This is a genomic window from Enterobacter sp. DSM 30060, from assembly GCF_013375955.1.
GTDB classification, from domain to species: Bacteria; Pseudomonadota; Gammaproteobacteria; order Enterobacterales; family Enterobacteriaceae; genus Enterobacter; species Enterobacter intestinihominis.
On record NZ_CP056118.1, the window covers coordinates 57672 to 114476 of the forward strand.

The window sequence follows — 56805 nt, forward strand, 5'->3', positions numbered from 1 at the left end:
GCCGACGCCTACGCCCTGCCCTGGCGCGGGTGTGATATCGAGCTTAAGCAACAGGGAGTGAATATTGGCGGCTGCGCGCTGAATATCGCCATCGCCCTCAAGCGGCTCGGCATTGCAGCGCAAAACGCGCTTCCCGTTGGCCACGGCGTGTGGGCCGATATTATCCGTAATGCCATGGCGAAGCAGGATCTGCACAGCGCCGTGGAAGCGGAAACGGGCGATAACGGCTGGTGCCTGGCGCTGGTGGAGCCTGATGGTGAACGGACCTTCATGTCGTTTAGCGGTGTGGAGAATCAGTGGCAGCAACGCTGGCTGGACGGGTTAAGCGTGCCGGAGAAAAGCCTGGTCTATTTGTCCGGCTACCAGCTGGCGTCGCCCAGCGGCGAGCTGCTGACGGCCTGGGTGGAACGTCTTCAGGATGTGACGCTCTTTATCGATTTCGGTCCGCGCATCGCGGATATTCCCGACCCGCTGATGGCGCGGATTATGGCCCGTAAACCGGTTGTCTCGCTCAATCGGCAGGAGGCGGAACTTGCCGCCGAATGGCTTGGCGTGAACGTGGAACAGCTCGGCACTCAGTGGCAGCAACGGTTTGGCGCTGCGCTAATCGTACGCCATGATAAAGACGGGGCGGTCTGGTACGACGGTGACGCTTCCGGACACGTTCCGGCGTTTCCTGCTACCGTGGTCGATACCATCGGCGCCGGTGACAGCCATGCGGGAGGTACCCTTGCCGGGCTGGCTGCGGGATGGTCACTGCCAGAGGCGGTGCAGCTTGGCAATGCCGTAGCCGCCTGGGTAGTCAGCCATCGCGGTGGCGACTGCGCCCCCACGCGCGAGGCCCTACTCCTCGCACACAAAGACGTATAGGTCGCTGCGACAGTAGCTGATGCTGTACTCAATTGGCCGGTGCTGTTGATCGAGCGCGACTTGCTTGATCACCAGCACCGGTATCTTATCGTCCATCTTGATATGCGCCTGAAACTCGCTGTCCGGCATCCGGGCGCTGACGCGCGAACGGGTGCGCTGCGGAAAGATATTCTGGCTGCGGAAGTAATCATAAAGCGAGACGCCGATGTCGTCCGGATTGGGAATTAATCCTACCGGTACCCAGGACTCCTCTATTGATACCGCATCGTCATCCACGTAGCGGATGCGCTTAAGCAGAAAGACATCGCTGTCCGGCGCAAGGGAAAGGTGGCGGGCGATCTCTTCCGGGCACTTCACGATGCGTTTATTGACCCACAGGGTGTTGGGCGTTTTGCCACGCAGCACCACTTGCTGAGAAAAGCCGCGCGCCTCTTTCAGCGAATATTCAAAGATATTGTTGATTTGCGTCCCGTATCCACGCGCGCGGGTGACGACGCCAGCCTCTTCCAGCGCCTGCATGGCTTTACGCACCGTAATACGCGACACTCCGGCCAGCTGGCTCAGATCGCGCTCGCCGGGCAAAATATTACCGTGCGCGAGCACACCGCTGCGCACCGCGTTCTTGACCGTTTCGGCAAATTTCAGATACAGCGGCGTGTTGTCCGGTGCGGCAATTCGTTCCTTGAGTTGAGCAATTAACCGGGTATGCGCTTGTTCCATCTCTGTTTTTCTCTGGCATGAGTTTCATGCCAGTATACGGCTTACCACCATGCATGAAAATGGTGAACCGGACCAATACCGTGACCCACTTCCAGAGAATCGGCTTTTGCCAGCGCGCCCGAGAGCCAGACCTTCGCCTCCTGCACCGTATCCGCCCATGTGGCGTGACGAGGACGCAGCGCCGCCAGCGCCGCCGAGAGCGTACAGCCCGTGCCGTGGGTGTTTTTGGTCTGGACGCGTGGCGCGGTGAAACGTTGCGTGCCATCGTGGGTGAAAAGCCAGTCCGGGCTTTCTGCATCATCAAGATGGCCGCCTTTCATCAGCACCGCGCGACACCCCATCGCCAGCAGCGCATTCCCCTGCTCTTTCATCTCACGTTCGTTTTGCGCGTGTGGCGCATCCAGCAGCGCGGCGGCTTCAGGCAGGTTTGGCGTGATCAGCGCAACCTGCGGCAGCAGCTTTTTACGCAGGGTGTCGACAGCCGAGGCGGAGAGCAGCGGATCGCCGCTTTTGGCCAGCATCACGGTATCAAGCACCACGTTTTTTATCTGGTAGTGTTTGAGACGTTCAGCGACCGCTTCAACAATGTCCGCCTCTGCCAGCATGCCGATCTTGGTGGTGTCGATACGTACGTCGCTGAATACCGAATCCAGCTGCGCGGCGACAAAATCCGGGTCAATGCGATACACCGACTGTACGCCGCGCGTGTTTTGCGCAACCAGCGCGGTGATAACCGAGCACCCGTATGCGCCGAGCGCAGAGAAGGTTTTCAGGTCTGCCTGGATCCCCGCTCCGCCGCTTGGATCGGTTCCCGCAATAGTCAGGGCATTAATGCGCGTCATACCTGTTCCTCCAGCGCGTAAAGCGCGTCCAGAAACGCGGAGACAAAGCTGCCGGGCCCCCGGCTTTGAGTCAGGGCAACTGACCCTGCGCGCTTCATAAAGCCGCAGGCTGCCGCCGCGTTATCAAGCCTGTCGCCAGGCAGCGAGCAGCAGGCGGCGACGACCGCCGAGAGCGCACAGCCAGTTCCTACCACGCGGGTCATCAGCGGGTCGCCGCCCGCGACCGTACGGGTTCGCTGGCCGTCGGTGATGTGATCCACTTCCCCTGTGACGACTACAACGGCGTGGGTCTGGCGGGCAAGCGCCTGCGCAGCGGTCAACGCGCTCGCTGCCGTATCGGTGGAATCGACCCCACGTCCGCCCGCACTCATTCCGGCAAGGGCGAGGATTTCGGAGGCGTTGCCACGAATGGCCGCAGGTTTAAGGGATAATATTTGCTGGCAAAAACGGGTGCGGAACGCCAGCGCGCCAACCGCGACGGGGTCCAGAACCCAGGGTGTGCCCGCGGCTACCGCGCTCTCAATAGCCCGACGCATCGACTGGGCGCGCGGCGCGGTGAGCGTGCCAACGTTGACGAGCAGGGCATCGGCAAGCGCGGCAAACTGTTCCGCTTCCTCGGCTTCGATCACCATTGCCGGGGAAGCACCGAGCGCGAGCAGAACGTTGGCGGTGAAGGTCTGCACGACATCGTTGGTCATACAGTGCGTGAGCGGGGAACGGGTTCGGAATTGATGTAAAACGTGTGAGTCGAGCAGGTCAGGCTGCATGGTTTCGCTCCTGCCGTGCGGAAAGAAGCGATGACCGGGTAGGCATCTGACTTCCCTACGCTGGCATTATCCAGATCAGGTAATACGGGTATTTCTCAGCCTTCACAAGGAAGGGCACCCCGAGTCAAATCATTTATAAAACAAAAGTTTAAACAATACTTTGTTATTTAGTGTACCCGTGGTTGAGCCTGCTGACAACCATTTTCCCTTTATCTCACTGCCTCAGAAGGTACAGACGGGTTCAGGTTACATAAAAATGAGAAATTCTATTGTTCGTTTTCCGGTATTATTTGTACTGAATAAATAACTAACATTGAATTCACATTACAAATAACTTTATTTAATGTCTACATTGAAAATCTTACGGAAGAATATCTTGCCCTTTATTTAAACACACCCGCTCGATAATGTTTACTTTCAGCTTTAAAGGTTGTGATTTTCATTTGAAAACCCCCGTGTAAACCTTAATTTCCATCACTTAAATAAAAACCGCATAAGTGTTAAAATAAAATCTCATAAAAATCATAATTTTAAATTAAGACAGTTCACAAGCGCATCACAACAAATTGATTTTAAAGAAGAAACAATGCAAGAGCATTATTTCTCATCATTCTTATTATTAATAAGAAACATGATCAAAATCAATATTTCTCGCCGCGAAATATCTATAGTTTCGCTCCGTTACCAACATAAATATTAAATACAACTATTAAATTCGACACACTTAAACTTACCCATTCAGCTCTGCTTAAACAAACGTTAGCAATATCGCTAGCGTATATTTTATCTGCCAAACACTGTGAGTCATTTCAAATGAAACCTGTTAGTAAAACCGTCATCGCTGTCGCTATTATCGGTGCTCTTTTTGCTGGTTCAATGAACGTAGCTAAAGCTGCTGATGTAAATGTAAATCTTAACGATAATGTTACCAATTCAGGTGCTTTTATTCAGGTTCAAGGGACTAACAACACCGCATATAACCTTGATAACATCAAGGCTAGCAACACTCAACAAGACGGACAAATCTATAATCTGCAAGGGGATGTTGAGAAGGCAAACATTGCTATCAATAATGCACAAGATACTGCTAACACTGCTGTAAATAAAGCTGATGCTGCTCAAGCTGGTGTTAATGCTAATGCACAATTTAACTCTACTTTGAATCAGAAAGTAGATGATAACAAAGCTGATCAGATCTCCACCGACAACAAACAAAATATTTTGATTGATGACATTAAAAACAAAGCAGACACTGCTTTACAAGGTGTTGTTAACAATGGTTCCGATATTAAATCATTGCAAGATGAAAGCGCGTTACAAGGTTCTGTATTGATTAACCATGATCAACGGATCACCGCTTTAGAGAACCAAACACCACCTAAAGACGGTGTGAATGGTAAAGATGGTGTTGACGGTAAAGACGGGGCAACGGGTGCTACAGGCGCTGCAGGTGCAACTGGTGCGCAAGGTTTAAAAGGTGATACAGGCGCACAAGGTATAGCTGGGAAAGATGGTGCTCCAGGTGTTAAGGGTGAGAAAGGAGATAAAGGAGATTCCATCAAAGGTGATAAGGGCGACACTGGCGCTAAAGGTGATAAAGGGGATGCAGGTAAAGCTGGCTCTAACGGAATCACAACTACCATCACTAAGAAAGAAGTTGATACTAAAACTATCAATCTGGTTAAGTCACTCAATACCCAAACTACAGCACAAGCTAAAGATCTGAAAGCTGCTCAACAAGTGTTCGCACAAGCGCAAGCTAACACTAACTCTCAATTCAAGAGCCTGAAAGATGAAGTTGACAGCAATAAGAAAGAAGCCCGTTCAGGTGCTGCTAGCGCTGTAGCTATCGCCTCTATGCCTCAAGTAGAGAAAGATCAGGCTGTCATGTTCTCTGCTGGTGTAGGTAGCTTTAAAGACGAGCAAGCTGTTAGTGTGGGTGCATCCTTCCACGTTGGTAGCAACACCATCGTTAAAGCTGGCGTAAGCGATTCTACAAATAATGATCTTGCTATGGGCGCAGGCATCGGGATTGGCTTTTAAGAAAAACACGTAACTCGACTACATTCATAATAGAGGAAGCTTTTCAGGGCGACAGTACTTCGCTGATGGAAAGTATGATGATGGCCAATAACATGCTCAAACACATTTTTATTTCAGCTGCCCTGTATCTATTGCTTATTTCGGTCGGGGTCTGGATCGGCATTATGTACGTTTCTTATTATTTGTGTCGTTTTTAAGGTGATAAAATGAAAAAATCAATGATGCTAGTGTTAAGCGCTGCCGTACTTGCTGGGTGTATTTCGCCTGCACACGCCATTAGCGCACACTATCGTGCTCAGTTAGAGCGCTCGGGATGCACGCAAATTAGCGCTGGCGATGGATCTTGCGATATCAGCAAAACCAAAGCGGAAAACGCGGCACAACACGAACCAACGGCATCCGTTCACGATCCCCTTCGCGAAGCCTCGTTCTCGTCGGATACGGTTAACGCTACCCTTTCTAACGGCTTTTTTAGCGCTACCGTGAACGGCAAAAAAGCCAGCGTTAAACGTCTGAATGCGAATTTCTATGAGATCCATGGTAACGGTTTTGTGATATCGACAAGCCTGGATGAAAACGGTATTACGGACGCGTCATGGAATAAAACAAAGGGACGTGAACACGGCGTTTTACGCGTTACCCAAAAATAAACAGTCTAAGGAGGCTCTCCGCCTCCTTTTAGCCTGCCAGGCGCACAATTTGCCACACTCTTTCATCTGATTTTACAATGCTGACAATCCATATATAAACCACTGTTTTTATTGAGAATAAACTGCATATTTTTGCCGGAAAATGAGGTTATCCCCTCCCCTGTGCCCTGTGTCACAAAACAGTAAACAAATTAACCATTGAGCCCGGTGACAAAAGGCTCTATATTGGCGGCGTTTTTTTCAGGCCCCATCTGTTTTTTAACTTTTTATTCAATCGTTGCTCATAACGAAGCGGCGGTTGTAGGAGTGATATGATGACGGATAAAGTCCGTATTGACACCGTAGATGCCCACAAAAGCAACGAAACCTATCTGGCCCGTCAGGCCGAGTTTGAATCTAACGTCAGGAGTTATCCGCGCAAACTGCCTTTAGCGATCACGAAAGCAGAAGGCGTGTGGATCACCGATGCAGATAATAAAGAATACCTTGACTGTTTAGCAGGCGCAGGCACCCTCGCGCTTGGCCACAATCATCCTGATGTGCTGAAAAGCATCCAAAATGTCATTACCAGCGGCTTGCCGTTACATACCCTGGATCTGACTACGCCGTTGAAAGACGCGTTTTCAGAATACCTCCTCTCTCTGTTGCCTGGTCAGGGCAAAGAGTACTGCCTGCAATTCACTGGCCCGTCCGGGGCTGACGCCGTTGAAGCGGCGCTGAAGCTGGCGAAAAAAGTAACCGGTCGCAGCGGTATCATCAGTTTCTCTGGTGGTTACCACGGTATGACCCACGGTGCACTGTCCGTCACCGGTAACCTGTCTCCGAAAGAAGCGGTTGACGGTATGATGCCAGAAGTCCAGTTCATGCCTTACCCACACGAGTACCGCTGCCCACTGGGTATCGGTGGTGAAGCGGGCGTGAAGGCGCTGACCTACTACTTCGATAACCTGATCAACGACGTTGAAAGCGGCGTGCGTAAACCTGCCGCGGTGATCCTGGAAGCTGTTCAGGGCGAAGGCGGCGTGAATCCGGCTCCGGCTGAGTGGTTGCAGCGCATCCGTAAAGTGACTCAGGAACACGGCATTCTGCTGATCCTCGACGAAGTTCAGGCTGGCTTTGCCCGTACCGGTAAATTCTTTGCCTTCGAACACGCAGGCATTGAGCCTGACATCATCGTGATGTCCAAAGCAGTTGGCGGCGGTCTGCCACTGGCTGTGCTCGGTATCAAGAAGCAGTTCGATGCGTGGGCGCCTGGTCACCACACCGGTACCTTCCGCGGCAACCAGCTGGCGATGGCAACCGGTCTGACGACGCTGAAGATCCTGAAAGACCAGAATATCGCGGGCAAAGTGGCCGCACAGGGCGAATGGCTGAAAGGCCAGCTGAAAGAGATGGCGAAACGCTATCCGGTGATCGGCCACGTTCGCGGTCTGGGCATGATGATCGGTATTGAAATCGTTAAGCCACATGAAGCCGCCGACCACATGGGTTGCTTCCCGGGCGATGGCGAGCTGTCTGCACTGATCCAGAAGAAGTGCTTCGAAGCAGGCCTGATTCTGGAGCGTGGCGGCCGTAACGGTATCGTTCTGCGTCTGCTGCCGTCACTGCTGATCAGCGATGACGAGCTGAAAGTCTTCCTGGATAAATTCGAGCAGGCACTGCTTGCTGCGGGCGTTCGCCCGGCGTAACCGGAGTTGTTGATTACGATGTCTGATTCAAACCCAATTTTGTTCTCCTCTGCCCAGAGCATTGAAGCTTACCAGCAGGCGATTGAACAAAGCACTCAGGCTGTGATGCAGTGGCTGAAACAACCTGAGATGTACCAGGGCAAAACGGTCGCGGAGCTGCGCGACCGTATTAAGCTGGATTTCAACCCGAAAGGGCTGGGCAACGAAGCGGCGATTGAACGCGCCGTGGAGTTCTTCCTGAAAGACAGTTTGTCCGTTCATCACCCGCAGTGCGTGGCGCACCTGCACTGCCCAAGCCTGGTGGTTAGCCAGGCGGCGGAAGTGCTGATTAACGCCACCAACCAGAGTATGGACTCCTGGGATCAAAGCCCGTCCGCAACCATTATTGAGATCAAGCTGATCGAATGGCTGCGTACCCGCGTGGGTTATCAGGCTGGCGACGCAGGCGTCTTCACCAGCGGCGGCACCCAGAGTAACCTGATGGGCCTGATGCTGGCGCGTGATGCGTTCTTCGCGCGTCAGGGCCACTCGGTACAGCAGGACGGTCTGGTGGGCGATCTGCGCAAAATTCGCGTGCTGTGCTCTGAAAACGCCCACTTCTCCGTGCAGAAAAACATGGCGCTGATGGGCCTGGGCTACCAGTCCGTGGTGCAGGTGAAAACTGATGAATTCTCCCGCATGGATCTCACCGATCTGGCGGCGAAAATCGAACAGTGCAACGCGAACGGCGAACAGATTCTGGCAATTGTGGCCACGGCCGGCACGACGGATGCGGGTGCTATCGATCCGCTGCGTGCTATTGCTGAGCTGGCTGCGAAACAGAATATCTGGGTACACGTTGATGCGGCCTGGGGCGGCGCGCTGCTGATGTCTGAGCAGTATCGTCACTACCTGGACGGCATCGAGCTGGTGGATTCCGTGACGCTGGACTTCCACAAGCAGTTCTTCCAGACCATCAGCTGCGGTGCCTTCTTGCTGAAAGAAGCACGTCATTATGAGCTGATGCGCTATCAGGCGGCTTACCTGAACTCTGAGTTCGATGAAGAAGCGGGCGTGCCTAACCTGGTTTCCAAATCTCTGCAAACCACCCGTCGTTTCGACGCGCTGAAACTGTGGATGAGCCTGGAAGCGCTGGGTCAGGAGCAATACGCGGCAATTATCGATCACGGCGTGACGCTGGCACAGCAGGTTGCGGCTTACGTAAAAGAGCAGTCTGCTCTGGAACTGGTTATGCAACCCCAGCTGGCAAGCGTGCTGTTCCGCTTCCGTCCGCAGACCCAGATGGCTGACGCCGGTATCGCCCTGCTGAACCAGAAAATTGGCGATGCACTGCTGGAATCCGGCCGCGCAAACGTCGGGGTGACCGAGCATAACGGCGTCACCTGCCTGAAGCTGACCCTGCTGAACCCAACCGTGACGCTGGAGGACGTTAAAGTCCTGCTGTCTCTGGTTGAGCGTACCGCGCAGGAAGTGATGGCGAAGTAATGCTTTTCCCTCTCCCATCCGGGAGAGGGTTTATTATCCCGTCCTGACGCCCCTATCCTTTTTTCCTCGAAGCATAACCGTAGTCATACTGGCTGTACCCCGAGCTGTAAAACAGCGCTGCGGATTTAACAATATCGTTGAGGATTGTGCCGCTGACCTTCACGCCAACGTGCTGTAGACGTTTAACGGTATTCTCCATCTCTTTCACGCTGGTTTTATCGTAACGGGCAACCATTAGCGTTGTTCCGGCTGCTCTGGCAACCAGCGCAGCATCATTGACGGCAAGAACTGGGGGCGTATCGATGATGACAATGTCATATTGCTCGTTAACCCAGGACATGATGTCAATGAACCGTTCGCTTAACAGCATTTCTAACGGACGCAGGGGTTCCGGGCCGCAGGTGATGACGTCAATTCCCCCTTTTTCAGCATGCTGAATGACCTCCCCAAAGTCGCGCTTCCCTTCCAGCAGGCAGGATAATCCGTGGCGGTTCTCCAGGCCAAAAATATTATGCACATAACCCTGGCGCATATCCGCATCAATAAACAGCGCCCGCTGACCGCTCTGCCCGGCAATGGCCGCCAGGTTCGTCGCCACCAGCGTTTTTCCGCAGTCCTGCGTGGGGCCAGAAATCATCACAATGCGATTCTCAGCCTCCATCATGGTGAAATGCAGACTGGTTCGCAGCCCGCGTACCGCTTCAACAAACATATCAGCAGGTCGATCGACTGGCAGGAAAGGTACATCCGAGGTTTTGTGTGTCCAGCGACGAGAAAACGGATTTTTTCTGCGCAAATGCGTTTTACTCCACAGCCACTGTGAACGTGGTAACGTCGCCAGAACCGGCATCCCCTGCGCTTCCAGCTGTTCGGAAAGCGTGATCCCACGTTTGAACGCTTGACGTACCAGTACGGTCCCCATTGAAAGGATGAGCCCGAACAGCACGCCAAGCGCAATGATTAGCGCTTTTCGCGGTTTTATCGGATCCGGGAGTGTAACCGCCTCATCAATGATCCTCACGTTCCCGACAGCGCTGGAGCGGGAAATATTCAGCTCCTGCTGACGCGTCAAAAGCTGTAAATAAATCGTGCGGCCCGACTCAACATCGCGGCTCAGGCGTAAAATCTCCTGCTGCGTGGAGGGCATTGAGGACACACGGTTATTAAGACGATCCCGTTCCCGCACAAGGGTTTGTCTTTTTTCATGCAATGCACGGTAGGTAGGGTGACTCTTTTTAAAGAGCTGGGAAATTTCTGCCTCCCGGAACGTCAGCTCATTTAGCTGATTCTCAACGTTCACAACCTGATCCAGGACGGATTTTGCCTCTAAAGACAGATCCACAGAGTCGCGCTGCGCCCGGTAGGCATTCAGCCGCGCTTCAGCCTGATCCAGGTCCGCTCTGATTTTCGGTAACTGCTCCTGTAAAAAATCCAGACTACGCGAATCCTGAGCCTCCTGGCGCGCGATATTTTGCTGAAGATAATTTTCAGCAATCGCATTCAGCACCCGGGCGATTTTGTCAGGATCTTCACCCGTCAGGGTTAAGGTCACAATACCGCTCTGTTTCTCCGATTCCACGACCGTCAGACGCTTCTTCAGTGCATTGATCGTCTCCAGGCGCGTCAACGACTTAAGCGAAAACTGTGTGCCTGGCGTCGCCTCAATCGAGGTCACCCGCAGCACGATCCCTTGCGTAACCAGCGTTTTACCAACCTGGCCGTCTGCCTCAATGTTTTCGCCCGTCAGGTGATACCTTCCCGCTTCCTGTACGGTCAGCGTGAGTTCTTGCGCTTTGCCCTCCACCTGCGGGATCTGGAGTTCGCCTAACGTTATGTTGCCCTGGCCACGCCCTTGCAGACGCTGCCAGAGACGCCCCACCACAGGCAAAACGCGCTGCTTTGCCTGATACGTCAGATCTAATTTGTCGACGGTCTCGCCGAGGATCATGCGAGATTTCAACAGTAAAATTTCAGGGGCAACATCCGGCGAAATATCGGTGCCCAGCTGGCTCAAGCCTTTGAGCAGGCCGTTATCCTGTTTGCTTTCTATTTGCACCATAGCATCCGCCTGATAAACAGGTGGCGTAACCCAGGCATAGAGGCCCGCGCATAAAGTGAAAAGGAAAGTCACGCACAATATCATCGTGCGGTGGTCGATCATTTCGCCGAGCAAACGAACGAGATCGATTTCATTTTGTTCGGGTGCCCCTGCACCATAACTGTCTGTTGTGTAAGACGACATTAATGCTTTATTCCTTTCTGTCCTAAACGACGTGCCCATTCCTGGCTGGCTTTACCCAATAGCCCGAACACATATTCAAACGCTTCACGGCTTTTACGATAGGGGTCTGGGATATCCTGCGGCTCCAACCACTGCCCAAAAAGCAGCGACTTCCCCCTGTTTTCCGGTGCCATGGCTGCAATGAAGCGAAGATGTTCCGGCTCCATAACAAGGATGAGATCGGATCCCTGCATCAGCCTGCGTGTCAGCCTGCGCGCCACATGACCGTCGAGGGAGATCCCATGCCGCCAGGCCACGTCCTGGGCGCACTCATCCGCCGGATACCCCTCAAGGCCGAGTATTCCCGCCGAGGTGATGTGTCTGTCGGGCAAGTGCTGGCGCAAAAGCCGTTCTCCAATCGGAGAACGGCAGACATTTCCGGTACATACCACGAGTATTGATTCGAACATTATTGCGGCCACGATCTGATATAACGAACCGTTTCGGTGAGGTCATGCACCCCGCTGATTGTCGGAACAAGCTGTGTTATTACGCGATTCCAGCGGGAGAGTGGAGCAGTGGTGACATAGACAATGTCGTAAGGCTCAAGCTGAAACTCGGTGCCCAGCACCATGGCTGAAGCGTCTTTTGCATTCAGTTGATAGATATTCGCAATTTTCCCGGACTCGCGTACCGATCGGATAACAAAAATACCCGTCGCATCAGCCATATTCTGGTCCAGGCCACCGGCATTGCCGAGCGCTTCGGCCAACGTCATGCCGCTGCGATCCATCTTCAGCGTGCTCTGTTTAACAACTTCGCCCATCACGAATACTTTCAGCGCATCGTTGCGGGGAATAAACAAGATGTCGCCAGGGTTGAGCAGCTTATTCTGGGTTAAATCGCCATGCTGCATCAGGGCATACAGGGAAATTCGGGAATCCTGACCGTTGTGAGTCAGCACCACGTTCCGCCAGTCCGCATCAGCAGTAAGCCCACCTGCGGCATTAACGGCATCCATAACCGTCAGCGGAATGTTGGTGATGGCCTGCTGGCCAGATTTCGCCACTTCTCCCGTAACGTAGGCTTTTTGCGAACGGAAAGCGGCAACGCTGACGTCGACCTGGGGGCTTTCAATGACGTTATCCAGCCGCGCGGTGATCTCCTCGCGCACTCTGGAAACCGTTTTTCCCGCCACGTGCAGTTTACCCACGTAAGGATAAAAGAGCGTGCCATCGGCATTGACCCAGTTTCCCGTATCGCTTGCGCTGCGATACTGTCCCGCGGGCGTAGTCAGCTCCGGGTGATCCCAGACGGTGACCGTCAGGATGTCACCGATTCCAATACGGTATTCCCAGTTTTTGACCTGCTCATCAAGATTAGGATTTGCCTGAGATTTAGCTGCTGCGGGACGTAGTTTCTCAATTAATCCGGGCGTAAGTGGATAAATTTCGATTTGTTTATCTAAACTATTATTGAGATCAGCCGGCGCAATTATTTTTTTGCCTGCGGAACTTAACGTTTGGCCAGGAGAAATTACGCACCCCGCCAACTGACTTATTGCTAAGAATATTACAGATAATGCTGTTGTGTTTTTCATTTATATATACTTATCATCCCTGCTCGTAGCGAACGCCCGACGGGGCGCAGCCCTGCGCTAACCCACGCTTGAAATAAGTTTCTTTTCAAGGGAATACTAAAACGTAATCTAAAAGTGAAGACACGAATTGCCCGATCTGTGACGGGCAATTAATTAAAATATAATCTTCCTGAAAATCTTAAAGCCTGTGGCAAAAAAAAGCACGATCTACAGTTTATAAAATTACGGCAACAATGTATTTTCAGAATTAATTCAGCAAAACGATAGTTACAATGAATTATTCCCATCAGCACGCATTCATATCAAAAATACTCACAACCGCTGGCACTACACAAAACCGTTCACTTTTGTTACATTTTTTTTCAAACACACCCTGTTTTGATACTTAAAATGGGCTGTCTGCCGCACTGTCCCCCGCAGACAAGCGTATCCGTAACGATATCACTGGAGAAAAAATGGCTAAGCGTAAATTGGTGCTTCTGGGTGTATTACTGTCTCTGGCGGGCTCCGCATTCGCAGCCCCGCAAACGGCCGCCGCGCCTTCCGGCATTAAGGCTTATGAAGAGCAGGAGTTCATCGCCGACTTCACCAAATTTAAGATTGGCGATACCGCGCCCGCGCAGTATCAGACGCCAGAGTACACCATCAAACAGTACCAGCTACGTAACCTTCCCGCGCCCGATGCCGGTACGCACTGGACCTACATGGGTGAAAATTACGTTCTGATTGGCGATGCTGATGGCAAAATCTACAAAGCCTATAACGGAGATATTTTCTATCACCGCTGATACGATGATCCGGCCCTGGCAGGAGGACGACCGGCCATTTCTGCGCACGCTGTACCTGCATGCACGACGCGTGGCCTGGCCATGGCTGGACAATTCTGAATGGCAGCTTGAGGATTTTGACGCCGCAACGCGTGACGAGCAGATCTGGGTTGCGATTCACGACGGTCACCGGGTAGGGTTTGCCTCCGTCTGGGAAAATGATAACTTTTTGCACAATCTGTTTGTCGACCCGCTGTATCAGCGTCTGGGAGTTGGCCGTTTGTTACTGGAACAAGTACAGAGGACGTTTACCAGTACAGGCGCGCTGAAGTGTCTGGTGAAGAATGAGCGGGCGGTTGCGTTTTACCAGCGCCACGGCTGGCACATTGAGGCGACGGGGGATTCTCCGGAAGGAGAGTATTATTTGATGCACTATCGGCTTGGGTAAAGTCAGGTGGCGCTACGCTTACCTGACCTACAAAATCGAGGTAGGCCGGGTAAGGCGAAGCCGCCACCCGGCACTAACGCGCAGAGGCCTTATACCGCGCGGAAGGCGATCTCACTCGGGATCACGTCCCCCTGCCAGTACAGTTGCGCCGCAACGCGCCCCGCCAGCTGACGATAGATTTCCGTGAATTCGCTATCAGGACGGCTGACCACCGTCGGCTTACCGCTATCCAGATCTTCACGCAGTGTGATATGCAGCGGCAGTTGCCCCAGCAGCTGGGTGTGATATTGCGCCGCCAGTTTCTCCGCACCGCCGGTACCGAAGATCGGCTCATGGTGTCCACAGTTGCTGCAAATGTGCATGCTCATGTTCTCGACGATGCCGAGTACCGGCACCTCCACCTTCTCGAACATCACGATGCCTTTTTTGGCGTCGATCAGCGCGATATCCTGCGGCGTGGTGACCACGACGGCGCCGGTGACCGGAATGTTCTGCGCCAGCGTCAGCTGGATATCACCGGTGCCCGGCGGCATGTCCAGCACCAGATAATCCAGATCCGGCCACATCGTCTCCTGCAACATTTGCAGCAACGCTTTGCTGGCCATCGGGCCGCGCCAGACCATTGCGTTATCGTCCGTGACCAGGTAACCAATGGAGTTGGTCGCCAGACCGTGCGCCACGATCGGCGCCATGTGGGTACCGTCCGGCGAAGTTGGACGCTGGTTTTCAGCACCCAGCATGTTCGGAATGGACGGGCCATAAATATCAGCATCCAGAATGCCGACTTTCGCCCCTTCTGCCGCCAGAGCAAGCGCCAGGTTCACGGCGGTCGACGATTTACCCACCCCGCCCTTGCCAGAACTGACGGCGATGATGTTCTTCACGCCGTTAACGCCCGGCTGATTTTTCACGCGCTTGAGCGTGGCGATGCTGTGGCTTAGCTTCCAGTCAATTGCTTTTGCGCCAGTAATGCGCAGCAGCTCAGAGCTGGTTTGCTCTTTCAGGGCATCAAAGGCGCTGGTCCAGACGAACGGCATCTGCAGCTCAATGTGCAGCGTATCGTCCAGCCATGCGACATGATGAAGCGCTTTCAGCGTCGTGAGATTGTGCTTCAGGGTTGGATGCTGAAAATTAGCCAGCGTCCCGGCGACCATTGCTCGTAAGGCTTCCGGTGATTTGGCCTGGGATTGAGAACTCATCCCGACTCCTTTGTTCTTGTGAATAAGACCTTAGATGAACAAGTTTACCTGAAAGGCCGTGGTTTGTGCTTACTTAATAATGCCCCTTTTGGTAATATCGAAAACCCTTTTCACAGTTAAAAGAAGTAATGCCTACTATGACTCAAGTCGCGAAAAAAATTCTGGTAACGTGCGCCCTGCCGTACGCCAACGGCTCAATCCACCTCGGCCACATGCTGGAGCATATCCAGGCTGATGTCTGGGTCCGTTACCAGCGAATGCGCGGCCACGAGGTGAACTTCATCTGTGCGGACGATGCCCACGGCACCCCAATCATGCTGAAAGCGCAGCAGCTGGGAATTTCCCCGGAACAGATGATCGCCGAAATGAGTCAGGAGCATCAGACCGATTTTGCTGGCTTTGACATCAGCTATGACAACTATCACTCCACGCACAGCGACGAGAACCGCGAGCTGTCAGAGCTGATCTACACCCGTCTGAAAGAGAACGGTTTCATTAAAAACCGCACCATCTCTCAGCTGTACGATCCGGAAAAAGGCATGTTCCTGCCGGACCGTTTCGTCAAAGGCACCTGTCCGAAATGTAAATCCCCGGACCAGTACGGCGATAACTGCGAAGTGTGTGGCGCGACCTACAGCCCGACCGAGCTTATCGAGCCGAAATCCGTGGTTTCCGGCGCCACGCCGGTGATGCGTGACTCCGAGCACTTCTTCTTCGACCTGCCGTCGTTCAGCGAAATGCTGCAGGCGTGGACCCGCAGCGGCGCGCTGCAGGAGCAGGTGGCGAACAAGATGCAGGAGTGGTTTGAATCCGGTCTGCAGCAGTGGGATATCTCCCGCGATGCGCCATACTTCGGCTTCGAAATCCCGAACGCGCCGGGCAAATATTTCTACGTCTGGCTGGATGCGCCAATCGGCTACATGGGCTCCTTCAAGAACCTGTGTGACAAGCGCGGCGATACCCTAAGCTTCGACGAGTACTGGAAGAAAGATTCCACCGCCGAGCTGTACCACTTCATCGGCAAAGACATCGTTTACTTCCACAGCCTGTTCTGGCCAGCGATGCTTGAAGGCAGCAATTTCCGCAAGCCGACTAACCTGTTCGTACACGGCTACGTAACGGTCAACGGCGCGAAAATGTCCAAATCTCGCGGGACGTTTATTAAGGCCAGCACCTGGCTGAACCACTTCGATGCGGATAGCCTGCGCTACTACTACACCGCGAAGCTCTCTTCCCGCATCGACGATATCGACCTGAATCTGGAAGATTTCGTGCAGCGCGTGAACGCGGACATCGTCAACAAGGTGGTGAACCTGGCGTCCCGTAACGCAGGTTTTATCGCTAAACGCTTTGACGGCGTGCTCTCTGCCGAACTGGCCGATCCTGAGCTGTATAAAACCTTCACCGACGCCGCCGCTGCGGTTGGCGAAGCCTGGGAAAGTCGTGAATTTGGTAAAGCCATTCGCGAAATCATGGCGCTGGCAGACGTGGCCAACCGATATGTCGACGAGCAGGCACCATGGGTGGTGGCGAAACAGGAAGGCCGCGACGCCGACTTGCAGGCGATCTGCACCATGGGTCTGAACATGTTCCGCGTGCTGATGACCTGGCTGAAGCCGGTTCTGCCGCAGCTGGCAGCCCGCGCGGAAGCATTCCTGAACACCGAACTGACCTGGGATGCCATCCAGCAGCCGCTGCTCGGCCACAAGGTGAACACCTTCAAGGCGCTGTATAACCGCATCGAGATGAAACAGGTTGACGCGCTGGTGGAAGCATCAAAAGAAGAGGTGAAAGCGGCTGCCGCGCCGGTGACCGGCCCGCTGGCGGACGATCCGATTCAGGAGACCATCACCTTTGATGATTTCGCCAAAGTCGACCTGCGCGTGGCGCTGATCGAAAACGCGGAGTTCGTTGAAGGTTCTGACAAACTGCTGCGTCTGACGCTGGATCTGGGCGGCGAGAAACGTAACGTCTTCTCCGGCATTCGTTCCGCGTATCCTGATCCGCAGGTGCTGATCGGTCGTCAGACCGTGATGGTGGCAAACCTGGCGCCGCGTAAAATGCGCTTCGGCATCTCTGAAGGGATGGTGATGGCCGCAGGCCCGGGCGGAAAAGACATCTTCCTGTTAAGCCCTGACGAAGGCGCGAAGCCGGGTCAGCAGGTGAAGTAATAAAAAAGCCGGATGAGAATCCGGCTTTTTTTTGCCCGGCGGCGCTACGCTTGCACGGGCCTACGAGTTTTTAGCCGGGTAAGGCGAGGCCGCCACCCGGCTAAAAATCACCCCTTCTGGTTATGCACCCGCTGCGTCAACCCACGCAGGAAATAACGCAGAAACTGATCCCCACACTCGCGGTAATTTTTATGATCCGGCGCGCGCATCATGGCGGTGATTTCCGGCATCGACACGCGAAATTTCTGCTCGGTCATGATCGCCAGAATGTCGTCAGTTTTCAGGGAGAACGCAATACGCAGCTTTTTCAGCACCGTGTTGTTATTCACCCGACGCTCCAGCGCCAGCTCAGGCGCAGATTCATCTTTGCCGCGCTTGTCGTAGATCAGGCCGTTCAGGAAGCCCGACAGAATGATGTCCGGGCAGCGAACAAAACCCTCTTCATCTTCTTTAGTCATCCAGGTGTCGAACCCGGCGGACGTGGATTCCATGTCGGAGAGCGCAAGAATGCGCACCATGTCATTATTGTTCGCTTTCAGGGTGTAGCGCAGGCTACGAAGAATATCGTTACTTAGCATAGAGCCTTCGAATGTCGATGATGCAATGGCGCGCAGTGTACCAGTTTTACAGCCCTATCGCCTCTTTCAAACTTTTCAGATAGCGACGACTGACGGGCACGGTTTGCCCTGCACGTAGCACCAGTTCGGCCTGGCCGTTATCTTCCAGGCGGATCTCCTTCAGGTGCGCCATGTTCACCAGATACTGTCGATGACAGCGAATCAGTGGCGTGCGGCTCTCCAGCGTGCGTAACGTAAGCTCGGTAAAGCCTTCGTTGCCTTCAGCGCTGGTGACGTATACCCCGCTCAGACGACTGCTGACAAAGGCAACGTCGTCCATTTGCAGGAGGTAAATCCGGCTGTGCCCGGTACAGGGGATAAACTTCAGGGGCTGCTGATGCTCCGGCAGCAGCGTCACGTCCTGCGCGGTACGCTCCTGGCGCAGACGGGTCAGGGTCTTTTCAAGGCGTTTCTCTTCAATCGGTTTCAGCAGATAATCAAACGCGTGCTCTTCAAACGCCTTTACCGCGTACTCATCAAAGGCCGTCAGAAAGACGATATAGGGACGGTGCTCCGGGTCGAGCATGCCGACCATCTCCAGACCGCTGATGCGCGGCATCTGAATATCAAGGAACAGCACGTCCGGGCGCAGTTTATGCACAGCACCGATGCCTTCAATGGCATTGGCACATTCGCCCACGACCTCAATATCACTCTGCTCCTGCAACAGGACACGCAGGTTTTCCCGTGCTAACGGCTCATCATCAACAATCAGCACTCTTAACATGCGCTCTCCTCCAGCGGCAATCGTAAGGTAATTCGGGTATAGCGGTCTGGCTCACAGGTGACGGTGATACCGCAGTCATCACCAAAATGTGCGCGCAGGCGTTTATCCACCAGGCTCATGCCCAGACCGCCTGACGCGGAGGCTTCATACAGCCCCGCGTTATCTTCAATATCCAGCACCAGATGGTGGTTAAAACGGGAAGCGGAAATCATGATTTCTCCGGTTCCCAGCAGCTGCGACGTCCCATGCTTAATGGCGTTCTCCACAATCGGTTGCAGGGTAAAGGCCGGAAGATGCTGATACGCCAGCTCATCCGGGACGGATAACGACACCTGTAATCGTGACTGGAAGCGCGCTTTTTCAATTTGCAGATAGGCGTTTACATGCTCAATCTCGTCCGCGAGGGTGACGATCTCCGAGGGACGCTTCAGGTTTTTGCGGAAAAATGTCGACAGAAATTGCACCAGCTGCGCGGCCTGATCGCTGTCGCGGCGGATCACCGCCTTCAGCGTGTTGAGCGCGTTAAACAGGAAATGCGGATTCACCTGAGCGTGCAGGAGCTTAATTTCTGACTGCGTCAGCAGCGCTTTTTGCCGTTCATACTGCCCCGCCAGGATTTGTGCCGAAAGCAGCTGGGCGATACCCTCCCCCAGCGTGCGGTTGATGGAGCTGAACAGGCGATTTTTGGCTTCGTAAAGCTTAATGGTGCCCATGACGCGCTGGTTTTCGCCCCGCAGGGGAATAACCAGCGTAGAGCCAAGTTTGCACTGCGGATGCAGGGAACAGCGGTACGGCACTTCATTCCCGTCGGCATACACCACTTCACCCGTTTCAATAGCGCGCAAAGTGTAGGCCGAGGAGATCGGCTTACCTGGAAGATGGTGGTCGTCCCCGGTACCGGTAAACGCCAGCAACTTTTCGCGATCGGTAATCGCCACGGCCCCGATATCCAGCTCTTTATACAGCACCTGCGCCACCTTCATGCTGTTCTCCTCGTTGAATCCCTGCCGCAGGATCCCTTCCGTCGACGCCGCAACTTTTAATGCGGTGGCAGAAAATGCCGAGGTGTATTTTTCGAACATGGCGCGTTTGTCGAGCAGAATGCGCATAAACAGCGCCGCACCTACGGTATTGGTGACCATCATCGGTGCGGCAATGCTGCTGACCAGATGTAACGCATCGTCAAACGGGCGCGCGATCAGCAGGATGATCGCCATCTGCGCCATTTCCGCCACGAAGGTAATCGCCCCGGCGGTAAGGGGACTGAACACTTTATCCGGCCGTCCGCGCTTAATCATATAGCTGTGGACGAGACCACCGAGTAGCCCTTCGACAATGGTGGAGATCATGCAGCTTAGTGCCGTCATACCGCCCATCGAATAGCGGTGCAGGCCGCCGGTTAACCCCACCAGACCGCCCACGACCGGGCCTCCGAGCAGCCCGCCCATTACCGCGCCGATGGCGCGCGTATTGGCGATGGAATCTTCAATATGGAGACCAAACCAGGTCCCCATAATGCAGAATATGGAAAATACGACGTAGCAGAGGAATTTGTGCGGCAGACGGACGGTGACCTGCATCAGCGGAATGAACAGGCGCGTTTTGCTCATCAACCAGGCGATGACAAGAAACACGCACATCTGCTGAAGCAACAGCAGCACCAGATTAAACTCGTACATACTCACAAACCGCACATTCTAAAAACGCGTAACATACACTGATGGCGGTTAACTTTCTTTGAAACGTGCCAAAAAAGCGATAAATCGTGTCCGTCATCACACCTTTTGCCGGAGATAACCTGTCTTTCGTATAATTTGTACAAAAAAGAATCAAATCTTCCTGGTTCCGCAAAGTGGGTCTACAGTTAAGCTGGGGACGCGCAAGCCTGGGGGCGAAAATGGCGCTTTACACGATAGGTGAAGTGGCACTCCTGTGTGATATCAATCCCGTTACGCTACGGGCGTGGCAGCGACGGTATGGATTGCTTAAGCCGCAAAGAACGGACGGCGGGCACCGCCTGTTTAACGATGCGGATATTGACCGGATCCGCGAGATCAAAAGCTGGATCGACAATGGCGTACAGGTAGGCAAGGTGAAGTCGCTTCTGAGCCAGGACGATCCTGATACGCAGCATCTCTGGCGCGAGCAGCAGGAAACGCTGCTGAGGCTGTTGCAGACCGGCAATTTGCAGCGTCTGCGCGGCTGGATCAAAGAACAGGGTCGAGACTACCCCGCGCAAACCCTGATCACCCATCTTTTTATTCCCCTACGGCGTCGGCTTCAGTGTCAGCAAACCACCTTACAGGCACTGCTCAGCATGCTTGATGGCGTGCTGATTAACTATATTTCCGTCTGTCTTGCCTCAGCGCGGAATAAAAACAGCAAAGATGCGCTGGTGATCGGCTGGAACGTCCACGATACCACCCGGCTGTGGCTCGAAGCCTGGATTGCCACCCAGCAGGGCTGGCGCGTTGACGTGCTTGCCCACTCCCTGGCCCAGCTCAGACCGGAACTGTTTGAGGGACAGACGCTGCTGGTCTGGTGCGGCGAAGTCCCCTCCGCTTCCCAGCAGCAGCTCCTGACGGAATGGCGCGAACATGGTTATCCCGTTTACTCGCTGGGGCCAAATGCGTTGTAACGCATTTAATGGTTCATTAACAGCTGCGCTTCACCGTATAATTGTTCCGTTAACAACAGGAGCGCATGATGAAGGCAACGAAACTGGCCGTAATTACCCTTTTTGCACTGATGGCCGTCAGCGGTATCGGTGGCGTTATGCTTGCAGGTTACTCGTTTATTGTTCGCGGCGGTGTTGGCTGAGGTATCCGGCCAGGCGTTCAAACAGGCGATCCACCACAATCGCCGCCAGCGCAACCAGAACCGCCCCCTGAATAATATAGGCCGTGTTAAACCCGCTTAACCCAATAATGATTGGCGTCCCCAGCGTATTGACCCCGACCGTCGATGCGATGGTTGCCGTACCAATGTTGATGATCACGGACGTCCGCACACCGGCAATAATCACCGGTGCGGCCAGCGGCAGTTCAACCTTCAGCAGCCGCTGCCAGGCGCTCATTCCCATCCCTTCCGCTACGCTCAGCACCGATGCAGGCACCGCCGCAATGCCCGCCAGCGTCCCTTGCAGAATGGGCAACACGCCGTACAAGATCAGCGCAATGATGGCAGGCTCCTGCCCAAAACCGATCGCCGGCACTGCAATCGCCAGCACGGCCACCGGCGGAAAGGTCTGCCCCGTTGCGGCGATGGTCTCCACCAGCGGACGGAACTCCCTGCCCGCAGGCCGCGTCACCGCAATACCGGCACCTGTGCCCAGCACGATGGCAATCACGCTTGACGCCGCTACCAGCCAGAAGTGCGCCAGGGTGAGATTAACAAAGCTCTCCTGCTGGTACACCGGGCGCGGCAGCCCGGGAATAAGCGCATTAAACAGCGCCGCGCTGTGCGGCATCAGGTAGAGTAAGGCGATAAACAGCCCTGTCAGCCAAAGTAACGGATCACGGACCCACTTCACGCGTCACCTCCCCCGCCAGCAGATCGCGAAAATGGATCGTCCCGCATGGCGTACCCTGCCCGTCCGCAACGGGCAACACCTCACACTGCCGGGCGACAAACGCCGAAAGGGCATCGCGCAGGCTCATCCCGTCATACAGCGGTTCACCAACGATTTGCGCATCCTGCGGACGCAGATAGTCCCTGACGGTGCGCAGCGAGAGCAGCCTGACACCCAGCTCGCTGCGGCCAAAGAACTCACGCACAAAATCGTTTGCCGGCGACGTTAACAGCTCAAGCGGCGTACCCTGCTGGACGACTTCGCCGTGATCCATCAGTACCAGACGATCGGCCAGCCGCAGTGCTTCGTCGATATCATGCGTCACCAGCACGATGGTGCGCCCGAGAATACGGTGGATGCGGCTCATCTCGGCCTGAAGTGCGCCGCGGGTGACCGGATCCAGCGCGCCGAAGGGCTCATCCATCAGCAGTACCTGCGGGTTAGCGGCCAGCGCGCGCGCCACCCCGACCCGCTGCTGTTGTCCGCCGGAAAGCTGGTGCGGGTAGCGGTCGCGAAGCGACGCGTCCAGGCCCAGCAGCGCCATCAACTCGTCGACACGCTCATTGATCTTCCCCCGGGACCATTTTTCCAGCTGTGGCACGGTGGCAATGTTCTGCGCCACCGTCCAGTGGGGAAACAGGCCGATGGACTGAATGGCGTAGCCCATACGCCGCCGCAGCTCCAGCACCGGCAGGCTGCGGATCTCCTCTCCGGCAAAGCGAATCGTCCCGCTGTCGTGCTCCACCAGCCGATTGATCATCTTCAGCGTCGTCGATTTTCCCGACCCCGACGTCCCGATCAATACCGAGAACGCCCCCTCGGCAAAATGCAGATTGAGATGGCTTGCCGCCGGACGGCCCGCAAAGGTTTTACTCACATCATGAAATTCAATCATTGGCTCTTCTCCTGAGCAGCGCGAGCCACAGGGCAAACAGGGCATCCAGAACGACCGCCAGCGCAATCGTGGGCACAACGCCCAGCAACACCAGATCCAGCGCGCTGCTGAGCAGCCCCTGGAACACCAGCGCCCCAAAGCCGCCCGCCCCGATCAGCGCGGCAATCACCGCCATCCCCACGGTTTGCACCGTCACCACCCGCAGGCTGCGAACCAGCAGCGGAAGCGCAAGCGGCAGCTGTATTTTCCAGAAACACTGGCGCGCACTCATCCCCATCGCATGGGCGCTTTCCAGCACGTCGGGCGGAACCTGGCTTAAGCCCGCCACCACGCCGCGCACCAGTGGCAGCAGCGCATACAACACAAGGGCAATCAGCGCCGGGGTCAGCCCGGTTCCGGCGATGCCTGCCGCGGCCAACGCAGGGAAGGATTTAACCAGACCGGCGAGGGGGGCAATCAGCAGGCCAAACAGGGCAACGGAGGGGATGGTCTGAATAACGTTGAGCACGGTAAAGACGGCACCCTGGCGGCTGGGATGTCGGTAGCACCACATGCCCAGCGGCACGCCCAGCAGCAGCGCCGGGACCAGCGTCCCGAACAGGATCGTCAGATGTTGCGCCAGCGCGTTGTCAAACACCTCCTGGCGGTTGACGTACTCTTTTAACAGCGAGAGTTGATTCAGATCGCCGCTGAAGAGGATCAGCAGGGGCATAACCCAGAATTGCGCGTTCAGCAGCCAGCGCCACACAGGTATCGGCGTCAGGCGGCGAATGGCATCGCTACAGGCCAGCAGGCAGAGTGCCAGCCACAGCCACAGGCCGCTGCCAATCGACGTGCGCGCCAGCGGGCTTTCAACCGAGGCCATCTGCGTTGCCGCCTGTCCCGCGCTCCAGAACAGTACGATAAACAGCGCTTCGCTGAGCAGAAGCGTCAGCCACAGCGCGGTTCGCCCCGGCCAGAAGGCTAAGACTACGGTACTCGCCAGCGCCGCGCCCAGCAGCAGCGGCGTAAATGCCCAGATCTGCCACAGCGCGCGCGGTTCGCCCGACACCAGACGGTTTGGCGCGACATTCACAAAAGGTAACGCGACCGCCACGATGGCCACACAGACCAACAGCAGCAGGACGCGGTTATGACATTTTATTGGCACAGCCTTATCCCGTTACTTCACAAGCCCTTGTTGTTTCAGGAAGTCGGCAGCCACTTTTTTGGCATCCAGCCCCTCTACGGCAATGCTGGCATTCAGCTGTTGCAGCGTTTTCGCATCCAGTTTTTCAAACACCGGTTTGAGCCAATCGTCGATATCCGGGTAGGCTTTCAGCACCGCCTCGCGCACGACCGGGGTTGGGGCGTAAATTGGCTGAACGCCTTTCGGGTCGGTCAGGGTTTGCAGACCAAGCGCCGCGACCGGGCCGTCGGTGCCGTAAGCCATCGCCGCGTTGACGCCGGAGGTTTGCTGCGCCGCCGCCTTAATGGTCACCGCCGTGTCGCCGCCCGCCAGAGAGAGCAGCTGTGCCTGATCGAGCTTGAAATCATAAGCTTTTTCAAACGCTGGCAGGGCATCAGCGCGCTCGATAAACTCTGCCGAGGCCGCGAGCTTAAACTCGCCCTTCTCTTTCAGGTAGCGGCTGAGATCGTCAAGCGAGGTGAGCTTGCCTTTCTCGGCGATATCTTTGCGCACCGCGATGGTCCAGGTGTTGTTGGCCGGTGCCGGTGTAAGCCAGACCAGCTTATTTTTTTCCGCGTCCAGCTTTTTGACTTTTTCGTACCCGGCTTTGGCATTTTTCCAGGCCGGATCGTTTTCATCCTTGAAGAAGAATGCCCCGTTGCCGGTGTATTCCGGGTAGATATCCAGCTCGCCGGAAGTGATAGCACCGCGCACGACAGGCGTAGTGCCAAGCTGCACTTTATTGACCGTTTTCACGCCGTGGCTTTCGAGCACCTGCAAAATGATATTGCCGAGCAACGCGCCCTCGGTATCAATTTTGGAACCCACCTTAACCGGCTCTGCGGCCTGTAACGGCAGGCTCAGCGCCGCCAGAAGCACCGCCGACCCTGTTATCCCCTTAATAATCGTCATTCTACTTTCCTCATTATTTTGTGGCCTTTTTCATAGGCTTGAGAGAAAAGCGTAGCTTAAAACAGTGAATTTAACCGTTTTTCGTACCAGATGAGAGGCATCCCCCGCCAGGCGGGGGATGGGGAGGAAGGTAAGATTATTGGAGTTCGAACTCGGCTTTGTTCACGCGGGCGGAATCCACGCCGATGAAGACGTTGAATTTGCCAGGCTCGGCATCGTATTTCATCTGCTGATTCCAGAACTTCAGTGCATTTACGTCAATCGGGAAGCTGACCGTTTTGGTTTCGCCCGGTTTCAGGTTGACCTTTTCGAAGCCGCGCAGCTGTTTCACCGGACGGCTCATGGAGGCCGTGACATCCTGAACGTACATCTGGATCACCGTCGCGCCTTCGCGTTTGCCGCTGTTGGTCACTTCCACGCTGGCGGTCACTTTGCCGTCACGCTTCAGGGTCGGCGCCGACATTTTCACGTCAGAGACCTTAAACGTGGTGTAGCTCAGGCCATAGCCAAACGGATAGAGCGGGCCGTTAGCCTCGTCGAAGTAACGGGACGTGTACTTGTTCGGCTTGTCGGCGTTGTACGGACGACCGGTGTTCAGGTGGCTGTAGTAAACCGGGATCTGCCCGACGGAGCGCGGGAAGGACATCGGCAGCTTGCCTGACGGGTTGTAATCGCCAAACAGCACGTCGGCAATGGCGTTACCGCCTTCGGTACCGGCGAACCAGGTTTCCAGAATGGCGTCAGCCTGCTGGTCTTCTTTCACCAGCGCCAGCGGACGCCCGTTCATCAGCACCAGCACCAGCGGCTTGCCGGTGGCTTTCAGGGCCGCGATCAGGTCACGCTGGCTTTGCGGGATCGTGATGTCGGTCCGGCTGGAGGCTTCGTGCGCCATCCCCTGCGCTTCACCCACCACGGCGACCACCACGTCGGACTGCTTCGCGGCGTTAACCGCTTCGTCGATCATCTCTTTCGGCGTGCGTGGATCCACCTTCACCGCTTCCTCGTACTGGTTGAGGAAGGTCACGATGTCTTTATCGTCGGTGACGTTTGCGCCTTTGGCGTAAACCACTTTTGCATTATCACCCACGGCGCTCTTAATGCCTGTCAGCACGGTAACGGACTGATCCGCCACGCCTGCGGCGGACCAGCTGCCCATGACGTCACGCTTGCTGTCGGCCAGCGGACCGACCACGGCAATGGTGCCGGATTTTTTCAGCGGCAGCGTGTCGAGACGGTTTTTCAGCAGTACCAGGCTTTCGCGCGCCACTTCGCGGGCTTCTTTGCGGTGCAGGCGGCTTTCAGCATTGGTGTCCGCCGGATCAGATTCCTTCGGCCCCAGATGGCTGTAAGGATCGTTAAACAGCCCCATGTCATATTTCACGTTCAGCACGTGGCGAGCGGCATCGTCCAGCTCCGCCATCGTCACCTTGCCGCTCTTCACCAGCCCCGGCAGGTATTTGCTGTAGTATTCGTCGCTCATGCTCATGTTGATGCCGGACTTGAGCGCCACGCGTACCGCATCTTCCGGGTCAGACGCTGTGCCGTGCTTTATCAGCTCTTTAATCGCCCCGTGATCCGAAACGGTGATGCCCTTGAAGCCCCACTGGTCGCGCAGCACATCTTTCAGCAGCCACGAATCGGAGGTGGCAGGCGTGCCGTTGAGAGAGTTCAACGCCACCATCACCGCGCCGCTACCCGCGTCCAGCCCCGCTTTATACGGCGGCATATAGTCGTTAAACAGGCGCTGCGGACTCATGTCCACGGTGTTGTACTCTTTGCCGCCTTCTACCGCGCCATAGGCGGCGAAGTGCTTGACGCTGGTCATCACCGAGTAACGATCTGCCGGACTTTTGCCCTGCATCGCTTCCACCATGGTTTTGCCCATCGTGGCGGTTAAATAAGTATCTTCCCCAAAGCCCTCCGAAGCACGGCCCCAGCGCGGATCGCGGGAGACGTCTACCATCGGCGCCCAGGTCATGTTCAGGCCGTCGTCTGCGGCTTCATATGCCGATACGCGCCCGACGGTTTTCACCGCATCGAGGTTAAAGGAGGAGGCTAAGCCGAGGCTAATCGGGAAGACGGTACGCTGGCCGTGCACCACGTCGTAGGCGAAGAACAGCGGAATTTTCAGGCGGCTCAGTTCCATCACCTGATCCTGCATTTTGCGGATATCCTGGCGGGTAACGGTGTTAAAAATGGCTCCTACCTGCCCGTCTTTGATCATCTCGCGAATGGCTTCTTTCGGGTTATCCGGGCCGACGCTTATCAGGCGCAGCTGGCCGATTTTCTCATCGACCGTCATCTTTTTGAGTAAATCCGTGACAAAGGCGTCGCGGGCTTCAGGCGTGAGCGGGTGATTACCAAACAAATCCTCTGCCAGCGCAGGTTGCAGCGCCAGGCTGACGGCGACACCTACATAACATAGCCATTTCATGTTGTTATTCTCTCTCATCAATAACCGCGGGAAGCACCCGGCCAGACCGTGCGAAAAGCGCAGTGTGCCACAAAGCCTGAAAACCTTGCAGGGTTATTCTCTGATTTTTCTCATGAATACCCGACCGCTCAACGGCTAATCGCGCTATGCTTTACAGCGAGAAATTTGCCCCACCACAAGGAGTGGAAGATGTCTTCTGTTCGAACTAACGATAACACTACTTTTATTAACGAACTGTCGCGCCTGGTTGGTCACTCTCACCTGCTTACCGACCCGGCCAAAACCGCCCGCTACCGTAAGGGCTTTCGCTCCGGCCAGGGCGACGCGCTGGCGGTGGTCTTCCCCGGTACGTTGCTCGAACTGTGGCGCGTGCTCAGCGCCTGCGTTGCGGCAGACAAGATTATTTTAATGCAGGCTGCTAACACCGGCCTGACTGAAGGCTCCACGCCGAACGGCAACGATTACGATCGTGACATCGTGATTATCAGCACCCTGCGCCTCGACAAACTGCACCTGCTGGACAAGGGTGAACAGGTACTCGCCTTCCCCGGCACCACGCTCTACTCGCTGGAAAAGGCGCTTAAGCCGCTGGGTCGCGAACCGCACTCGGTGATCGGCTCTTCGTGCATTGGTGCCTCGGTGATCGGCGGGATCTGCAATAACTCCGGCGGCTCGCTGGTGCAGCGCGGCCCGGCCTACACGGAGATGTCGCTGTTTGCCCGTATCGATGAAAACGGCAAGCTGACGCTGGTTAACCATTTGGGGATCGATCTGGGTGTAACGCCAGAGCAGATCCTCAGCAAACTTGACGATGACCGCGTGAAGGACGAAGACGTTCAGCACGATGGCCGTCACGCGCATGACCACGATTACATCACCCGCGTGCGCGATATCAATGCCGATACGCCAGCGCGCTATAACGCCGATCCGGATCGCCTGTTTGAATCCTCCGGCTGCGCGGGCAAGCTGGCCGTTTTTGCGGTGCGCCTCGATACCTTCCCGGCAGAGAAAAAGCAGCAGGTGTTTTACATCGGCACCAATCAGCCGGAGGTGCTGACGGAGATCCGCCGTCATATTCTGGCCGAGTTCACTCACCTGCCGGTGGCGGGCGAGTATATGCACCGGGACATTTACGACATCGCCGAGCGCTACGGCAAAGATACCTTCCTGATGATCGACAAGCTCGGCACCGACAAAATGCCGTTCTTCTTCACCATGAAGGGCCGCACCGATGCGATGCTGGAGAAAGTGTCGCTCTTCAAGCCGCACTTCACCGACCGCTTTATGCAGAAGCTGGGCAACGTCTTCCCGGCGCATTTACCGGAGCGGATGAAGACCTGGCGCGACAAGTATGAGCACCATCTGCTGCTGAAAATGGCCGGGGACGGAATTGACGAAGCGCAGAGCTGGCTCACCGAATTCTTCAAAACCGCCGACGGGGATTTCTTTGCCTGCACGCCGGAAGAAGGCAGCAAAGCCTTCCTGCATCGTTTCGCCGCGGCGGGTGCCGCTATCCGTTATCAGGCGGTGCATTCCGAAGAAGTGGAGGATATTCTGGCGCTGGATATCGCCCTGCGTCGCAACGATACCGAGTGGTTTGAACATCTGCCGCCGGAGATCGACAGCAAGCTGGTGCATAAGCTCTATTACGGCCACTTTATGTGCTATGTCTTCCACCAGGATTACATCGTGAAAAAAGGGGTTGATGCACACGCGCTGAAAGAGCAGATGCTGGCGTTGCTGCACGAGCGTGGCGCGCAATATCCTGCCGAGCACAACGTGGGGCATTTGTACAAAGCGCCGGAGACGCTTAAACAGTTTTATCGCAAAAATGACCCTACAAACAGTATGAACCCCGGCATTGGTAAGACAACGCGGAAGAAATACTGGAAAGAGAGTGCCGAAACAGAGGAGCACAATACGCAAGCCTCTGATGAACGCCTATAGCCAAATTTAAGAGATTGTTAAGCTCTCCTCAATCGTACTAGAGTATCTGCCTGTTGCCAGAGAAACGTTTCTCTGGCTTTCCAAACAAGGAGCGGGCAGAACATGTCGGCTGTAGAGATTTTACCCGAAACTGAAATCGAGGTGCGCGACGCCCTTCCTGACGATGCACATGCCATCTCGGCGATATACGCCTGGCATGTGCTTCATGGCCGTGCGTCCTTCGAGGAAGTTCCCCCCACCGTCGATGAGATGCGTCAGCGGATGAAGAGTGTGACCGACAGCGGTTTACCGTGGCTGGTTGCGCTGTATCGCGGCATTGTCGTCGGCTACTGCTACGCCACGTTTTATCGTCCACGTCAGGCCTACCGGTACACCCTTGAGGAATCCATCTATGTGGATGCCAGCACCACCGGGCGCGGGTTTGGCTCGGCGCTGATGGATGCCCTGATTGCACGGTGCGAGCAAGGTCCCTGGCGGCAGATGATTGCTGTGGTCGGTGACGGAAACAATAATGCGGGATCGTTACGGCTGCATAAAAAACATGGCTTCGAGGTTGTCGGTCAACTGCGCAGCGTAGGGTATAAGAAGGGCGACTGGCGGGATACGTTGATCATGCAGCGTCCACTCAACGATGGTGACTGGACGCTGCCGGAGTAGGCGCTTTCGCCCGGTGGCGCTCCGCTTACCGGGCCTACGTATCGGGGCCGCTTTAGGGCCGTAGGCCGGGTAAGGCGAAGCCGCCACCCGGCACAGACAGGCGACTCAGTCGTTCTGCGCCGTCGCCATCTGTTCCGCTTTCTGCTTTTTATACGCCAGCGCTGAAGCCGGCACCGGCTGCACTTTCCCGGTTTCAATCCAGGTGCGCAGGCGGCTGGCATCCGCAAAGTGGGTATATTTGCCGAAGGCATCCATCACCACCAGCGCCACTGGTTTACCGTTAAACACGGTGCGCATCACCAGGCAGTGCCCTGCCGCATTGGTGAATCCGGTCTTGGTTAACTGAATATTCCAGTTATCGCGATACACCAGATGGTTAGTGTTGCGGAACGGCAGCGTATACGCCGGGTTCGAGAATGTCGCCATCTCCTCACGCGTGGTGCTGAGCTGACCAATCAGCGGGTATTGCTTACTGGCGATCAGCAGCTTGGTTAAATCACGCGCCGTCGAGACGTTATGGATCGACAGACCGGTTGGCTCCACGAAATGGGTATTTTTCATCCCCAGCGCTTTGGCTTTGGCATTCATCGCGCGGATAAACGCGTCGTAACCGCCAGGATAATGGTGGGCAAGGCTCGCCGCCGCGCGGTTCTCTGAGGACATCAGCGCCAACAGCAGCATATTTTTACGGCTGATTTCACTGTTCAGACGCACGCGAGAGTAGATCCCTTTCATCTCTGGCGTGTGGCTGATATCCACTTTTAGCTTTTCATCCAGCGGCAGTCGTGCATCAAGCACCACCATCGCGGTCATGACTTTGGTTATGGAAGCGATCGGGCGCACCAGATCCGGGTGACTGGCGTAGATCACCTTGTTGGTATTCAGGTCAACGATCATCGCGCTGCCGGACGCAATCTGGGGTTGCGCAGCAGCGATGGCAACTGCGGGCGTTTTGGCGATGGCTGGCGCGGTAGCGGAGACGCCCAACAGTAGCGCAAGACTAAGGAGTGACACTCGAAATTTCAGCATGATGAGACTTCTGATAATGATTCACGCACGTTATGACGTACACCGCCTGTGTCGACGGATAAACACAGGCTGGCTTCGGCATCATAGCGGTCACCGTGCGTTGTCGCCAGCGGAGAATCATAACCAGATGCTGCATTGCTGGCATTTACGCCAGCAATGCAGGGGACTTAAAAGAGACGGTATCCATAACCCCAAAGAATAACTGTCAGGGCCAGTAGCGCCTCAAGGACCAGCACGCCGATGGCAAGCGTAGAGCTGGAGAAGCTCAGGCCCTCTTCTTTATTGATGTTGAGGAAGGTTGGCACTCCTACATACAGCAGATAACCGGTGTAAAAGAGGGCAACCGTACCGATCAGCGCGCACAGCCAGACCAGTGGATAGAGCGCAACAATACCGCTTAAGAACAGCGGGGTCGCGACGTATCCGGCGAAGACCATACAGTGTGCCAGCGACGGGCGCTGCGGATAGTTGCGCGCCATCCAGTGGATGACCCGCCCCATTACCGCCACCCCGGCCAGCATCAGGCCATAAAACAGAATGGCCAGGTACAGTCCGGTAAACCAGGAAAGCTGAACCACGGTGCCGTCACCAAAGTTCCAGCCTATTTGCGTAGTACCAATAAACGCGCAGACCACCGGCACCGCTGCCATCAGCAGGACGTGGTGGGTATAGTGATGCGCGACCGTTTCGTTCTCGTTACGGATGACCTGCATTTCACGATCGGGATGGGAGAAAAGTCCCCAGACATGGTTCATAACGCCCCCTTGTTGTCGGCCCGTCAGCGATAGCTAAAGTATAATGCAGGCTTTAGATTATTTTATGTACAGTGGGAAATTTCCGTTGATTGCCGCGTGGTTGATGGATGGGGTATATGATTAACGCAGGCACAGTAAGGGAGACGACATTTACTTAATGGATATCAACGGTCTTATTGAACAATATGGATACGCCGCGCTGGTCATCGGCAGCGTGGCAGAGGGTGAAACCATCACGCTGCTGGGCGGAGTGGCCGCACATCAGGGATTGCTGAAATTCCCGCTGGTGGTCGCCGCCGTCGCACTGGGCGGTATGATTGGCGACCAGCTGCTCTACTTTCTGGGTCTGCGCTTTGGTCCGACGCTTTTACAACGTTTTGCTAAGCATCAAAAGAAAATTCGTCGTGCTCAGCGGCTTATCCAGCGGCATCCCTATATGTTTGTGATTGGCACCCGCTTTATGTATGGCTTTCGCATCATTGGGCCAATACTGATTGGCGCGAGCCGCTTACCGCCGAAAATTTTCCTGCCGCTGAACATTATCGGGGCGATTGCCTGGGCGCTGATTTTTACCACGCTTGGCTACGTGGGTGGCGAAGTGATAGGCCCGTGGCTGCATAATCTCGATCAGCATCTTAAACACTGGGTCTGGTTGATCCTGGTTGTTGCGGTGATGATTGGGGTACGGCTGTGGCTCAAGCATCGTGAAAAGCGGCGGGATGAAGAGTGAGTGCGGCCTGCTGCCCCTCACCCTACCCCTCTCCCCAAAGGGGAGAGGGGTAGGGTGAGGGGAATGTTTATTCTGCTGGCTTAAACTGCGGATTCACCAGCATAAAACCGCCGTCGACGATAAACGACTGCCCGGTGGTGTAGCTGGCGTCGCTGTCACACAGCCACGCCACCAGGCTGGCTATTTCTTTGGTATGCCCTGGCCGTGCCAGCGGGATTTCCGGCATTGAACCTTCTTTCACTTCGCTGTCGTCCATATCATTCATCGGCGTGGCGATCGCACCAGGCGCAACGGCGTTCACCAGAATCTTATGTTTAACCAGCTCCAGCGCCATCGATTTTGTTAACCCGCCCAGCGCATGTTTGGCCGCCGTATAGGCGCTGGCGTCCGGCAATGGCGTATGTTCATGCACCGAGGTGATGTTCACGATCCGTCCCCCTTCTCCCTGCTTCACCATCTGACGCGCCGCGATTTGCGAGCAGAGAAACGCGCCGTCCACGTCAACGGTAAATATGTGCCGCCAGTCGTCAAACGACAGGTCCAGAAATGGCGCTTTGTTCATCGCCCCGGCATTGTTTACCAGCACATCCAGCCGCCCGAAACGCGTAATCAGGGTTTCAATGGCCTTTGCGCCTTCCGGCAAATTGCTTAAGTCGAGCTGGATGGCCTCGGCACGCTGCCCGCGCGCTTCAATTTCACGGCAGGTTGCCAGCGCCCCTTCCTCATCTGAATGCCAGGTCACCCCGATATCAAACCCGCGTTCGGCCAGCATCAGGGCCGTCGTTTTGCCAATTCCTGAATCCGATGCGGTAACAATTGCGACTCGCGTCATACTCACCTCCTGAAAATCTGCAAAGAGGTAAGTATAGATAATGCGCGATTTTAGCTGTGATGATATCCGCCACCCAGCGCGGAGGTGAGCTGGAGCGTAGCATCCACGTACTGACCTTTCAGCATCAACCCGGCAATACGCTCTTTGAGCGCCGGAATTTTTGCTTCACTCACCCGCGAGCCGGCAATGATCCCCGCGCTGAAGCGCGCCTGTGCCAGCGCAACGACGCGCGCCGCATCTTTTTCGATCTGCTGCTGGTGCTGATTTTTGGCGGTCAGGGTTTCCACTTCGCTGGCCGTCCGGGCAACCTGGTTTACGGCGTCCACTACGGCCTTGTTGTAGTTCGCCACGGAAAGGTTGTTTTGCGCCTGGGCGATATCCAGGTTCGCATTCAACCGACCACTGTCAAAAATTGGCAGCGTCAGCCCCGCGGTTACGCCCATTTGCTGAGCAGATGAGCGGAACAGGTCGCTAAGGTGCAACGCATCCTGCTGTAAGAACGCCATCAAATTGATGTCAGGGTAGAACGCGGCTCTGGCGGCATCCACTTCGCTCATGGACGCTTCGATATACCAGTGCGCCTCCTGCAAATCCGGGCGGCGAGCCAGCAGCTCATAACCGAGCGTTGACGGCAGCGACGCCTCTGCGTCAGGTAAGGCATGCCGGGCGAGCGTGACTGAAGGGGTATTGGTCAATGCATTCAGACGCGCCTCAATGGCCTTCATTTTGCCGTGCACGTCAGCGAGCTGTTCATCGGTTTTGCTGGCATTGATATCTGTTTCAACCCCTTCCACCGAGGAGGTAATGCCGTGCTGATAAAGCTCACGATCGGCACCGATGATATTTTCCTGCTCCCGTTTGATCTGCGCGAGCACGTCACCCACCGCGGCCTCGGTCTGCCAGTCCCAGTACAGCCGCGCGACGCTGCTGGCGAGCAGCTGGCGGGTCTGCTCCAGCTCCGCTTTTTGCGCATTCACTTTACCGATGCGGGCCTCAATTTGGGCGCGGTTTTTACCCCATAAATCCAGATCCCATCCGGCCGTCAGACCAAAGGTGCCGTTGGTGTACCAGGGTCCGGTTGTCCCCGCCGCCGGGTCAGTCAGGGCGAATGGCCCCATCAGCCCCTCTGCCGACATCTTTTGCCGTTCCACATCTGCGGAAAAATCCATTTGTGGACCATCAGCAGCGACAGTGGCTTTCGCCTGTGCTTCTGCCAGGGTGATGCGCTGCCGGGCAATTTGCATATCCGGTGCATCCGCCAGCGCTTTAGCAATCAGCGCGTTAAGCTGAGGGTCATTAAAATCTTTCCACCATTCGTTTTTTGGCCAGTCGGCATGACTTAGTTGGGTATTTACAGCAGCGGCGGCGGCTTGCGTTTTCACTGGAGACACCGTGGCATGTTCCGGCGCGCAGGCGGACAGCATAAAAATAAGGGGAGCACTCAGAGATAAAGTAAGAGAACGTTTCATTACGCCATAAACTCAAAAAAAATAAAGGCGCAACTTACGCTTACTGACGTTCCGTTTTTTAGTAACGCGTGGCAATCCGCATATTGTTATACATTTTCATATCCGGAAATTTATTCCCCAAGCGAATGATTTAATTTCACCTATTCATACCAATTATGAATTGACTGCTACACTTACTGGCGACAGACATACGCAGGAGAGGCGAATGAAAATATTATTGTGGGCTATTTTGATTATATTTCTGATAGGGCTGCTGGTGGTAACCGGCGTATTCAAAATGATTTTCTGATACGTTTGCCCGGCTCCGCGCCGGGCAAACCTATTCACACTTCACTCAGTGCTTCGACTGGATCACACGGGCAATATCCGCCGACGTCTGTAGCGTACGGATCTCCTGAAATAATCCCAGCGCGTCGTCGTACTCTTTCCGTAAATAACTCAGCCACTGCTTAATGCGCGCGACATGATACAACCCGGTATCGCCCTGCTTTTCCAGCCGCGTGTATTTTTGCAGGAGTTTCACCACGTCCGCCCACGGCATCCGCGGCTCATTGTATTTCACCACCCGGCTGAGGTTCGGCACGTTCAGCGCACCGCGGCCAATCATCACGGCATTACAGCCGGTCTCTTTGAGGCAGGCCTGCGCGCTCTCATAATCCCAGATTTCGCCGTTAGCAATCACCGGAATAGTAAGCCGTTTGCGGATCTCGCCAATCGCCTGCCAGTTAATGCGCTCGGCTTTATAACCATCCTCTTTGGTTCGCCCGTGCACCACCAGCTCGGTGGCGCCCGCCTGCTGCACCGCGTCGGCAATTTCAAACTGCCTGTCGCCGCTGTCCCATCCCAGCCGCACTTTGACCGTCACCGGTAGATGCGATGGCACCGCCTCACGCATGGCCTTTGCGCCGCGATAAATCAATTCCGGATCTTTGAGTAACGTCGCCCCGCCGCCGCTGCCGTTGACCAGCTTTGACGGACAGCCGCAGTTAAGATCGACACCGTACGAGCCAAGCGCTACCGCGCGGGCGGCGTTTTCCGCCAGCCACTCAGGATACTGGCCGAGCAGCTGGACGCGCACCAGCGTACCGGAGGGGGTGCGGCTCTGACGATGCAGTTCCGGACAGAGACGATAAAATGATTTTTCTGGCAGCAACATATCGACTACGCGCAAAAACTCCGTCACGCAGAGATCGTAATCGTTCACCTCGGTAAGCAGCTCGCGCACGAGAGAGTCGAGCACGCCTTCCATCGGGGCCAGTAAAACACGCATTCTGAGTACCTGTGAAAAAAGACGCGCTATAGTAGCTGCTCTCTATGTATGTTGAAAGCCCGGCGTTCCATTCTGGAATGTCTGGTATGCCCAAAATTCATGATGTGATCCGTGGCACATTTTCAGGTTTAATTGTATGATGAATACGTCTCAGCAAGGACTTTCACCATGAGCAAATCACTGAATACTATCTGGCAATACCTTCGCGCCTTCGTCCTGATTTATGCCTGCCTGTACGCCGGCATTTTTATCGCGTCGCTGCTGCCTATTACCATCCCCGGCAGCATTATCGGCATGTTGATCCTGTTTGTGCTGCTGGCATTACAGGTGCTGCCCGCGAAATGGGTCAACCCGGGGTGCTTCGTTCTCATTCGCTATATGGCCCTGCTTTTTGTGCCTATCGGCGTTGGGGTTATGCAGTTTTACGATGTGCTTAAGGCGCAGTTCGGCCCGATAGTGGTCTCCTGCGCCATCAGTACGCTGGTAGTTTTCCTGGTCGTCAGCTGGAGCTCACATATTGTGCATGGCGAACGTAAAGTGGTCGGGGAGAAAACAAAAAAATGATGGCGAATATCTGGTGGTCCCTGCCGTTAACCCTGGTGGTGTTCTTTGCTGCACGTAAGCTTGCGGTTCGTTTCAAAATGCCGTTGCTCAACCCGCTGCTGGTCGCCATGGTGGTGATTATTCCTTTTCTGCTGCTCACCGGCATTTCTTATGAACGTTACTTCGCCGGGAGCAAGATCCTCAACGATTTGTTGCAGCCTGCCGTGGTGGCGCTGGCGTTTCCTTTATATGAGCAACTGCATCAGATCCGCGCGCGCTGGAAATCCATCATTACCATCTGCTTTGTGGGTAGCCTTGTTGCGATGATCACCGGTACCTCGGTGGCCTTATTGATGGGCGCATCGCCGCAGATCGCCGCCTCTATCCTGCCTAAATCCGTTACTACGCCGATTGCCATGGCCGTGGGCGGCAGCATCGGCGGCATTCCGGCCATCAGCGCCGTGTGCGTGATCTTCGTCGGTATCCTGGGCGCGGTGTTTGGTCATACGCTGCTGAATATCATGAAAATTCGTACCAAAGCGGCGCGCGGTCTGGCGATGGGTACCGCCTCGCACGCGCTGGGCACCGCACGCTGCGCGGAGCTGGATTATCAGGAAGGGGCATTCAGCTCGCTGGCACTGGTGATCTGCGGGATTATAACCTCCCTGCTCGCGCCGTTTATCTTCCCGATTATTCTGGCAGTAATGGGCTAAAATTTGCGATGCGTCGCGCAAATTTCATTTTCATTTCATAAGTTGCATACATAATGAGATTTGGATCACATATAAAGGCCGTACGGCTCCGTACACTACCGATCCATTAACCTTGATGAGGCAACGTCATGCATCCACGTTTTCAAGCTGCTTTCTCTCAGCTTGCAGAGAATTTGCAATCAGCCCTGGCTCCGGTTCTGGCGGATGCGCATTTCCCCGCCCTGCTGACGGCAGATCAGGTCACGACGCTTAAACAGGCAACGGGGCTGGACGAAGACGCGCTGGCTTTCGCCCTGCTGCCGCTGGCGGCTGCTTGCGCCCGCGCTGACCTTTCCCATTTTAACGTAGGCGCAATTGCGCGCGGCGTGAGCGGGACCTGGTACTTCGGCGGGAACATGGAATTTCTCGGTGCGACCATGCAGCAAACCGTTCATGCGGAGCAGAGTGCCATCAGTCACGCCTGGCTGCGCGGCGAAAAGGCCCTGCGCGCCATCACCGTCAACTATACCCCTTGCGGCCACTGCCGCCAGTTTATGAATGAGCTGAACAGCGGTCTTGAACTGCGTATCAACCTGCCGGGACGCGCGCCGCATACGCTGGGTGATTACCTGCCGGATGCTTTTGGCCCTAAAGATCTTGAGATCAAAACCCTGCTGATGGATGAGCAGGACCACGGTTACGCGCTCTCAGGGGATGCGCTCAGCGAAGCGGCCATTGCCGCCGCCAATAAAAGCCACACCCCATACAGCAAATCACCAAGCGGCGTCGCCCTTCAGTGCCGCGACGGCCGCATCTTCACCGGCAGCTATGCAGAGAACGCCGCGTTTAACCCGACGCTGCCTCCGCTCCAGGGCGCCCTGAACCTGCTCAGCCTGAACGGGTATGACTACCCGGATATTCAGCGCGCGATCCTCGCTGAAAAGGCCGATGCACCGCTGATCCAGTGGGACGCGACCGCAGCCACGCTGAAAGCGCTGGGCTGTTCAACCATCGACCGCGTGCTGCTGGCATAATCTGTTCGGCGGGCAGATCTGCCCGCCAGTCTGACGAAAAACCCCTCAGTTGAATCGCTGTTTCTTGCGCTAACCAGGCGGGTACAGTAGCCTGAGGGAAATTTCATCATCGGTACGAGCCATCTGCATGTTAAAGCGCGTGTTTTACAGCCTGTCTGTCCTGGTCGGCATACTGCTGTTGATCGTGCTGGGTCTCGACCGCTGGATGAGCTGGAAAACAGCTCCCTACATTTTTGATGACCTACAGGACCTCCCCTACCGCCAGGTTGGCGTGGTGCTTGGCACCGCCAAGTATTACCGCACCGGCGTCATCAATCAGTATTACCGGTATCGTATTCAGGGCGCACTGAACGCCTATAACAGCGGCAAGGTGAACTATCTGCTGTTAAGCGGCGATAACGCCCTGCAAAGCTATAACGAGCCGGTGACGATGCGCAAAGATTTGATTGCCGCAGGCGTCGACCCGGCCGATATCGTGCTCGACTACGCCGGATTCCGCACGCTTGATTCCATCGTGCGTACCCGCAAGGTGTTCGACACCAATGATTTCATCATCATCACCCAGCGTTTCCACTGCGAGCGGGCGTTGTTTATCGCCCTTCATATGGGGATCCAGGCCCAGTGCTACGCCGTGCCGTCGCCAAAGGATATGTTGAGCGTGCGCGTACGCGAGTTTGGCGCTCGTTTTGGCGCGCTGGCTGACCTGTACCTGTTCAAGCGTGAACCGCGCTTTTTAGGCCCGCTGGTGCCGATCCCAACGATGCACGAAGTGCCTGAAAATGCGCAAGGTTATCCGGCGGTGACGCCGGAGCAGCTGCTGGAAATGCAGAAGAAGTAATAACTGATGTCGGGTGGCGGCTTCGCCTTACCCGACCTACGATCGCGATTTTGTAGGCCCGGTAAGCGTCGCGCCACCGGGCAAAAAAAGGCCCGCTACGTGAGCGGGCCTTTCCATTCTGAAGAACTTATTTCTTACGCGCGTACTTCAGTGAATCCAGGGCAACCGCGAAGATAATGATCGCGCCCTTGATGATGTACTGCCAGTACGGGTTCACGCCGATGTAGGTCAGGCCGTAGTTGATCACGGTGAAGATGATCACACCGGTCACCACGCCCAGCACGGTACCCACGCCGCCGCTGAAGGAGACGCCGCCGACCACGCAGGCCGCAATCGCATCCAGCTCGTACATAAAACCGAGGTTGTTGGTGGCAGAGCCGATACGGCCTGCTTCCAGCATCCCGCCGAAGGCGTAGAACACACCGGACAGGGCATAAATCATCAGCAGGTTCAGAGCCACGTTGACGCCGGAGACTTTCGCCGCTTCCGGGTTGCCGCCGATAGCAAAGATGTTTTTACCGAAGCGGGTTTTGTTCCACAGGATCCAGACGAACGCCACCGCAATCAGCGCATAGAAGGTGATATAGGAGAGACGGAAGCTGCCCAGCGCAACAAACCCCTGCGTGAAGGTCGAGAAGCCGCTTTCGAAGCCAGAGATTGGAGACGCGCCGACGAAATCGTAGTACAGGGAGTTGATACCATAAACGATGATCATCGTGCCAAGCGTGGTGATGAATGGCGTCACGTTCAGGTAAGCAATGATGATGCCGTTAATCAGGCCAATTACCGCGCCGATGGCGCATACGATCAGGATCACCACGAAAATCGGCATGGTCGCCATCTCCGGGAACACCTTGTTGGCGTTTTCCATCGACTGCAACAGGGTTGCCGCAATAACCGCCGCCAGACCCACCTGGCGCCCTGCCGAAAGGTCTGTCCCCTGGGTAACGATGAGCCCTGCCACGCCCAGTGCGATGATAATACGTACGGAAGACTGGGTCAGAATATTACTTAAGTTCAGCAGACTTAAGAACGTTGGGTCCTGGAAAATAATTATCGCCAGCAAGACTAAAAGAACAACGTAAATACCGCCTTCTTTCAGATAAGTGAGAAAACTTTTTTTATTTAACGCACTCATGAGGAGCCCCTGATCTTAAAGGTGCAAAGACGCAAGACGCAAAATTTCGTTTTGCGTTGTCGTTTTGGTTTCAACAATACCGGCAACGAGACCATTGCTCATAACCAGAATACGGTCTGTGATCCCTAACAATTCCGGCATTTCGGAAGAAATAATAATGATCCCTTTATCTTTTTTCGCCAGCTCTGCGATCAGCTGGTAAATCTCGAATTTTGCACCCACGTCGATACCACGCGTAGGTTCATCCAGCATCAGTATTTCAGGCTGGGTTAACAGCCAGCGACCAATAATGACTTTCTGCTGGTTCCCTCCCGAGAGTGAGCCAATTTGCGTGCGGTGGCCCGGCGTTTTCACGCGCATGGAGTCAATCACCCACTGGGTATCGCTCTTCATGCGGGAATTATCCAGCAACCCGACCTTGTTTTTGTAATTGCGAATATTAGAAATTAACGAGTTAAAGTTAATATCAAGATAAGCGTAAATACCGGTGGAACGCCGCTCTTCCGTCACCAGCGCAAAACCATTATTAATGGCTTCATTGGCGTTGTGGTTGTTGATTTTCTTACCGTGCAGGGTAATGGTGCCCTCGGCTTTCTCACGGATACCAAACAGGGTTTCCACGATATCGGTGCGCTTAGCGCCCACCAGCCCTGCGATACCAAGGATCTCGCCCTTGTGCAAATCGAAAGAGACATCGCGGATGGACGGCTGACGCAGTGAGGTCAGGTTACGCACCTCCAGAATCACTTCGCCCGGCTTGTTTTCTTTATCCGGGAAGCGCTGGTTCAATGAACGGCCAACCATCATGGCGATGATCTTGTCCATGTCCAGCCCTTCCAGCGGCTGGGTGGCAATCCACTGGCCATCGCGCAGGATGGTAATTTCATCGCACAGCTGGAAGATCTCTTCCATTTTATGTGAGATATAGACAATGCCGCAGCCGCGATCTTTCAGCTTACGGATGATGGTAAAAAGGTGGTTAACCTCTTTTTCCGTCAATGACGATGTCGGTTCATCCATGATCACGATTTTCGCATCATAGGAGAACGCTTTGGCAATTTCGATCATCTGCATCTGGGAAACGGATAATGTCCCGACACGTGCGCGCGGGTCAATATCAATATCCAGCTCATCGAAAATGGCTTTGGTGTCGCGATACATTTTATCCTGATCGACAAAGACACCTTTGGTTGGATAGCGGCCCAACCACATATTATCCATAACCGAACGTTGCAGAACCAGGTTTAATTCCTGGTGTACCATCGAGATACCGTTCTCCAGCGCTTCTTTCGCTGAATGGAAGTCGATCTCTTTTCCCTGAAAAAGAATGCTGCCAGAATCTTTTTGATAGATCCCAAAAAGGCATTTTAATAATGTTGATTTACCCGCACCGTTTTCACCCATTAACGCATGAATAGAGTGAGGACGAACTTTTAAATTAACATTATCGAGCGCCTTAACACCGGGGAATGACTTGTTAACACCGGTCATTTCCAACAAGTATTCACCGGACGACTGAGTAGTTGTGCTGACCATAATTATACCTTGTTGGCCTCGCATATCGCGTTATAAAAGGGCGCAACGAATTGCGCCCAGTGAAGACAATTCAGTTAACTTATTTACCGATAAACTCAGCCAGGTTGGACTGGTCTACGCCCACGTAAGGAACGCGAACGATTTTGTTTTCAATTTTCCAGCTGGTGCCGTCAGCAGCGCCTTTACCATCAGCGAGGTTTTTCGCCAGATCGAAGGTGGCTTTCGCCTGGTTGTTAGCATCGTTCAGCACGGTACCGGCCATTGCGCCAGATTTCACCAGCGCCAGCGCTTCTGGCAGGGCATCCACACCGAATACAGGAATGGCGGATTTGTTGTGTGCTTTCAGCGCTTCAACTGCACCCATTGCCATTGCATCGTTGTTGGCGATGACCACTTCAATTTTGTTGGCGTTCGGGCCAGAGAGCCACGCATCCATCTTATCTTTCGCCTGAGCGGTGTCCCACATTGCGGTGTCTAACGCCAGCTGCTGGGTTTTCAGGCCCTTGTCGTTCAGCTCTTTAATAACGTAGGTGGTACGTGCTTCAGCATCCGGATGGCCCGGTTCGCCTTTCAGCAGAACGAACTGAATCTGACCATCTTTGTTCATATCCCAGTTTGGGTTCGCCGCCCAGTGTTTCGCAATCAGATCGCCCTGGATAATCCCGGACTCTTTGGAGTCAGTACCCACGTAATACGCTTTATCGTAGCTGTCCAGCGCTTTACGGGAAGGCTCTTTGTTGAAGAAGACAATCGGCACGTTCTGGCCGCGTGCTTTCTCGATCACCGTACCTGCCGCAGCCGGGTCAACCAGGTTAATAGCCAGCGCTTTCACGCCTTTTGCCAGAAGAACGTCAATCTGATCGTTCTGTTTAGACTGGTCATTCTGGGAGTCATTCATCAGCAGCTGCACGTCTGGCGCTGATTTAGCATCTTTTTCAATTGCTTTACGCACAACGGACATGAAGTTGTCGTCGTATTTATAGATAGTCACGCCAATACGGGTATCCGCTGCGTGTGCTGCTGCGCCAAAAAGCATGCTTGCCATGACAGCAGACAGAGTCAACACCTTCTTATTCATGGTATCTCCGGTTTTTTTTATGCAGGGTAGTTCTTGTGAAAAACGGTCGGCGGGCAGATGTTAATAAAACGTTACTGATCGCCGAAGTTCACTTATAAAATGTCCAGCTTCCGTGTTCGGTAACGCTCCAGAAATGCGTTTTATTCGTTGTTTGAGGCTTTCTGGTCACGGTAAAAGTGAATAATCACCGTTACATTGTGTTTCAGCCCCTAAAACGCTGACATCATAGACAGCGGCTTGTTAAGATACTGTGAATTTACTCACAGATTGAAAACGGTTACATCACGTGATGTTATCAGTTAGTGATCGGAGCCACAGTTTGTCGGATAGCGACCGAATGGCGGCGTACTAAAGTCGGCATAAAACAATGCGTTGCGTCAGGATCTAACAGCCCTGCCGCCCCCTGTAACGCCAGCTCTGTCGCCAGTTTCGCCATCGACGCAATGGGGTAACGCACCGTTGTCAGTTGCGGATCGGTGTAACGGGCAATCGGAATATCATCAAAACCGATCAGCGATAAATGCTGCGGCACCGCAATGCCATTATCTTTCAGCGCGGTAAGCGCACCTGCCGCCATGCTGTCGTTATAGGCAAACACGGCCGTCAGCTGAAGATTACGCCCCAGCAGTTCCACCATTGCCGCTTCACCGCCCTGCATGTCCGGCGAACCGGTACCAACCCAGCTCTCCAGCGGCGCAATGCCCTGTTCTTTCAGGGCGTTTTGCCAGCCCTCACGGCGCATCATGTCGTCTTCAATACCGTGGCTGGAAGCCAGATAACCAATGCGCTGATGGCCGTTGCTGATGAGCATCCGCGTCGCCATCATCGCGCCGCTGATGTTATCCAGACCGACGCAGCGGTGCGCATAACCGGGGACGATACGGTTGATCAGCACCATACCGGGGATCTGCTCCATAAACCCGGCCAGCTCTTCATCGCTCAGGGCTTTTGAGTGCACGATCAGGGCGTTACAGCGCTGGCGGATCAGTACCTCAATGGCATAACGCTCTTTTTCAGCCTCGTGATAGCTGTTGCCAATCAGCACATATTTCTGGTGCTGCTGAGCAACGACGTCCACCGCTTTGACCAGCGCGCCGAAGAAGGCGTCCGACACGTCCATCACCACGACACCAATGGTATCGCTGACCTGCGTCGCCAGCGCCTGAGCATTGGCGTTTGGCCGGTACCCCAGCTGGGTCACGGCTTTCATTACGGTTTCACGCGTTTCAGGGCTGACCAGCGCACTGTTGTTCAGCACGCGGGAGACAGTAGCAACAGAAACACCCGCCTGGCGGGCGACGTCACGAATGGTGATCATATTCACCACCCTTAAAAGGATTGCAGCAACTCACAGACACCCCCTGTGTTTAGCAAGGTGGCTATTCTGGCAGCGAGAGAGAAGAGACTACGTGAAGAAGCTCACACAGATGAAAACGCTTACATCCGTTTTGTTAATGATTGTGATCCAGATCGTTATCTGGATGTATTACGCAATGACACGCCCGACGCAAGGGCGGTTAACCGTCGCCATACCCACTCCAGCGGGCCCTGGCGGAAAAAACGCAGCCAGATAACTGAAAACACCACGTTAACAATCCAGACCGGAATAACAAACGCCAGCAGCGTCAGGCGGTCGAATTTCATAAACAGGCCGAATCGGTAGAAAAGCGTGGTGCATATCAGCGTTTGGAGGATGTAATTGCTTAACGCCATCCGTCCAACGCAGGCCACCGCACTGACGATCCACAGGCGAGAAAGCCGGGGCCAGAAGCCATAGATCAGCGCCGCATAGCCAATGGTCTGGAACGGCGCGCTCAGTTCGCGCGGCACCTGCAACAGGAAGGCGCACCAGCGATAATCCCACTGAAGATGCCACTGTACGATCACCGCCGGAAGGTTAATCATCACGCCGAGCAGTACCAGGCCAGCGCCTGTGAGACGATAGTGTCGCAGGCTAAATTCTCCTTTCAGCCAGCCGGTGCGCATCAGGGCTGCGCCCATCAGCATCATCCCCGCCAGCTGCCAGCCGTATTGCGCCCCCAGCGCCAGCAGGTTATCGCCGAGCATATCGGCCCGGTTGCCGATCGCTTCTATGCCGCCTTTCAGCTTCCAGAACTGCTCATATTGCAGATTGGCCGCATCCGGGATCCACGAACGACTGGTGGAAGCATCAGCGATCATGCCAAGCAGCAATAACACGGTCAGTCCCATGACATAGAGCATCACGCCAGTGTTAAAGAGGCTTTTTACACCGGGCGCGTCGCGGATCAGCCGCCAGCAAATCAGGCCCACCAGACCATACGCGAGCAGAATATCGCCGTCCCAGAAAAGCAGCCCGTGAATAAAACCGAGGATAACCAGCAGCGTTAAACGCGACTGGATCCAGCGCGTACCGCGTTTGAGGAGAAGCTGAAGTCCCGCGCCAAACAGAAGCGCAAAGAGGGTCAGAAATTTAACCTGTGCGAAGAGATCAAGGATTGCCCACGTCCAGGCGTCGCTGCGCGTGATGTCGCCATACCATGCAGGGTTCAGATAGGCGGCCTTCGGCAGACCGAAGGCGCTGATATTCAGCAGCAGGATACCGAGAATGGCGACGCCGCGAACAAAATCGAGCGTGACGTTTCGCTCCATGGTCCCTGCCCTGTCTGATTAGTTGTGGTGGCGCACGGCGCGCAGAAACTCCTGGCGGGTGTTCTGGCTCGATTTGAACAGGCCGCCCAGCGAGGTGGTGGTAGTCGCGCTGGTTGCATCACGCACGCCACGCGCTTTCACGCAGTAGTGAACCGCGTCGATAGACACCGCCACGTTGTTAGTCCCCAACAGGGTTTGCAGTGCGGTCAGGATCTGCTGCGTCAGACGCTCCTGCACCTGAGGACGCTGGGCAAAGAACTGCACGATGCGGTTGATCTTGGACAGGCCAATGACCGTATCTTTTGGAATATAGGCCACCGTCGCTTTACCATCGATGGTCACAAAGTGATGCTCGCAGGTGCTGGTCAGCGTGATATCGCGTACCGTCACCATCTCATCGACCTTCATCTTGTTTTCAATGACGGTGATTTTCGGGAAGTTCGCGTAATCCAGGCCGGAGAAAATTTCGTCGACGTACATTTTCGCGATGCGGTGCGGCGTCTCCATCAGGCTGTCGTCGCTCAGATCGAGATTCAGCAGTTGCATGATCTCCGTCATATGGCCGGCGATCAGACTCTTGCGGGTAACATTGTCCAGCTCCTGCACGGGCGGGCGCAGTGGCGTTTCAAGACCGCGCGCAACCAGCGCTTCATGGACAAGGGCTGCTTCTTTACTGAGTGATGACATTCTTTTCTCCTGCAGGTGTGGCGTCTTTTGCCCTCGTTGTGGCAAAAGTGTGCGCTCATTGTGCGTGAGGCGACGCACATAATCCAGTATTCACGTCGATAATTATTGCAATTGCTGTTGCCTTTCAGCCTGACGGTTCCAGACTAACGCTCCGCCAGCGAACAGCGCGATCCCCGCCAGCCCCAGCGCAGGTTCCAGCCGGTGCGTGAGCCAGGTCGAGAGTGCCGACGTGACCGGACCAATCAGCTGACCAATGGCATACCCGGTGGTGAGCAGTCCCGCCATATAACGCGTATGATCTGGCGCCAGCTCGCGACCGTACAGAAGAGAGAGCTGCACGGCGCAGAGGAACCCGCCGCCCACCAGCAGCCCACCCGTTAGCAAGCCGCCAATGCCCGGCAGCAGCCAGGCCGCCAGCACGCCAATCCCCTGTAACCAGAGAACAATCGCCAGCCTGCGGTTAGCGCTTGATGTATGCCGCAGGGCAATACTGATCGCAATCCCCACCACCGAGGCGGCGCCAAATATTGGCCAGACAAACTGGGCAAACAGGCTGCCGGGGAAACGCACCGCCGCCATTTGCGACAGGAAGGTCGCAGGGAGGATATAGCCGAACCCTGCCAGGCTGTAGCTCCAGACCAGACGCCTGAGATCCGTAGTCAGCAGCAACGGCTCAGGCGCGGTACCGGGGCGATGAAGCTGGCCCGCGCGCGGCAGATAGCGCGCCACCAGCGCAATCAGCACCAGCGCCAGTACGCCGTAGATTTGCCATGCCGCGCCGGCAGACAGGGATCTCGCCTGAATATAGACCGCCAGCAGGCCACTCAGGGCGATGCCTGCCCCGGGTCCGGCAAAGACGGCTGCACTAAGCCCCGGCTTGCCCAGCTGCCCCAGCCGCTCGTTGGTCCAGGCGGCAATCAGCACCATCGACCAGCCGCTCATGCAGCCGATCACAAAGCGCAGCAGACCGTGAACGACAGCATTATCTGCCGCCGCAGAGAGCAGCGTCAGCGCCACCGCGCCAGTGATGCCAAGCCAGAGACGCGTTTCAACGAAGCGATGAGCGCGCATAGCATCCCATGCCCCCACCAGATAGCCCAGGTAGTTCATTGCCGCCACCAGCCCCGCGCTGGTGAGCGTGAGTTGCCCGGCGGTAATCATCAGCGGCACCTGAGGCGTGAAGGCGAAGCGCCCTATCCCCATCGCCACAATCAGAACCACAAATCCGCTGAGCGCGATACGCAGCGCCATGATCGCTCCAATTGTTAAAGAAAAGTAAATTTATGATGCAACATCTCGCCGTCCTGCGAAAGTGAAAGTTGCTCACAGGTCAATGAAAACTCTGTATTATGCGTTTTATGAATAGTCTTTCGGATAAGGAGCCCTGCATGGAACTGCTCGAAGAGCATCGTTGTTTTGAAGGTCGACAGCAGCGCTGGCGGCACGACTCCACCACGCTGAACTGTGCTATGACGTTCAGCATTTTCCTGCCCCCTGCGGACAATCCACCGGTGCTGTACTGGCTTTCAGGCCTGACCTGCAACGACGAAAATTTCACCACCAAAGCGGGCGCCCAGCGTATTGCCGCCGAACTGGGCATTGCGCTGGTGATGCCAGATACCAGCCCGCGTGGCGATGACGTGGCCGACGATGCCGGATACGATTTGGGTAAAGGCGCCGGGTTCTATCTCAACGCCACGGAACAACCCTGGGCGAGCCATTACCGCATGTATGACTACATTCGCGATGAACTCCCTGCCCTGGTGCACTCTCAGTTCGCGGTCAGCGAGCGCTGCGCGATAAGCGGACATTCGATGGGTGGCCACGGGGCGCTGATAATGGCGCTGAAAAATCCGGGGAAATACACCAGCGTGTCCGCATTTGCGCCGATTGTGAACCCAACGCAGGTGCCGTGGGGGCAAAAAGCCTTCACGCACTATCTGGGTGAGGATGCAGAGAAATGGCAGGAATGGGACAGCTGTGCGCTGTTGCTGGCAAGCCAGCCAGAAGACGCTATCCCGATGCTGGTGGATCAGGGTGATGCCGATCAGTTCCTCGCCGGGCAGTTACAGCCTGCGGTGCTGGCGGAAGCCGCGCGCCAGAAGGACTGGCCGCTGACTCTGCGCATACAGCCGGGATACGATCACAGCTATTACTTTATGGCGTCCTTTATTGAAGATCATCTTCGCTTCCATGCGACACATTTGTTCGCGTAAATACAGCTGTTTGCCCGATAGCCTCTCGCCTGTCGGGCCTTTCCCCTCATTTACATAATCCTATCCGCTTGAATCCAGCCTGTTTTCCGTCGCCCTCACTCAAACACAAATGATTTCAATTATCATTTGTGTTTACAATTCTACATTCTTTTGTACAATTCCAGGCTCTTCTCCATCTCAAAGAGTTCTTACAAGACAAAAACATACAGTTCTCAGGGTTATCCCGATGGAGTTTTTTTCATTTTTATACGGAATGTACAAATGACAATACCACGCATTAAGCTCCTGGCCGTCGCCATTGGCGCTGCCACATGTTCCCCCTTCGTTCACGCAGCCGATCAGGATACCGTTGTCGTTACCGCGACGGGTTTTGAACAAAAGATCCAGAATGCCCCCGCCTCCATCTCTGTAATTTCAAAACAGCAGATTGAAGATAAAGCCTACCGTGATGTTACCGATGCCCTGAGAGATGTCCCGGGCGTCGTCGTCACCGGCGGTGGAAGTAGCAGTGATATCAGTATTCGCGGCATGGCCTCTCAGTACACCCTGTTCCTGGTGAACGGCAAACGCGTCAGTACGCGAAGCACCCGCCCAAACAGCGACAACTCGGGTATTGAACAAGGCTGGCTGCCGCCGCTGGAGTCCATTGAGCGCATCGAGGTCATCCGCGGCCCGATGTCCTCGCTTTACGGCTCCGATGCTATGGGTGGCGTCATTAACGTCATTACCAAAAAAGTCTCGAACACCAAAGCCTGGACCGGTTCGTTGCATGGCGATGCAACCTTCCAGGAAAATCATGACTCCGGCGATATCTTCCAGACCAACGCCTACGCCTCTGGTCCCCTGATTGACGGGCTGCTGGGTGCAAAAGTGACGGGGCTGTTGTCACGCCGCGCAGAAGATAAAATCGTGAACGGCTATAACGAGCAGAAAATGCGTAACGGTGGCATTACGCTGAACTTTACCCCGGACGAGAAGAACGATTTCGATCTCGACTTTGCTCGCGAGCTTCAGGACAGAAACAGCACCCCGGGGATGTCGAAAGCAGCTGAAACCTGCCGGGGAACAACCTGTACGCCAAATACCAAAAGCGACTCGCGCTATGAGCACACGACCTACTCGTTAACCCACAGTGGTTATTACGACGACTTCAATACCACCAGCTATATCCAGCAGGAAGAGACCAATAATCCAGGTCGCAAAATGCGTTCCTACAACACCACCTTTAACAACCAGAACCAGATCTTCCTCGGCGATCATACGTTGACCCTCGGCGGGCAGTACCGCTATGAGAAACTGCGCGACAACGGTAATCAGCTGGAAGCTGCTGACGGCCTGAACAAACTGACGCGCTGGAGCTGGGCCCTGTTTGCCGAAGATGAATGGTCAATGACGGAAAGCTTTACGTTGACAGGCGGCCTGCGTATGGACAAAGACCAAAACTACGGGACGAACTGGACGCCGCGCGGTTACGGCGTATGGCACCTGGCCGATCAGTGGACGTTGAAAGGCGGGGTTTCTGCTGGCTATCGTGCGCCGGATCTGCGTCAGTCGTCTGCCAGCTGGGGCCAGGTGACAGGTGGCGGCCGTCTTGACGGTATCATCGTCGGCAACCCGGATCTGAAACCCGAGAAGAGCCTGAGCGAAGAGCTCGCCCTGCTCTGGGATAACAACGATAACCTTAATGCCGGTGTGACCCTGTTTAATACCGACTTCAAGGACAAGATTACGGAAGTTCGCCGCTGTAACAGTAGCGCCGATCCCGCCTGTACGATTGGCGATCATAGCTATGATTTCGTCAGCGATCGCGTCAACGTGGACAAAGCCAATATGCGCGGTGTGGAGTCCTCCTTCGGCTGGAAAATCACGCGCGATGTGAACTGGACTGCAAACTACACCTATACGGAATCCGAGCAGAAGAGCGGCCAGTTCTCCGGCAAGCCACTGAACAAAATGCCAAAACACATGTTCAACACCACCCTGGACTGGCAGGCAACGCCCGACGTCGGCTTCTGGAGCCGTCTGAACCTGCGCGGTAAAACGTCTGAGTACCTGAGCCGCACGTCAATGTCCCAGGGTACACCGTCCTACACTCAGGTGGATGTCGGTATGCGCTACAACGCCAACAAAAACCTGCTGGTTACTGCCGGTGTGTATAACGTGCTCGATAAGCAGATTGACTACGATACGTATGACACCGTGCTGGATGGCCGTCGCTATACCGTTGGCATGACTTACAGCTTCTGATCTGCCCATAAAAAAGCCCGCTCGATTGAGCGGGCTAAAAGAGAGGAAGTGCGGTTATTGTTTAAATCGTTCCGGGAAATCCATTTCACTGTAGCGAACGAAGCGCGTTCCTTTCGTCAGTTTGTAGCCAAACCAGATGATCAGGAACAGCGGAATGCCAATATAGGTAGCCGTGACGGCGCCCCAGTCAATGGTGTCCGCAAGGAAGGCCTCATAGTTCTGGCCCAGGGTAATGATCAGGCACAGAACGAAGGCGAAGATCGGCCCCAGCGGGAAGAACCCTGACCGGTACGGCAGATTATTCAGATCATGCCCCTGCTTGACGTATCCGCGACGGAAACGGTAGTGGCTGATGGCAATGCCCAGCCAGGCAATGAAGCCCGTCATACCAGAGGTGTTAAGCAGCCACAGGTAGACCGTCTGGTTGCCGAACATGGAGGTCAGGAAACAGAGACCCGCAATCACCGTGGTCGCATACAGCGCGTTGCGTGGCACGCCACCGCGAGACAGTTTCGAGAAAATACGTGGCGCTTTACCGTCGCAGGCCAGGGTGTAGAGCATGCGGGTAGAGGCGTACATACCGGAGTTACCCGCAGACAGTACCGCCGTCAGGATCACCGCGTTCATCACCGCCGCCGCAGAGAGCAGACCCGCGTGCTGGAAGACCAGGGTGAACGGGCTGACGCTGATGTCTTTCACATCGTTACGCAGCAGGCTTGGGTCGGTATACGGAATGATCAGGCTGATAATCAGGATCGCGAACACATAGAACAGCAGGATACGCCAGAACACCTGACGCACCGCGCGCGGGATGGTCTTCTCCGGGTTTTCGGATTCACCGGCCGCAATGCCAATCAGTTCGGTGCCCTGGAAGGAGAAGCCGACAATCATCGCCACGCCAATCATCGCCGAGAAGCCCCCGGCAAACGGCGCATCGCCTATTGTCCAGTTACTCCAGCCCGCCGGTTCGGCCCCTTTGAAAATACCAACGATCATCGCCACACCGACGACGATAAAGATGATGACGGTTGCCACTTTAATCAAAGAGAACCAGTATTCCGCTTCGCCGAAACCGCGCACGGAGATGTAGTTCAGCAGGAAGATGACCGCCAGGAACAGGGCGCTCCAGATCCAGCCGGGCGTGTCCGGGAACCACCAGGTCATCACCAGCTGTGCGGCGACGAGGTCAACGGCGATGGTCACCGCCCAGTTGTACCAGTAGTTCCAGCCCAGCGCGAAGCCGAAGCCTTCCTCAACGTATTTTTGTCCGTAGGTCGAAAACGAACCAGACACCGGCATGTATGCCGCCAGTTCGCCCAGGCTGGTCATCAGGAAGTAGACCATCAGGCCAATCAGGATATAAGAGAATAATGCCCCACCCGGGCCGGCTGCCGAAATTGTTGCGCCAGAGGCAACGAAAAGACCCGTACCGATGGAGCCGCCAATGGCGATCATCGTCAGGTGACGCGCCTTAAGTGCGCGACGTAGCGCGGGCGCTTCTGTGGTTTTAGTTTCTGAAACCATGTGAAAATGCTGTCCATTCAATAAATGAGGCGCGATTGTAGCAGACGATCTGCGTTGCTTCCGGCAGAAATGCTCAGTTATAAGAGAGCTTCATGACTCGGCCAGGATTATAAGTAAAGCATAAAAATGTGGAGTGATAAGCGCACCAGGCCCCGGTAAGCGAAGTGCCACCGGGGAACGTTAAATGGCACAATAGCGCAGAAAACGCTGGAGCGAGCTGGAAAGGTGTTTCTGACGATGGTGGATGCACCACAGCGTGCGCACCAGCTTCGGCAGCGGAACGGGGATCTCAACCAGAGAGCCGGTTTCCAGCTGTTCGGCGATCACCCGTCGGGAAAGACAGCTAATGCCCAGGCCATGACGTACGGCATGCTTAATGGCCTCGGAGTTACCTAACTCCATCCCTAGCTGGAACTGCGGCAGATGGGACAGCAGTAGATAATCGACAATCTCACGCGTGCCGGAGCCCTGCTCTCGCAGGATCCACTGCGCCTGCGCCAGACGCTCCAGCGTAACCTCGCCCTGGAGTAAAGAAGAGGCCGGGGAAGCAAACACCACCAGCTCATCCTCAAGCCAGGGCTCCGCAATGATATCGACGTTGTGGCACGGCCCTTCGATAAGACCGATGTCCACGCGGAAATCAATCACCGCGTTAATCACGTCCTGGCTGTTGCCGACGCTCATCTCCAGCGGCAGGGTCGGAAAATCCCGGCGGTAGCGGGCGATCACTTCCGGCAGGATGTAATTACCGATCGTGCTGCTGGCGTAGACGCGAATAGCGCCGTTGTCCTCGCGGAACAGCTGTTCGATCTCCGTTGCCTGCTCAAGCAAGGCCAGGGCACGCGGATACAGCAGGCGGCCATGTTCGTTCACCACCAGTCGCTTTCCTACCCTGTCGAAAAGCTGGACGCCCAGTTGCCCTTCAAGATCGGTCAAGGCCGCGCTAACGGCGGACTGCGAGAGCGCCAGCATTTGTGACGCCTGGGTTGTCGAGCCGCTTTTCAGCACCTCGGCAAAAACTTCCAGCTGACGCAATGTAATGTGCATGGTTGCTTACCACTTATAAAGATTGATTATAAATATATAATCAATTTTATTTTTAAGCCAGAGCATCGTAACCTTTAGCCAGACAAAGGAGAAGGTTATGTCAGAAATCACCTTACAACATCATCGTACAGTGTGGCACTTCGTGCCGGGTCTCGCGCTAAGCGCCGTGGTTACCGGCGTGGCCTTATGGGGTGGCAGTATACCGGCTGTTGCCGGTGCAGGGTTCAGCGCCCTGACGCTGGCCATTCTGCTCGGCATGGTGGTCGGGAACACCGTTTACCCGCATATCTGGAAATCCTGCGACGGCGGCGTGATTTTCGCCAAGCAGCATTTATTACGTCTCGGGATCATCCTTTATGGCTTCCGTCTCACCTTTTCGCAGATCGCGGATGTGGGTGTCAGCGGGATTGCCATCGACGTCCTGACCCTTTCGAGCACCTTTTTACTGGCGTGCTTTATCGGCCAGAAGATCTTTGGACTGGACAAACAGACCAGCTGGCTGATCGGTGCGGGTAGTAGCATCTGCGGCGCAGCGGCTGTACTGGCAACAGAGCCGGTAGTCAAAGCCGAGGCCAGTAAAGTCACGGTTGCCGTCGCGACGGTAGTTATCTTCGGTACGCTGGCGATCTTCCTGTATCCAGCCATGTATCCGCTGGTGGCGCACTGGTTTAGCCCGGAAACCTACGGCATTTATATCGGCTCAACCATGCACGAAGTGGCGCAGGTGGTGGCGGCAGGTCACGCCATTAACCCGGAAGCGGAAAACGCGGCGGTCATCGCCAAAATGCTGCGCGTGATGATGCTGGCCCCGTTCCTGATTTTCCTCGCGGCGCGGGTTAAACAGCTGGCTCCTGCAGGCGGCAGCGAGAAAAGCAAAATCACCATTCCGTGGTTTGCGATCCTGTTCATCGTGGTCGCTATCTTCAACTCTTTCCACCTGCTGCCAAAAGTGATGGTGGATATGCTGGTCACGCTGGATACGGTCCTGCTGGCGATGGCAATGGCGGCGCTGGGCGTCACCACGCACGTCAGCGCGCTGAAAAAAGCCGGGGCGAAACCGCTGCTGATGGCGCTGGTGCTGTTCATCTGGCTGATAGTTGGCGGCGGTGCGATTAACCTTGCGGTACACAGCCTGTTGGCATAAACCATCTCGTCCTTCTCCTGTTAACCCGTTATCATAGGCATTTCGGGTTAACAGGAGTCTTTTTATGAAATATGTTGGAGCGCACGTCAGCGCTGCCGGTGGCCTTGCGAATGCCGCCATTCGCGCCGCCGAAATCGAGGCGACCGCTTTCGCCCTGTTCACCAAAAACCAGCGGCAGTGGCGCGCAGCTCCCCTCACCGCGGAAGTGATTGATGACTTCAAAGCCGCCTGCGAGAAATACCGCTATGGGCCTGGGCAGATCCTCCCGCACGACAGTTACCTGATTAACCTCGGCCACCCGGTTGCTGAGGCGCTGGAAAAATCCCGCGAAGCATTCCTGGATGAGGTTCAGCGCTGTGAACAGCTGGGGCTGACGCTGCTGAACTTCCATCCCGGTAGCCATCTGATGCAAATCGACGAAGACGCCTGTCTGGCGCGCATTGCCGAGTCCATCAACATGACGCTGGATAAAACCCAGGGCGTGACGGCGGTGATTGAGAATACCGCCGGTCAGGGCAGCAACCTCGGCTTTAAGTTTGAGCATCTGGCGGCGATCATCGACGGCGTGGAAGACAAATCCCGCGTGGGCGTGTGCATTGATACCTGCCACGCGTTTGCCGCCGGGTATGACCTGCGCACAACCGAGGCCACGAAAAATACCTTCGAAGAGTTCGAGCGTATTGTTGGTTTTAAATATCTTCGCGGTATGCACTTAAACGATGCGAAAAGCGCGTTCGGCAGCCGCGTAGACCGTCACCACAGCCTGGGCGAAGGTAATATCGGCCACGATGCGTTCCGCTTTATCATGCAGGATCCCCGCTTCGACGGCATTCCAATGGTGCTGGAAACCATCAATCCGGATATCTGGGCAGAAGAGATTGCCTGGCTGAAGGCACAGCAGACCGCTGAACAGGCGGCATAAAAAAAGCCGGGCGCTTAACGCGACCCGGCTTTTTTGTAGGTCGGGTAAGGCGAAGCCGCCACCCGACACCTCTTTTAGGCTGCTTTTGCGACCACTTCCGCTTCCGGACGCTTCAGCACCGCGTAAGACAGACCCGCCACCAGCGTACCGGCAACAATCGCCAGCAGGTAGCCCAGCACCGGCGTGATGGCGCCAGGGATCAGCAGGACGAACAGACCGCCGTGCGGTGCCATCAGTTTCGCACCTACCGCCATGGAGATAGCTCCCGTTACCGCACCGCCGACGATACAGCATGGCAGAACACGCATTGGATCGCGCGCCGCAAACGGGATTGCGCCTTCGGTAATGAAGCACAGACCCAGCACCAGCGCCGCTTTGCCGCCTTCCTGCTGCGCTTTATCAAACTTACGACGGGCAATGATTGTCGCCAGGCCAAGCGCCAGCGGAGGCACCATACCTGCCGCCATGATCGCCGCCATCGGCGCGTAGGTCTGGGTACTCAGCAGGCCAACGCCGAACGCGTATGCCGCTTTGTTTACCGGACCGCCCATGTCGGTACACATCATACCGCCGAGGATTGCGCCCAACAGCACCGCGTTCGCCGTCCCCATGGTTTGCAGCCAGTGGGTCAGACCTTCCAGAATGCCCGCGACCGGCTTACCAATCAGGTAAATCATCGCCAGACCGACCACCAGGCTGGAAATCAGCGGGATGATCAGGATAGGTTTCAGCGCCTCCATACTCTGCGGCAGCTTCAGCTTAGAGCTGATGAGCTTCGCCACGTAACCGGCAAGGAAACCGGCAATAATACCGCCGATAAAGCCAGAACCAGTGCTCACGGCCAGCATACCGCCGATAAGACCCGGCGTCAGACCCGGACGGTCAGCGATGGAGAAGGCGATAAAGCCCGCCAGCACCGGCACCATCAGCGCAAACGCGGAGCCGCCACCAATCTGCATCAACGCTGCCGCCAGCGTGCCCTGCTCTTTAAAGGCTTCGATACCAAAGGCAAAGGAGAGCGCAATACACAGGCCGCCCGCCACC

The 56805-nt window shown here is 55.3% G+C and carries 52 protein-coding genes and 1 riboswitch (2 of these 53 running past the window's edge); of the genes, 22 read left to right on the forward strand and 30 right to left on the reverse strand.

The genetic code is table 11. The annotated features are described in order from the left end of the window. A protein-coding gene (locus HWQ15_RS00225) for a PfkB family carbohydrate kinase (RefSeq protein ID WP_063148516.1) crosses the window boundary here: on the forward strand, positions 1-870 show its 3' portion. Its footprint begins 84 nt before the window's first position; only the last 870 of its 954 coding nucleotides appear in the window; its start codon lies beyond the left edge, outside the window; the stop codon is at positions 868-870. Here HWQ15_RS00225 and HWQ15_RS00230 read toward each other — a convergent pair. From HWQ15_RS00230 to thiM, 3 genes are read right to left on the reverse strand one after another with little or no spacing between them, the layout of a single operon-like run. Then, positions 844-1590 (reverse strand): GntR family transcriptional regulator, encoded by a 747-nt coding sequence (locus HWQ15_RS00230; RefSeq protein ID WP_063148515.1) that lies wholly within the window; start codon positions 1588-1590, stop codon positions 844-846. The genes HWQ15_RS00225 and HWQ15_RS00230 overlap by 27 nt on opposite strands. Before the next feature lie 41 nt (positions 1591-1631). Further along, positions 1632-2432 (reverse strand): bifunctional hydroxymethylpyrimidine kinase/phosphomethylpyrimidine kinase, encoded by an 801-nt coding sequence (thiD, locus tag HWQ15_RS00235; RefSeq protein ID WP_023300565.1) that lies wholly within the window; start codon positions 2430-2432, stop codon positions 1632-1634. Continuing rightward, complete coding sequence (thiM, locus tag HWQ15_RS00240) at positions 2429-3199, reverse strand: hydroxyethylthiazole kinase (protein WP_023306588.1); 771 nt, start codon at positions 3197-3199, stop codon at positions 2429-2431. The genes thiD and thiM overlap by 4 nt, the downstream gene beginning before the upstream one ends. 35 nt (positions 3200-3234) lie before the next feature. Next, a riboswitch (TPP riboswitch) is annotated at positions 3235-3331 on the reverse strand. Positions 3332-4012: 681 nt separating this feature from the next. Here thiM and HWQ15_RS23425 point away from each other — a divergent pair. From HWQ15_RS23425 to HWQ15_RS00260, 4 genes are all read left to right on the forward strand, one after another. Further along, positions 4013-5242 (forward strand): YadA-like family protein, encoded by a 1230-nt coding sequence (locus tag HWQ15_RS23425; protein WP_063148514.1) that lies wholly within the window; start codon positions 4013-4015, stop codon positions 5240-5242. A gap of 206 nt (positions 5243-5448) precedes the next feature. Continuing rightward, positions 5449-5892: a hypothetical protein gene (locus HWQ15_RS00250; RefSeq protein ID WP_176587352.1), complete on the forward strand. Its 444-nt coding sequence runs from the start codon at positions 5449-5451 to the stop codon at positions 5890-5892. Between the two features lie 311 nt (positions 5893-6203). Further along, positions 6204-7580 carry a diaminobutyrate--2-oxoglutarate transaminase gene (locus tag HWQ15_RS00255; protein ID WP_032623920.1) on the forward strand — a complete coding sequence of 459 codons (1377 nt, stop codon included), beginning with the start codon at positions 6204-6206 and terminating at the stop codon, positions 7578-7580. A gap of 18 nt (positions 7581-7598) precedes the next feature. Next, complete coding sequence (locus tag HWQ15_RS00260; RefSeq protein WP_022648668.1) at positions 7599-9065, forward strand: aspartate aminotransferase family protein; 1467 nt, start codon at positions 7599-7601, stop codon at positions 9063-9065. A gap of 52 nt (positions 9066-9117) precedes the next feature. Here HWQ15_RS00260 and HWQ15_RS00265 read toward each other — a convergent pair whose 3' ends face one another. The 3 genes from HWQ15_RS00265 to HWQ15_RS00275 are packed head-to-tail and all read right to left on the reverse strand — an operon-like array spanning position 9118 to position 12886. Further along, positions 9118-11307 carry a polysaccharide biosynthesis tyrosine autokinase gene (locus HWQ15_RS00265; RefSeq protein WP_063148512.1) on the reverse strand — a complete coding sequence of 730 codons (2190 nt, stop codon included), beginning with the start codon at positions 11305-11307 and terminating at the stop codon, positions 9118-9120. Next, positions 11307-11756, reverse strand: coding sequence for a phosphotyrosine protein phosphatase (locus HWQ15_RS00270; protein ID WP_022648670.1), 450 nt, complete (start codon positions 11754-11756; stop codon positions 11307-11309). Before HWQ15_RS00270 ends, HWQ15_RS00265 begins: the two co-directional genes overlap by 1 nt. Next, positions 11756-12886: a polysaccharide export protein gene (locus HWQ15_RS00275; RefSeq protein WP_022648671.1), complete on the reverse strand. Its 1131-nt coding sequence runs from the start codon at positions 12884-12886 to the stop codon at positions 11756-11758. The genes HWQ15_RS00270 and HWQ15_RS00275 overlap by 1 nt, the downstream gene beginning before the upstream one ends. Before the next feature lie 455 nt (positions 12887-13341). Between HWQ15_RS00275 and HWQ15_RS00280 the strand changes: the two genes are divergently transcribed. Both HWQ15_RS00280 and HWQ15_RS00285 read left to right on the forward strand, forming a co-directional pair. Further along, positions 13342-13674 (forward strand): RcnB family protein, encoded by a 333-nt coding sequence (locus HWQ15_RS00280; RefSeq protein ID WP_022648672.1) that lies wholly within the window; start codon positions 13342-13344, stop codon positions 13672-13674. After that, positions 13625-14101 (forward strand): GNAT family N-acetyltransferase, encoded by a 477-nt coding sequence (locus HWQ15_RS00285; protein ID WP_045620917.1) that lies wholly within the window; start codon positions 13625-13627, stop codon positions 14099-14101. The genes HWQ15_RS00280 and HWQ15_RS00285 overlap by 50 nt, the downstream gene beginning before the upstream one ends. Positions 14102-14190: 89 nt before the next feature. Here HWQ15_RS00285 and apbC read toward each other — a convergent pair whose 3' ends face one another. Continuing rightward, positions 14191-15300, reverse strand: coding sequence for an iron-sulfur cluster carrier protein ApbC (gene apbC, locus HWQ15_RS00290; protein WP_023300574.1), 1110 nt, complete (start codon positions 15298-15300; stop codon positions 14191-14193). 137 nt (positions 15301-15437) lie between these two features. Between apbC and metG the strand changes: the two genes are divergently transcribed. After that, a complete protein-coding gene (gene metG / locus HWQ15_RS00295) occupies positions 15438-17471 on the forward strand; it encodes a methionine--tRNA ligase (RefSeq protein WP_023300575.1) in 2034 nt (677 codons plus the stop codon). A gap of 107 nt (positions 17472-17578) precedes the next feature. Here metG and HWQ15_RS00300 read toward each other — a convergent pair whose 3' ends face one another. The 3 genes from HWQ15_RS00300 to HWQ15_RS00310 are packed head-to-tail and all read right to left on the reverse strand — an operon-like array spanning position 17579 to position 20494. After that, the gene (locus HWQ15_RS00300; protein WP_015572337.1) at positions 17579-18049 is read right to left on the reverse strand and encodes a DUF1456 family protein; all 471 of its coding nucleotides are present in this window, start codon (positions 18047-18049) and stop codon (positions 17579-17581) included. Positions 18050-18095: 46 nt separating this feature from the next. Next, positions 18096-18815, reverse strand: coding sequence for a two-component system response regulator BtsR (gene btsR, locus HWQ15_RS00305; RefSeq protein WP_022648676.1), 720 nt, complete (start codon positions 18813-18815; stop codon positions 18096-18098). After that, positions 18809-20494, reverse strand: coding sequence for a sensor histidine kinase (locus HWQ15_RS00310; RefSeq protein WP_063148509.1), 1686 nt, complete (start codon positions 20492-20494; stop codon positions 18809-18811). Before HWQ15_RS00310 ends, btsR begins: the two co-directional genes overlap by 7 nt. A gap of 218 nt (positions 20495-20712) precedes the next feature. On the opposite strand from HWQ15_RS00310, the gene mlrA reads away from it, so the two are divergent. Both mlrA and HWQ15_RS00320 read left to right on the forward strand, forming a co-directional pair. Further along, a complete protein-coding gene (mlrA, locus tag HWQ15_RS00315) occupies positions 20713-21453 on the forward strand; it encodes an HTH-type transcriptional regulator MlrA (RefSeq protein ID WP_022648677.1) in 741 nt (246 codons plus the stop codon). 68 nt (positions 21454-21521) lie between these two features. Beyond that, positions 21522-21635, forward strand: a complete 114-nt coding sequence (locus HWQ15_RS00320; RefSeq protein WP_022648678.1) for a protein YohO — start codon at positions 21522-21524, stop codon at positions 21633-21635. Here the strand turns inward: HWQ15_RS00320 and HWQ15_RS00325 are convergent. The 5 genes from HWQ15_RS00325 to bglX all read right to left on the reverse strand — a co-directional run bounded on the left by HWQ15_RS00325 (position 21610) and on the right by bglX (position 27795). Continuing rightward, positions 21610-22347, reverse strand: coding sequence for an ABC transporter permease (locus tag HWQ15_RS00325; protein WP_022648679.1), 738 nt, complete (start codon positions 22345-22347; stop codon positions 21610-21612). The two genes, HWQ15_RS00320 and HWQ15_RS00325, sit on opposite strands and share 26 nt — an antisense overlap. Next, on the reverse strand, positions 22331-23281 hold the full coding sequence (locus HWQ15_RS00330) for an ABC transporter ATP-binding protein (protein WP_063148508.1): 951 nt from the start codon (positions 23279-23281) through the stop codon (positions 22331-22333). Before HWQ15_RS00330 ends, HWQ15_RS00325 begins: the two co-directional genes overlap by 17 nt. Beyond that, the gene (locus HWQ15_RS00335) at positions 23274-24431 is read right to left on the reverse strand and encodes an ABC transporter permease (protein WP_063148507.1); all 1158 of its coding nucleotides are present in this window, start codon (positions 24429-24431) and stop codon (positions 23274-23276) included. The genes HWQ15_RS00330 and HWQ15_RS00335 overlap by 8 nt, the downstream gene beginning before the upstream one ends. 12 nt (positions 24432-24443) lie before the next feature. After that, positions 24444-25361: an ABC transporter substrate-binding protein gene (locus tag HWQ15_RS00340; protein WP_045620887.1), complete on the reverse strand. Its 918-nt coding sequence runs from the start codon at positions 25359-25361 to the stop codon at positions 24444-24446. Between the two features lie 136 nt (positions 25362-25497). Then, a complete protein-coding gene (gene bglX, locus HWQ15_RS00345) occupies positions 25498-27795 on the reverse strand; it encodes a beta-glucosidase BglX (protein ID WP_045620888.1) in 2298 nt (765 codons plus the stop codon). Positions 27796-27984: 189 nt separating this feature from the next. On the opposite strand from bglX, the gene dld reads away from it, so the two are divergent. After that, the gene (gene dld / locus HWQ15_RS00350; RefSeq protein WP_063148506.1) at positions 27985-29742 is read left to right on the forward strand and encodes a D-lactate dehydrogenase; all 1758 of its coding nucleotides are present in this window, start codon (positions 27985-27987) and stop codon (positions 29740-29742) included. Positions 29743-29844: 102 nt separating this feature from the next. After that, complete coding sequence (locus tag HWQ15_RS00355) at positions 29845-30399, forward strand: GNAT family N-acetyltransferase (protein WP_022648685.1); 555 nt, start codon at positions 29845-29847, stop codon at positions 30397-30399. A gap of 105 nt (positions 30400-30504) precedes the next feature. On the opposite strand, the gene pbpG is transcribed toward HWQ15_RS00355, so the two are convergent. Both pbpG and HWQ15_RS00365 read right to left on the reverse strand, forming a co-directional pair. Continuing rightward, on the reverse strand, positions 30505-31428 hold the full coding sequence (gene pbpG / locus HWQ15_RS00360) for a D-alanyl-D-alanine endopeptidase (RefSeq protein ID WP_032623916.1): 924 nt from the start codon (positions 31426-31428) through the stop codon (positions 30505-30507). Between the two features lie 167 nt (positions 31429-31595). Then, positions 31596-32183, reverse strand: coding sequence for a Yip1 family protein (locus HWQ15_RS00365; RefSeq protein ID WP_003859296.1), 588 nt, complete (start codon positions 32181-32183; stop codon positions 31596-31598). A 157-nt stretch (positions 32184-32340) separates the two neighbouring features. Between HWQ15_RS00365 and HWQ15_RS00370 the strand changes: the two genes are divergently transcribed. Beyond that, positions 32341-32913, forward strand: coding sequence for a DedA family protein (locus tag HWQ15_RS00370; RefSeq protein WP_063148505.1), 573 nt, complete (start codon positions 32341-32343; stop codon positions 32911-32913). A 67-nt stretch (positions 32914-32980) separates the two neighbouring features. Here the strand turns inward: HWQ15_RS00370 and HWQ15_RS00375 are convergent, their stop codons facing one another. Beyond that, positions 32981-33745, reverse strand: a complete 765-nt coding sequence (locus HWQ15_RS00375) for an SDR family oxidoreductase (RefSeq protein WP_063148504.1) — start codon at positions 33743-33745, stop codon at positions 32981-32983. Between the two features lie 50 nt (positions 33746-33795). Next, complete coding sequence (gene mdtQ / locus HWQ15_RS00380) at positions 33796-35214, reverse strand: multidrug resistance outer membrane protein MdtQ (protein ID WP_063148503.1); 1419 nt, start codon at positions 35212-35214, stop codon at positions 33796-33798. A 205-nt stretch (positions 35215-35419) separates the two neighbouring features. Between mdtQ and yohP the strand changes: the two genes are divergently transcribed. Then, positions 35420-35503 (forward strand): small membrane protein YohP, encoded by an 84-nt coding sequence (gene yohP, locus HWQ15_RS00385; RefSeq protein WP_000698460.1) that lies wholly within the window; start codon positions 35420-35422, stop codon positions 35501-35503. A gap of 45 nt (positions 35504-35548) precedes the next feature. Here yohP and dusC read toward each other — a convergent pair whose 3' ends face one another. Beyond that, positions 35549-36484 carry a tRNA dihydrouridine(16) synthase DusC gene (dusC, locus tag HWQ15_RS00390; RefSeq protein WP_023306604.1) on the reverse strand — a complete coding sequence of 312 codons (936 nt, stop codon included), beginning with the start codon at positions 36482-36484 and terminating at the stop codon, positions 35549-35551. 168 nt (positions 36485-36652) lie between these two features. Between dusC and HWQ15_RS00395 the strand changes: the two genes are divergently transcribed. From HWQ15_RS00395 to sanA, 4 genes are all read left to right on the forward strand, one after another. Then, positions 36653-37048: a CidA/LrgA family protein gene (locus HWQ15_RS00395; protein WP_063148502.1), complete on the forward strand. Its 396-nt coding sequence runs from the start codon at positions 36653-36655 to the stop codon at positions 37046-37048. Beyond that, on the forward strand, positions 37045-37740 hold the full coding sequence (locus tag HWQ15_RS00400; protein ID WP_022648691.1) for a CidB/LrgB family autolysis modulator: 696 nt from the start codon (positions 37045-37047) through the stop codon (positions 37738-37740). Before HWQ15_RS00395 ends, HWQ15_RS00400 begins: the two co-directional genes overlap by 4 nt. Before the next feature lie 128 nt (positions 37741-37868). Then, a complete protein-coding gene (gene cdd / locus HWQ15_RS00405) occupies positions 37869-38753 on the forward strand; it encodes a cytidine deaminase (RefSeq protein WP_022648692.1) in 885 nt (294 codons plus the stop codon). A gap of 127 nt (positions 38754-38880) precedes the next feature. Further along, the gene (gene sanA / locus HWQ15_RS00410; protein WP_022648693.1) at positions 38881-39591 is read left to right on the forward strand and encodes an outer membrane permeability protein SanA; all 711 of its coding nucleotides are present in this window, start codon (positions 38881-38883) and stop codon (positions 39589-39591) included. Positions 39592-39718: 127 nt separating this feature from the next. Here sanA and mglC read toward each other — a convergent pair whose 3' ends face one another. The 7 genes from mglC to HWQ15_RS00445 all read right to left on the reverse strand — a co-directional run bounded on the left by mglC (position 39719) and on the right by HWQ15_RS00445 (position 47912). Further along, on the reverse strand, positions 39719-40729 hold the full coding sequence (gene mglC, locus HWQ15_RS00415) for a galactose/methyl galactoside ABC transporter permease MglC (protein WP_022648694.1): 1011 nt from the start codon (positions 40727-40729) through the stop codon (positions 39719-39721). Positions 40730-40744: 15 nt separating this feature from the next. Next, positions 40745-42265, reverse strand: a complete 1521-nt coding sequence (mglA, locus tag HWQ15_RS00420) for a galactose/methyl galactoside ABC transporter ATP-binding protein MglA (protein WP_003859320.1) — start codon at positions 42263-42265, stop codon at positions 40745-40747. 79 nt (positions 42266-42344) lie between these two features. Further along, positions 42345-43343 (reverse strand): galactose/glucose ABC transporter substrate-binding protein MglB, encoded by a 999-nt coding sequence (gene mglB, locus HWQ15_RS00425; protein ID WP_022648695.1) that lies wholly within the window; start codon positions 43341-43343, stop codon positions 42345-42347. 295 nt (positions 43344-43638) lie between these two features. After that, entirely contained in the window at positions 43639-44661 is a 1023-nt protein-coding gene (gene galS / locus HWQ15_RS00430; RefSeq protein ID WP_003859324.1) for an HTH-type transcriptional regulator GalS, read from the reverse strand. A gap of 155 nt (positions 44662-44816) precedes the next feature. Continuing rightward, complete coding sequence (yeiB, locus tag HWQ15_RS00435) at positions 44817-45974, reverse strand: DUF418 domain-containing protein YeiB (protein WP_045620890.1); 1158 nt, start codon at positions 45972-45974, stop codon at positions 44817-44819. 18 nt (positions 45975-45992) lie between these two features. Further along, positions 45993-46661 (reverse strand): GTP cyclohydrolase I FolE, encoded by a 669-nt coding sequence (gene folE, locus HWQ15_RS00440; RefSeq protein ID WP_017383384.1) that lies wholly within the window; start codon positions 46659-46661, stop codon positions 45993-45995. Positions 46662-46763: 102 nt separating this feature from the next. Continuing rightward, positions 46764-47912 carry a YbfB/YjiJ family MFS transporter gene (locus HWQ15_RS00445; protein ID WP_063148501.1) on the reverse strand — a complete coding sequence of 383 codons (1149 nt, stop codon included), beginning with the start codon at positions 47910-47912 and terminating at the stop codon, positions 46764-46766. Positions 47913-48049: 137 nt separating this feature from the next. Between HWQ15_RS00445 and fghA the strand changes: the two genes are divergently transcribed. Together fghA and HWQ15_RS00455 are read left to right on the forward strand one after the other, a co-directional pair. After that, a complete protein-coding gene (gene fghA / locus HWQ15_RS00450) occupies positions 48050-48877 on the forward strand; it encodes an S-formylglutathione hydrolase (RefSeq protein ID WP_038416422.1) in 828 nt (275 codons plus the stop codon). A 261-nt stretch (positions 48878-49138) separates the two neighbouring features. Continuing rightward, positions 49139-51124: a ligand-gated channel protein gene (locus tag HWQ15_RS00455; RefSeq protein WP_023306610.1), complete on the forward strand. Its 1986-nt coding sequence runs from the start codon at positions 49139-49141 to the stop codon at positions 51122-51124. 54 nt (positions 51125-51178) lie between these two features. Here the strand turns inward: HWQ15_RS00455 and HWQ15_RS00460 are convergent, their stop codons facing one another. Both HWQ15_RS00460 and yieE read right to left on the reverse strand, forming a co-directional pair. Beyond that, positions 51179-52648: an amino acid permease gene (locus HWQ15_RS00460; RefSeq protein ID WP_022648700.1), complete on the reverse strand. Its 1470-nt coding sequence runs from the start codon at positions 52646-52648 to the stop codon at positions 51179-51181. A 180-nt stretch (positions 52649-52828) separates the two neighbouring features. Next, positions 52829-53695 (reverse strand): DNA-binding transcriptional regulator YeiE, encoded by an 867-nt coding sequence (yieE, locus tag HWQ15_RS00465; RefSeq protein ID WP_017383387.1) that lies wholly within the window; start codon positions 53693-53695, stop codon positions 52829-52831. 97 nt (positions 53696-53792) lie between these two features. Between yieE and HWQ15_RS00470 the strand changes: the two genes are divergently transcribed. Continuing rightward, a complete protein-coding gene (locus HWQ15_RS00470) occupies positions 53793-54839 on the forward strand; it encodes a YeiH family protein (RefSeq protein ID WP_023306611.1) in 1047 nt (348 codons plus the stop codon). Positions 54840-54903: 64 nt separating this feature from the next. Continuing rightward, on the forward strand, positions 54904-55761 hold the full coding sequence (gene nfo / locus HWQ15_RS00475) for a deoxyribonuclease IV (RefSeq protein ID WP_023300589.1): 858 nt from the start codon (positions 54904-54906) through the stop codon (positions 55759-55761). A gap of 74 nt (positions 55762-55835) precedes the next feature. On the opposite strand, the gene fruA is transcribed toward nfo, so the two are convergent. Then, on the reverse strand, positions 55836-56805 hold the 3' portion of the coding sequence (gene fruA, locus HWQ15_RS00480; RefSeq protein ID WP_063148500.1) for a PTS fructose transporter subunit IIBC. Its footprint extends 716 nt past the window's final position; the window shows 970 of its 1686 coding nt (coding positions 717-1686); the start codon falls outside the window, past its right edge — the gene reads right to left on this strand; the stop codon is at positions 55836-55838.

What these genes read in the sequence shown, in the direction of transcription:
- galS (WP_003859324.1), bottom strand. Translation starts at nt 44,661, where the DNA reads ATGATCACCATTCGTGACGTCGCCCGCCAGGCGGGTGTTTCTGTTGCT.
- HWQ15_RS00310 (WP_063148509.1), bottom strand. Translation starts at nt 20,494, where the DNA reads ATGTACGAGTTTAATCTGGTGCTGCTGTTGCTTCAGCAGATGTGCGTG.
- btsR (WP_022648676.1), bottom strand. Translation starts at nt 18,815, where the DNA reads ATGTTAAGAGTGCTGATTGTTGATGATGAGCCGTTAGCACGGGAAAAC.
- yeiB (WP_045620890.1), bottom strand. Translation starts at nt 45,974, where the DNA reads ATGGAGCGAAACGTCACGCTCGATTTTGTTCGCGGCGTCGCCATTCTC.
- thiD (WP_023300565.1), bottom strand. Translation starts at nt 2,432, where the DNA reads ATGACGCGCATTAATGCCCTGACTATTGCGGGAACCGATCCAAGCGGC.
- nfo (WP_023300589.1), top strand. Translation starts at nt 54,904, where the DNA reads ATGAAATATGTTGGAGCGCACGTCAGCGCTGCCGGTGGCCTTGCGAAT.
- yieE (WP_017383387.1), bottom strand. Translation starts at nt 53,695, where the DNA reads ATGCACATTACATTGCGTCAGCTGGAAGTTTTTGCCGAGGTGCTGAAA.
- mdtQ (WP_063148503.1), bottom strand. Translation starts at nt 35,214, where the DNA reads ATGAAACGTTCTCTTACTTTATCTCTGAGTGCTCCCCTTATTTTTATG.
- HWQ15_RS00370 (WP_063148505.1), top strand. Translation starts at nt 32,341, where the DNA reads ATGGATATCAACGGTCTTATTGAACAATATGGATACGCCGCGCTGGTC.
- HWQ15_RS00280 (WP_022648672.1), top strand. Translation starts at nt 13,342, where the DNA reads ATGGCTAAGCGTAAATTGGTGCTTCTGGGTGTATTACTGTCTCTGGCG.
- metG (WP_023300575.1), top strand. Translation starts at nt 15,438, where the DNA reads ATGACTCAAGTCGCGAAAAAAATTCTGGTAACGTGCGCCCTGCCGTAC.
- pbpG (WP_032623916.1), bottom strand. Translation starts at nt 31,428, where the DNA reads ATGCTGAAATTTCGAGTGTCACTCCTTAGTCTTGCGCTACTGTTGGGC.
- HWQ15_RS00330 (WP_063148508.1), bottom strand. Translation starts at nt 23,281, where the DNA reads ATGATTGAATTTCATGATGTGAGTAAAACCTTTGCGGGCCGTCCGGCG.
- fghA (WP_038416422.1), top strand. Translation starts at nt 48,050, where the DNA reads ATGGAACTGCTCGAAGAGCATCGTTGTTTTGAAGGTCGACAGCAGCGC.
- HWQ15_RS00320 (WP_022648678.1), top strand. Translation starts at nt 21,522, where the DNA reads ATGAAGGCAACGAAACTGGCCGTAATTACCCTTTTTGCACTGATGGCC.
- dusC (WP_023306604.1), bottom strand. Translation starts at nt 36,484, where the DNA reads ATGCGTGTTTTACTGGCCCCGATGGAAGGCGTGCTCGACTCTCTCGTG.
- HWQ15_RS00285 (WP_045620917.1), top strand. Translation starts at nt 13,625, where the DNA reads ATGGCAAAATCTACAAAGCCTATAACGGAGATATTTTCTATCACCGCT.
- yohP (WP_000698460.1), top strand. Translation starts at nt 35,420, where the DNA reads ATGAAAATATTATTGTGGGCTATTTTGATTATATTTCTGATAGGGCTG.
- thiM (WP_023306588.1), bottom strand. Translation starts at nt 3,199, where the DNA reads ATGCAGCCTGACCTGCTCGACTCACACGTTTTACATCAATTCCGAACC.
- mglC (WP_022648694.1), bottom strand. Translation starts at nt 40,729, where the DNA reads ATGAGTGCGTTAAATAAAAAAAGTTTTCTCACTTATCTGAAAGAAGGC.
- HWQ15_RS00365 (WP_003859296.1), bottom strand. Translation starts at nt 32,183, where the DNA reads ATGAACCATGTCTGGGGACTTTTCTCCCATCCCGATCGTGAAATGCAG.
- HWQ15_RS00455 (WP_023306610.1), top strand. Translation starts at nt 49,139, where the DNA reads ATGACAATACCACGCATTAAGCTCCTGGCCGTCGCCATTGGCGCTGCC.
- HWQ15_RS00300 (WP_015572337.1), bottom strand. Translation starts at nt 18,049, where the DNA reads ATGCTAAGTAACGATATTCTTCGTAGCCTGCGCTACACCCTGAAAGCG.
- dld (WP_063148506.1), top strand. Translation starts at nt 27,985, where the DNA reads ATGTCTTCTGTTCGAACTAACGATAACACTACTTTTATTAACGAACTG.
- folE (WP_017383384.1), bottom strand. Translation starts at nt 46,661, where the DNA reads ATGTCATCACTCAGTAAAGAAGCAGCCCTTGTCCATGAAGCGCTGGTT.
- HWQ15_RS23425 (WP_063148514.1), top strand. Translation starts at nt 4,013, where the DNA reads ATGAAACCTGTTAGTAAAACCGTCATCGCTGTCGCTATTATCGGTGCT.
- HWQ15_RS00230 (WP_063148515.1), bottom strand. Translation starts at nt 1,590, where the DNA reads ATGGAACAAGCGCATACCCGGTTAATTGCTCAACTCAAGGAACGAATT.
- HWQ15_RS00250 (WP_176587352.1), top strand. Translation starts at nt 5,449, where the DNA reads ATGAAAAAATCAATGATGCTAGTGTTAAGCGCTGCCGTACTTGCTGGG.
- HWQ15_RS00460 (WP_022648700.1), bottom strand. Translation starts at nt 52,648, where the DNA reads ATGGTTTCAGAAACTAAAACCACAGAAGCGCCCGCGCTACGTCGCGCA.
- HWQ15_RS00265 (WP_063148512.1), bottom strand. Translation starts at nt 11,307, where the DNA reads ATGTCGTCTTACACAACAGACAGTTATGGTGCAGGGGCACCCGAACAA.
- cdd (WP_022648692.1), top strand. Translation starts at nt 37,869, where the DNA reads ATGCATCCACGTTTTCAAGCTGCTTTCTCTCAGCTTGCAGAGAATTTG.
- sanA (WP_022648693.1), top strand. Translation starts at nt 38,881, where the DNA reads ATGTTAAAGCGCGTGTTTTACAGCCTGTCTGTCCTGGTCGGCATACTG.
- mglB (WP_022648695.1), bottom strand. Translation starts at nt 43,343, where the DNA reads ATGAATAAGAAGGTGTTGACTCTGTCTGCTGTCATGGCAAGCATGCTT.
- HWQ15_RS00445 (WP_063148501.1), bottom strand. Translation starts at nt 47,912, where the DNA reads ATGGCGCTGCGTATCGCGCTCAGCGGATTTGTGGTTCTGATTGTGGCG.
- HWQ15_RS00270 (WP_022648670.1), bottom strand. Translation starts at nt 11,756, where the DNA reads ATGTTCGAATCAATACTCGTGGTATGTACCGGAAATGTCTGCCGTTCT.
- HWQ15_RS00340 (WP_045620887.1), bottom strand. Translation starts at nt 25,361, where the DNA reads ATGACGATTATTAAGGGGATAACAGGGTCGGCGGTGCTTCTGGCGGCG.
- HWQ15_RS00355 (WP_022648685.1), top strand. Translation starts at nt 29,845, where the DNA reads ATGTCGGCTGTAGAGATTTTACCCGAAACTGAAATCGAGGTGCGCGAC.
- HWQ15_RS00400 (WP_022648691.1), top strand. Translation starts at nt 37,045, where the DNA reads ATGATGGCGAATATCTGGTGGTCCCTGCCGTTAACCCTGGTGGTGTTC.
- HWQ15_RS00375 (WP_063148504.1), bottom strand. Translation starts at nt 33,745, where the DNA reads ATGACGCGAGTCGCAATTGTTACCGCATCGGATTCAGGAATTGGCAAA.
- mlrA (WP_022648677.1), top strand. Translation starts at nt 20,713, where the DNA reads ATGGCGCTTTACACGATAGGTGAAGTGGCACTCCTGTGTGATATCAAT.
- HWQ15_RS00255 (WP_032623920.1), top strand. Translation starts at nt 6,204, where the DNA reads ATGATGACGGATAAAGTCCGTATTGACACCGTAGATGCCCACAAAAGC.
- bglX (WP_045620888.1), bottom strand. Translation starts at nt 27,795, where the DNA reads ATGAAATGGCTATGTTATGTAGGTGTCGCCGTCAGCCTGGCGCTGCAA.
- HWQ15_RS00470 (WP_023306611.1), top strand. Translation starts at nt 53,793, where the DNA reads ATGTCAGAAATCACCTTACAACATCATCGTACAGTGTGGCACTTCGTG.
- mglA (WP_003859320.1), bottom strand. Translation starts at nt 42,265, where the DNA reads ATGGTCAGCACAACTACTCAGTCGTCCGGTGAATACTTGTTGGAAATG.
- HWQ15_RS00275 (WP_022648671.1), bottom strand. Translation starts at nt 12,886, where the DNA reads ATGAAAAACACAACAGCATTATCTGTAATATTCTTAGCAATAAGTCAG.
- HWQ15_RS00260 (WP_022648668.1), top strand. Translation starts at nt 7,599, where the DNA reads ATGTCTGATTCAAACCCAATTTTGTTCTCCTCTGCCCAGAGCATTGAA.
- HWQ15_RS00395 (WP_063148502.1), top strand. Translation starts at nt 36,653, where the DNA reads ATGAGCAAATCACTGAATACTATCTGGCAATACCTTCGCGCCTTCGTC.
- apbC (WP_023300574.1), bottom strand. Translation starts at nt 15,300, where the DNA reads ATGAGTTCTCAATCCCAGGCCAAATCACCGGAAGCCTTACGAGCAATG.